This is a genomic window from Comamonas sp. MYb21 (genome assembly GCF_037479395.1).
Lineage (GTDB): Bacteria > Pseudomonadota > Gammaproteobacteria > Burkholderiales > Burkholderiaceae_C > Comamonas.
In genome coordinates this window covers 399,147-455,961 of sequence record NZ_JBBGZC010000001.1, presented here as the reverse complement: position 1 = coordinate 455,961, position 56,815 = coordinate 399,147, and the positions used below count along the sequence as shown (strand labels likewise).

Below are 56,815 nucleotides of genomic sequence, written 5' to 3'. Positions count from 1 at the left end.
CAATCAATGCAACTTGCGTGGTGACCGCACCAGCGGGCGCATCGGCAGCAATCTGCACGCCAACCAGCCCAGCGGCGAGCTTGGCTTTGGGTGAGAGCATCACCTGCGTTACCAAGCTCACGCCAAGCACGGCCGGTGACTATGCCGTGAGCGTGGCTACCAGCAATGACTTGTACGACGCAGCGCCAAGCAACAACACTGCCAACACCACCGTCAAGGTCAATACGCCAGCGGCGCTGAACATCACCAAGACCTTGGTGCAAGTCAATAGCGCTGCTGTGCCCGCCAACTATGCAGCCCAGATAGGCGACAAGCTGACCTACGCAATGGTTGTGACCAACACGGGCGGTACATCCGGCACCACGGTGCTGACCGAGACCGTGCCAGAGGGTACCCGCTTTGTAGGCGGCATCGCTCCTAACGAGAGCCAGGGTTGGAGCCAAGCACCGGTCTGCGAAGCAGCAGCCACCACCTGCACGCAAAGCGTGACCGTGCCAGCGCAAAGTGCCGAAGGTGTGGCCGGTGAGCGGACCGTAGAGTTCACGGTGGAAGTTCTTGCCCCAGCGACCAGCAACGGCAAGATTACAAACACCGTGCTGAGCGATGTGGCAACAGCTTGCGCAGGCAACACCTGCGCTGTAGAGACCGTAAATGCGATTGCCGATATGCAAGCGCAGATCACCAGCAGCTTGCCAAGTGCTGTGGTGGTCGGCCAAAGCGTGACCATCACCGGTACCTGTACCAACAATGGTCCCGTCAGTGCTGTTGGTGCCAGCTGCCAGATGGCCGTGCAGAACGGTGCTGCATCGGTCGGTGCAACTTGCGATGCAGCCAAGACCTTGGCGGTGAGCGAGACGCTGAGCTGCTCGGTAACCTTCACTGCAGCGGAAGGTGCGATCAGCGCCACCATCAACACGACCACGCAAAGTTACGAAAGCGATATCACCAACAACACCGACACCAAGTCCACGGTGGGCAATACGCCAGCTAGCCTGGCTACCACCAATGTGCTGACCTTGGTCAATGGCAGCCCTGTGCCCGCTGGCTACCTGGCCAAGCCTGGTGATGTGCTGACCTATACCGTCAGCGTCACCAACAGCGGCGGTACTGCAGGTTCCACGGAAGTGGGCCAGACTGTGCCCGCAGGTACGACCTACACGGGCACCAGCCAGGGCTGGGGCGCTGGTTGCACGGCAGCGGGCACGCAGTGCGGGCAAACTGTGGCAGTCGGTGCAGGCCAGACCAGCACGCTGCAGTACACGGTCACCGTGGCCAGCCCAGGCAGCACGGCGACTATCGTTGACACCGTCACCAGCTCGGTGGGCACCTGCACGACTTGCCAGGTCACCACCGACACGCAGCATGCAGATATGCAGGCCGCCGTGACGGTGACGCCGGGCACGACCAGCACGACGGGCGTGGAACTGACCTACACCGCCGTTTGCAAAAACAACGGACCGCAAAGCGCTATCAACGCAACTTGCGTGGTGACCGCACCAGTGGGCGCATCGGCAGCAATCTGCACGCCAACCAGCCCAGCGGCGAGCTTGGCTTCGGGTGAGAGCATCACCTGCGTTACCAAGCTCACGCCAAGCACGGCCGGTGACTATGCCGTGAGCGTTGCTACCAGCAATACCTTGTACGACGCAGCTACTGGCAACAACAGTGCAACGACCACCGTCAAGGTCAACACCCCTGCAGACTTGCACATCGTCAAGAGCTTGGCGCAAGTGAACGGCGTGGCTGTGCCTGCCAACTACGCGGCCAAGATCGGCGACACGCTGACCTATGCAATGGTGATCACCAATACTGGCGGTACCGCTGGCACCACGGTCCTGACTGAGACCGTGCCAGAAGGTACCCAGTTTGTGGGTGGCGGAGCTTCCAACCCTGAACAGGGCTGGAGCCAGACAACACAAGCTTGCGGCGTGGCAGCCACCACCTGCACGCAAAGCGTGACGGTGCCAGCGCAGAGCACAGCGACTCCTGCGGTGCCCGGTGAGCAAACGGTGGAGTTCACGGTGGAGGTGATTGCGCCTGCAACCAGCAACGGCAAGATCACCAATACCGTGAGCAGCGACATTGCTGCAGCTTGTGCCTCTGGTACTTGCTCGGTCGAAACCGCCAATGCGGTTGCCGATATGCAAGCGCAGATCACCAACATCCCAGCTTCGGCTGTGGTGGTCGGCCAAAGCGTGACCATCACCGGTACCTGTACCAACAATGGTCCCGTCAGTGCTGTTGGCGCCAGCTGCCAGATGGCAGTGCAGAACGGTGCTGCATCGATCGGAGCAACTTGCGACGCAGCCAAGACCTTGGCGGTGAGCGAGACGCTGAGCTGCTCGGTGACCTTCACGGCAGCGGAAGGCGCGATCAGCGCCACCATCAACACGACCACGCAAAGTTACGAAAGCGATATCACCAACAACACCGACACCAAGTCCACGGTGGGCAATACGCCAGCTAGCCTGGCGACCACCAATGTGCTGACCTTGGTCAATGGCAGCCCCGTGCCCGCTGGCTACCTGGCCAAACCCGGTGATGTGCTGACCTATACCGTCAGCGTCACCAACAGTGGTGGCACGGCAGGCAGCACCGATGTGGGCCAGACCGTACCAGCAGGCACGACCTATACGGGCTCGGGCCAAGGCTGGGGAGCGGGTTGCACGGCAGCGAGCACGCAGTGCGCGCAAACCGTGGCAGTGGGGGCTGGCCAGACCAGCACGCTGCAGTACACGGTCACCGTGTCTAGCCCAGGTACAACCGCCACTATCGTGGACACCGTCACCAGCTCGGTGGGCACCTGCACGACTTGCCAAGTCACCACCGACACGCAGCATGCCGACATGCAGGCCACCGTGACGGTGACGCCAGGCACGACCAGCACGACGGGTGTGGAACTGATCTACACCAGCTTGTGCAAGAACAATGGCCCACAAAGCGCAATCAATGCATCTTGTGCGGTGACCACTCCAGCTGGTGCACAAACCACCTGCACACCAACTAGTCCTGCAGCGACTCTGGCTTCTGGTGACAGCATCACCTGCACCACCAAGCTCACACCAAGTGCAGCCGGTGACTATGCCGTGAGCGTTGCTACCAGCAACACCTTGTACGACGAAGCTACTGGCAACAACAGTGCAACGACCACCGTCAAGGTCAACACCCCTGCAGATCTGCATATCGTCAAGACCCTCGCGCAAGTGAACGGCGCGGCTGTGCCCGCCAACTACGCCGCCAAGATTGGCGACACGCTGACCTACGCAATGGTTGTGACCAACACGGGCGGTACATCCGGCACCACGGTGCTGACCGAGACCGTGCCAGAGGGCACCCGCTTTGTAGGCGGCCTCACTCCTAACGAGAGCCAGGGTTGGAGCCAAGCACCGGTCTGCGACGCTGCAGGAAGCACCTGCGAGCAAAGCGTGACGGTGCCAGCGCAAAGTGCCGAAGGGGTGGCCGGTGAGCGGACCGTAGAGTTCACGGTGGAAGTGCTTGCCCCAGCTACTAGCAACGGCAAGATCACAAACACCGTGCTGAGCGATGTGGCAACAGCTTGCGTAGGCAACACCTGCGTTGTTGAGACCGTAAATGCGGTTGCTGATATGCAAGCGCAGATCACCAACATCCCAGCTTCGGCTGTGGTGGTCGGCCAAAGCGTGAGCATCACCGGTACCTGTACCAACAGCGGCCCAGCCAATGCCGTCAACGCCAGCTGTGCCATGGTGATCAGTAATGGTGGTACCACCATCAACGCCACTTGCGATGCAGCCAAGACCTTGGCAGTGAGCGAGACGCTGAGCTGCTCGGTGACCTTTACGGCAGCGGAAGGTGCGATCAGCGCCACCATCAACACGACCACGCAAAGCTACGAGAGCGATATCACCAACAACACCGACACCAAGTCCACGGTGGGTAACACGCCAGCTAGCCTTGCGACCACCAATGTGCTGACCTTGGTCAATGGCAGCCCCGTGCCCGCTGGCTACCTGGCCAAACCCGGTGATGTGCTGACCTATACCGTTAGCGTCACCAACAGTGGTGGCACGGCAGGCAGCACCGATGTCGGCCAGACCGTACCTGCAGGCACGACCTATACAGGTTCGGGCCAAGGTTGGGGCGCAGGTTGCACGGGAGCGGCGACGCAGTGCGCGCAAACCGTGGCAGTCGGTGCAGGTCAAACCAGCACCGTGCAGTACACGGTCACCGTGGCTAGCCCAGGCAGCACTGCGACCATCGTGGACACCGTCACCAGCTCGGTGGGCACCTGCACGACTTGCCAAGTCACCACCGACACGCAGCATGCAGATATGCAGGCAACCGTGACCGTCAGCCCAGGCACGACCAGCACGACTGGTGTGGAGCTGACCTACACCGCCGTTTGCAAAAACAACGGCCCGCAAAGCGCTATCAATGCAACTTGCGTGGTGACCGCACCAGCGGGCGCATCGGCAGCAATCTGCACGCCAACCAGCCCAGCGGCGAGCTTGGCTTCGGGTGAGAGCATCACCTGCGTTACCAAGCTCACGCCAAGCACGGCTGGTGACTATGCCGTGAGCGTGGCTACCAGCAATGACTTGTACGACGCAGCGCCAAGCAACAACACTGCCAACACCACCGTCAAGGTCAATACGCCAGCGGCGCTGAACATCACCAAGACCTTGGCGCAAGTCAATAGCGCTGCTGTGCCAGCCAACTATGCAGCCCAGATTGGCGACAAGCTGACCTACGCAATGGTTGTGACCAACACGGGTGGTACATCCGGCACCACGGTGCTGACCGAGACCGTGCCAGAGGGCACCCGCTTTGTAGGCGGCATCGCTCCTAACGAGAGCCAGGGTTGGAGCCAAGCACCGGTCTGCGAAGCAGCAGCCACCACCTGCACGCAAAGCGTGACCGTGCCAGCGCAAAGCGCAGAAGGTGTGGCCGGTGAGCGGACCGTAGAGTTCACGGTGGAAGTGCTTGCCCCAGCGACTAGCAACGGCAAGATCACCAATACCGTGAGCAGCGACATCCCAGCTGCTTGCGCCTCTGGTACTTGCTCGGTCGAAACTGCTAACGCAGTTGCCGATATGCAAGCGCAGATCACCAGCAGCTTGCCAAGTGCGGTGGTCGTGGGTCAAAGCGTCACCATCACTGGTTTGTGCACCAACAATGGCCCAGCCAATGCGGTCAACGCCAGCTGCGAGATGACAGTGAGCAATGGCGGCAACAACACTGCAGTGACCTGCGGTGCAAATGCGACCTTGGTAATGGGTGGCAGCATCAGCTGTACTGCAAGCTTCACCGCTGTTGAAGGTGCTATCAGCGCAAGCATCCAAGCTGCAACGCAAAGCTATGACAGCAATACGGCCAACAACACCGACACCAAGTCGACGGTGGGTAACACCGCAGCCAGCTTGGTGACCACCAATGTGTTGACCGCCGTGAACGGCAGCCCCGTGCCAGCGGGCTACCTGGCTAAGCCCGGTGATGTGCTGACCTACACCGTGACCGTGGTGAACAGCGGCGGCACGGCAGGCAGCACCGATGTTGGCCAGACCGTGCCAGCAGGTACCACTTACACCGGCACGGGTGAGAGTTGGAGTGCAGGTTGTGCTGCGGCATCCAGCACCTGCAGCCAGACGGTGGCAGTGGGCGCGGGCCAAACGAGCACCGTTACCTACACCGTCACCGTGGCTGGCCCAGGCAGCACGGCGAGCATCGTTGACACGGCAACCAGCAGTGTCGGCAGCTGCAGCAGCTGCCAGGTGACGACCGGCACGCAGCATGCAGACATGCAGGCCACCGTGACGGTGACACCGGGCACGACCAGCACCACGGGTGTGGAGCTGATCTACACCAGCATCTGCAAGAACAATGGCCCGCAAACGGCCTTGAACGCGGCTTGCCTGGTGACGGCTCCCGCTGGTGTACAAACCATCTGCGCGCCCACGACGCCCGCCGCAACGCTGGCATCGGGCGACAGCATCACCTGCACCACCAAGATCACGCCGAGTGCAGCCGGTGACTATGCCGTGAGCGTGGCCACCAGCAATGACTTGTACGATCCAGCACCGGGCAACAACACGGCGACGAGGACCGTCAAGGTCAACACGCCCGCCGAGCTGAACATCGCCAAGACCCTGGCGCAAGTCAACGGTGCGGCTGTGCCCGCCAACTACGCAGCCAAGATCGGCGACACGCTGACCTACCAACTGCGGGTGACCAACGCGGGCGGTACTGCCAGCACCCTCGTGCTGACCGAGACCGTGCCAGAAGGCACCCAGTTTGTAGGCGGCATCGCCCCTAACGAGAGCCAGGGTTGGAGCCAAGCACCGTTCTGCGAAGCAGCAGGAAGCACCTGCGAGCAAAGTGTGACGGTGCCCGCGCAAAGCGCAGAAGGTGTGGCCGGTGAGCAGACCGTTGCGTTCACGGTGGAGGTGCTTGCGCCTGCGACCAGCAGTGGCAAGATCATCAATACGGTGACCAGCGATGTGCCAGCCGCTTGCGCGGCCGGTGGCTGCACGGCAGAGACGGCCAATGCGGTGGCGGACATGCAGGCGCAGATCACGACGATCCCGTCTGGCGCTGTGGTGGTGGGCCAGAGCGTGACTATCTCCGGCCAGTGCACCAACAATGGACCGGCGGAGGCCCTCAATGCCAGCTGCGTGATGACCGTGAACAATGGTGGCACAAGCATTGCCGCAATCTGCGATGCCAACGCCAACCTGGCGGTGGGCGGAAGTCTCAGCTGCACGGCGACCTTTGCTGCGGCAGAGGGTGCGATCAGTGCCAGCATGACGGCAGCAACGCAAAGCTACGAAAGCGATACCGCCAACAACAGCGATGCCAAGGCCGTCAACGGCAATACACCTTCGGCGGTGACGGTGACCAATGTGCTGGTGAAGGTCAACGACGCGCCCGTGCCAGCGGGCTATGTGATCAAGCCCGGCGACAAGCTCACCTACCAGGTGCTGGTCAGCAACACGGGTGGCACGCCTGGCTCGACGGTGTTGACGGAGACGGTGCCTGCGGGTACCCGCTATGTCGGCACGGGTGAAGGCTGGACGGCGGGTTGCGTGGCCGCAGGCAGCAGCTGCACGCAGCCAGCAACGGTGCCGGGCGGCAGCCCGCAAGCGCCGGGCACGGTGGCCTTTGAATACACGGTGCGTGTGGACGACACGGTGACCAGCCCGAATGTGGTCAACACCGTGGGCAGCAGTGCAGCAGGCAGCTGCAGCGCCGCCTGCTCGGTGAGCACGCCAACGCAAGCCGCAGATATGCAGGTGAGCATGCCCGCCACCCTCGATGCCAAGGTAGGGGTGGAGTTCACGCTGACCTCGACCTGCCGCAACGCAGGCCCGGCCACGGCGACCCATGCACGTTGTGACGTCAGCGGCGCGCCTGCCGGTGCGGTCACGGTCTGCACGCCGACCCAGCCCGTGGCGGCACTGGCGGTGGGCGAGTCGATCACCTGTACCACCAAGTTCACGCCGGCCTCCACCGCTGCCATCACGATCACAACCCGTGCCAGCAGCGATGTGTATGACCCGGTGGCAGCAAACAACGAGGCCACGTCGTCTGCGCTGTTTACCAACACGCCGCCCACCGATGTCAAGCGGGTGCCCGTGAATGCCGCTTGGGCGCTGGCCTTGATGGCGCTGCTGCTGGTGCTGTTGGCGGGCAAGGCCCTGCCGCAGCGCCAGGGCCGTCGTCTCCAGGACTGAGCGTTCTGAGCGTGAGCCTCTCCGGCCCGGCTGCATGGCATGCACCGGGCCGTTTTCTTTTGCGGCTGTTTTCTCCCTGCATTGCGCACAACTGCATTGAATGCGAGACAATTCCCCGCATGAACTGGCTCGATCAAGTGAAATGGGACGCGCAGGGCCTGGTGCCCGTCATTGCGCAGGAGCAGCACTCCAAGGATGTGCTGATGTTTGCCTGGATGAACCGCGAAGCGCTGGCCCATACGGCCGAGCTGGGCCGGGCGGTTTACTTCAGCCGCTCGCGTGGCAAGCTGTGGTTCAAGGGCGAGGAGTCCGGCCATGTGCAGACCGTGCATGAGATCCGCATCGACTGTGACAACGATGTGGTGCTGCTGAGCGTGACCCAGACCGGGCATGAGCCGGGCATCGCCTGCCACACCGGTCGCCACAGCTGTTTTTACAGTGTGTTGCGTGGTGGCCAGTGGCAAGCGGTCGATCCGGTCTTGAAAGACCCGGAATCGATCTACAAATAATCCCTGTCCCGGCACTGTCTTCTTTGGCAGCCCTGGGTGGCTGCTTCGCTATATTTTCGTTATGACCGATACCTCTGCTTCCGCTGCCCTGTCCTCCACCGATGCCTTGCTGCGTCTGGCCGAGGTGCTGGAGTCGCGCAAACCCGCCAATGGCGGCGATCCTGAGACCAGCTATGTGGCACGCTTGCTGCACAAGGGCCCGGATGCCTTTTTGAAGAAGGTGGGGGAGGAGGCGACCGAAGTGGTGATGGCGGCCAAGGATGTGGACCATGGCGCGCCAGCCTCCAAGCTGGTGTACGAAGTGGCCGATCTGTGGTTTCATACGATGGTGGCGCTGGCCCACTATGGCCTGAGCCCCGCCGATGTGGTGAACGAGCTGGCGCGCCGCGAGGGCTTGAGTGGCCTCGAAGAAAAAGCGATGCGCAAGGTGAAAGACCGTGAAGCTGAAGAAGGGAGTTCCGCATGAACGACGTCGTTGACGTGAAGACCGTTGATTCGGCCGCGATGGAAAGCCTCAAGACCTGGGGCTGGGTCAGCTATCTGCTGCACCTGATTGTGGCCGTGGCAGCGGTGGTGCCCACCGCCCAGGCCAGCATCGTGCTGCTGCTGATCGCGCTGGTGATTGACCTGGTCAAGCGCAGCGATGCGCAGGGTACCTGGCAGCAAAGCCATTTTTCCTGGCGCATCCGCAGCGTGGTCTGGGCCGGCGTGCTGTATGTCATCACCGCGCCGCTGTGGTTCCTCTTCGTCGTTCCGGGCTGGATCGCCTGGACCCTCATTTCCGTCTGGTTCCTCTATCGCATCGTGCGCGGCATGGTGGCGATGAACAAAGACCAGGCCATCAATGGCTAGCCACACACCAGCACCCGAGACGCCGGAGCCAGCAGCCCCCGCTGAGGCCGAAGCGCCCAAGCGGGTGCCTCGCTCCAAGGGGGTGGACGAGAACACGCCGCCCATCAGCCTGGCCTTGCAGGGTGGCGGCTCGCATGGCGCCTTTACCTGGGGCGTGCTCGATGCCTTGCTGGCTGACCGCAGCCTGTGGATAGAAGGTGTGAGCGGCACCAGCGCCGGGGCGATGAACGCCGTGGTGATGGCCTATGGCTACGGCAAGGCAGCAGCCACCGAAACCGACAAGCGAAAAGCCCATGACGCGGGCTGTGAATCGGCCCGCGAGAGCCTCAAGCAGTTTTGGGAAGGGGTAGGCACGATGGGCAGCCTGATGGCGGGTGTGCCGATGGCCGGCAAGGCCATCTGGGACATGATGAGCCAGTGGCTCTCGCCCTACCAGACCAACCCGCTCGACATCAACCCCTTGCGCCGCCTGCTGGAAAAGGTGGTGGACTTTGACTTTCTCCAGCATGAGCAGGGCCGCAATGCGCCCCGGGTATTTGTCTGCGCCACCAATGTGCGCACCGGCAAGGGGGAAGTCTTCAGCGGCAAGCGGCTGACGGCCGACGCGGTGATGGCCTCGGCTTGCCTGCCGATGATGTACAAGGCCGTCGAGATCAAGGACCAGTACTACTGGGATGGCGGCTACTCCGGCAACCCCTTGCTCTACCCGCTGATCTACCAGACGGGCAACAGCGATGTGCTGCTGGTGCAGCTCAACCCCATTGAATACAACGAGGTGCCGACCAACGCCCAGGAGATCATGGACCGCATCAACGAGATTACCTTCAACGCCAGCTTGCTGGCCGAGCTGCGCGCCATGGGCTTTGTGCGCCGCCTGCTCGATGAAGGCAAGCTGGACCGGGAGCGCTACAAGTACATGCTGATGCACCATGTCGATGGAGGTGCTGTGCTCAAGAGCTATGGCGCATCGAGCAAGAACCGCTCGGATGCGCCTTTTGTGCGCGAGCTGTGCGAGCGGGGCCGTGTCTCCGGCGAGAACTGGCTCACCAAGCACCGGGCGGATGTTGGTGTGCGATCTGGTTTCAAGGTGTAATCTACTGCCTGTTGGCACAGTTGCTGCTTGTGCCGGTTACTGCGGGTTGCCAGCAACGACGGCACCCTTGTTTTGAGAGATAAGAAGTTTATGCACGATCCTGATTGCCTTTTTTGCAAAATCATTGCCGGCCAGATCCCGTCGAGCAAGGTCTATGAAGACGAGGACATGTTGGTGTTCAAGGACATCCACCCTGCCGCGCCCGTGCATCTGCTGATGGTGCCCAAGCTGCATATCGCCTCGATGGCACAGGTCGGCGCTGAACAGGCACCGCTGTTGGGCCGCATGCTGGCCAAAGCGCCGCAACTGGCGCTGGATAACGGCTGCCATCCCTATCCGCAAGGGGGTTTCCGGCTGATGGTCAACACCGGCGAGGAGGGCGGCCAGGAGGTGCACCATCTGCACATCCACCTGCTGGGCGGCCCCCGGCCCTGGAAAAAGGGCTGAGCCCTGCGCAGGCCAAGGGCTGAAGCCCTGGCCGCGTGACAGTATTACGAAACCGGTAGATGCCCAAGGCGTCTAAAATGCGCATATTCGCTAGGAGAATTTCATGGGTTCCTTTTCTGTTTGGCATTGGCTGATTGTTCTGCTCATCGTGGTGCTGGTATTTGGTACCAAGAAGCTCAAGAACATCGGCACCGATCTGGGTGGTGCCGTCAAGGGCTTCAAGGATGGCATCAAGGACGGTGGCGAATCCGCCTCGCCCGCTGCATCCACGACGACCACGGCACAGCAAGTGGGTCAGTCGCCTGCGGCTGACAAGAACACCACCATCGACGTCGAAGCCAAGAACAAGGGCTGATGTGCGCATGACAGGGGCTGCGGGCAAGCCGCAGCAACCGCTTGTGTGCATTCGATGGGGTTGGAATGTTTGATCTCGGTATCTCCAAGATGGCCTTGATCGGTGCGGTGGCACTGATCGTCATTGGCCCTGAAAAACTGCCGCGCGTTGCGCGCACGGTAGGCACATTGCTGGGCAAGGCACAGCGCTATGTCAACGACGTCAAGTCCGAGGTCAACCGCTCGATGGAGCTTGACGAGCTGCGCAAGATGAAGGAGAACGTCGAGTCGGCCGCGCGTGATGTGGAAAGCACCATCCGCACCAACTCCGCAGACTTCGAGAAAAACCTCAACGACCAGGCCAATGGCACGGCTTCATCGGGCAGCGACGACAGCTTCTACACCGCCGATCCCTATGCCGAGAGCTATGACGGCGGCTCGGCATCGACGGTGGCTCCGGTCTACCACCACCCTCGCAAGAACTGGCGCGTGAAGCGCGGCGCCACACCCCAGTGGTACAAGCACCAGGCGGGTGTGCGCACCCATGTGCAATCGGGTGCAGCGCGCGTGGCACGTTTTCGGCCCAAGAAGCCATCGTCTGGCCTGTGATGGCGCCCGCAACGCAGCCCGCTCACAGAGCCGCGCGTTGGCATGTTTTCTCACTGGTATTTCCATCGGCCCGGGGCGCTGCAGCCTGCGCTAACGCGCTGCGCTCCCGTGAGGCCTTGATCCGCAACAGATATCCCCATGTCCGAAACCCCTTCTAAAGAAGACGAGCTGGCCGGCACCGAGCAGCCCTTTGTGCAGCACCTGATGGAACTGCGCGATAGGCTGCTCTACAGCATTGGTGGCGTGCTCGTGGCCCTGGCTTTGTTGGCCTTCTGGCCTGGCCCCGATGGGCTGATGAACTTCATCGCGCATCCGATCAAGATGCACATGCCGCCCGATGCCAAGCTGATTGCCGTGGGCGTGTTCTCGCCTTTCATCGTGCCCCTCAAGGTGCTGGGCATGGCGGCCATTTTGCTGGCCTTGCCCTGGATCATGTACCAGCTCTGGGCCTTTGTGGCCCCGGGCCTCTACATGCATGAGCGCAAGTTTGCGCTGCCGTTGATCTTCTTTGGCAGCTTGCTGGCCTATGCCGGCATTGCCTTTGTGCAGCTGTTTGTGCTCGATCGCATGTTTGGCTTTATCCAGCATTTCACGCCGTCGAGCGTGGCGGCCACGCCCGATATTGCCTCCTATGTCGAAGCCATTTTGTCGCTCTACCTGGCCTTTGGCCTGGCCTTCCAGGTCCCCATTGTGGTGATCCTGCTGGTGCGGCTGGGCATCGTCGAGATCGCCAAGCTCAAGTCGTTCCGGGGTTACTTCATTGTGCTGTCCTTTGTCATCGCGGCGGTGGTGACCCCTCCCGATGTGCTGTCGCAGATTTCGCTGGCCGTGCCCATGTGCATTCTGTATGAGGTCGGTATCCTGGGCGCTACCTGGTTCTCGCGCAACCAGCCCAAGAAGGAAGAAGAAGCGGACACGGACGCAGCGGCCTGACCGGCTACCTGCCCACCAGATACGCCAAAGCCCCGTGCTGACCTGAGATCAGCCGGGGCTTTGCTGTTGGTGGGGCGGGGCCAGCACCTGGGGTGGGCCTGGTGCGGCGTGGTTGCGGGGATCGGGTTCGACGGCACCGATCCACATCCCTTTGATCCACGCGCAAAGGCGAGGGCGCTGCCAACGCCGCTCGCCGCCAGGGCTTAACGCCGGCCTTGGGGCATCGCGCGGTTGTTGACCGGGCGGGTGCCGGGGGTGATCGGCAGGGTTAGACTCTGGTCACCCCGGCGCAGCTGCACTTCGGACGTGGTGCCGGGCACGAGAGCCGCCACGGCAGTCAGCAGGCTTTGCACATGGTGCACCTGCATGTCGCCGATCTGGGTGATCACATCGCCCGGACGGATGCCGGCATTGGCAGCCGGCCCGCTTTGCAGAACGCCGGTGATGATCACACCACTATCGGCCTTGACGCCAAAGGTTTCGGCCAGCTCGGGCGTCAGGTCATTGGGCTCGACGCCGATCCAGCCACGCGTCACCTTGCCGTCGCGCACAATGCTGTCGAGCACATTCTTGGCCAGGGCCACGGGGATCGCAAAGCCAATGCCCATGCTGCCGCCCGAGCGCGAATAGATGGCCGTGTTGATGCCCACCAGGTTGCCATTGACATCGACCAGCGCACCGCCCGAGTTGCCGGGATTGATGGCCGCGTCGGTCTGGATGAAGTTCTCGAAGGTGTTGATGCCCAGCTCGCTGCGGCCCAGCGCGCTGATGATGCCGCTGGTGACCGTCTGGCCCACGCCAAAGGGGTTGCCAATGGCCAGCACCTGGTCACCCACCTCGGCCGAGTCGGAGTTGCCCAGCACGATGACGGGCAGCTTGTCCAGGCTGATCTTGAGGATGGCCAGGTCGGTTTCCGGATCGGTGCCAATGACGCTGCCCTTGGCTTTGCGGCCATCGGTCAGGGTCACCTCGATGTCGTCGGCCGCTTCGACCACATGGTTGTTGGTGAGCACATAGCCGTCGGGGCTGACGATCACGCCGCTGCCCAGGCCCGCCTGGTTTTGCACGCCCTGGTCGCCAAAGAAGAACTGGAACCAGGGATCATTGGCGCGTGGATGGCGCACTGCCGTGCTGGTATTGATGCTGACCACTGCCGGCGAGGCCTTTTTGGCCGCAGGGCTGAAGCTGCTGGTGGCCACACTGGTGCGGTTGGCCTCGCTTTGCGGCGCCTCGATCAACGCAATACCGGCATTGCTGCGTACGGCATTGTTGCGCTGCAGCCAGCCCGGCTGCAAGGTGGCGACGATAAAGTACAGGGCCAGCAAGACGGTGACCGATTGTGCGAAAAGAAGCCAGAGGCGTTTCATAAAACCTGGGGTTGGGTGTGGGGTGGCCGCGTCTGGCTAACAGCCCTGAGCGGCGCAGAACATTGCCATTGATTATGGCACCGGGCTTGGTGGCAAGGCTCTGCCAAGGCGCTAGCTGCTGTGCAGACCATGCATGGGTTCGCGCTCGATTCGGGCCAGAGGGCCCTGCGCATTCTGGCGCATAGCGCTGTCATCTGCGATGTATTCCATCGTCTTTTGCGATGTCATGGGGGTGACATCGTTCTCGAAACGGTACCAATCTGTTCGATTTTCTGCGAAGTCCTGCAAAATAAGTTGCTTGCGGAACAATATCAGGCTGAACATCGCCGCCGGCTGTGGTGGCATGCCCCAGCGGCGGGCGATACTTTTCGTGACACCGGCAGAGCCCAAAGGGTAAGTACCTAGAATGGTTCCCCAACCTTTTGACTGCGCTCTTTTGCTCATCGTGGTTCCCTGCGAACGGGTCCATCTCTCCTCTCGCTGGCCCTGACTCCCGCCATCCCGGGTCTCGCCGAACCCCTTGATATGCGCCCATAACGCGCTGCGCTTTGCGCTGTCCTGCTCTGGAATGTAGAGGACACATGACTTCGCTGACTGCTGACCAAGGTGGGGCCCAAGCCGCCTCGCCTGCCAACCGGCCTTTGAACCGGAACGATTACAAGACCCTGGGCCTGTCGGCCTTGGGCGGCACCCTGGAGTTTTATGACTTTGTGGTGTTTGTATTTTTTGCCAACGTACTGGGCTCGCTGTTCTTCCCGGCGTCGATGCCCGACTGGATGCGCCAGCTGCAGACGCTGGGCATCTTTGCGGCCGGCTACCTGGCACGCCCCATTGGCGGCATCCTGATTGCCCACTTTGGCGACATCCTGGGCCGCAAGCAGATGTTCACCTTGTCGGTGTTCCTGATGGCGGTGCCCACCTTGGTGATCGGCCTGCTGCCCACCTATGAGACCATCGGTCTGGCCGCTCCCATCTTGCTGCTGGCCATGCGCGTGCTGCAGGGCGCAGCGATTGGCGGCGAAATGCCCGGCGCTTGGGTGTTTGTCGCAGAACACGCCCCTGCCAAGCGCTACGGCTTTGCGATTGGCTCGCTGACCTCGGGCATCACCGGCGGTATTTTCCTGGGCTCGATCATTGGCGTCTGGCTCAACAGCGTCTACAGCGCGGCCGAGATCCACGACTGGGCTTGGCGCATTCCCTTCATTCTGGGCGGCGTGTTTGGCCTGGTGTCGGTGTACCTGCGCAAGTTCCTGCATGAGACCCCCATCTTCCAGGAGATGCAGGCCCGCAAGCAGGTCGACCGCGAACTGCCGCTCAAGACCATCCTGCGCGACCACCGCGAAGCCAGCGTGGTCGTGGCACTGATGACCTGGATCCTGTCCACCGCCGTGGTGGTGGTGATTCTGTTCACGCCGTCCTACCTGCAAAAGGTGTTCCATATCGCGCCTGCGGTGGCCCTCAAGGCCAATGCGGTGGCGACCGTGACCTTGACCATCGGCTGCGTGTTCTGGGGCTGGCTGTCGGACCAATGGGGCACGCGTGCCGCCATGGTCCTGGGCTGGGGCGGCATGGCTGTCACTGCCTATCTGTTCTACCTGAACCTGCCAGGCACCGAGATCTCGCTGGTCTGGACCTATGCGCTGGTGGGCTTCTTTGTGGGTGCGATCTCGCTGCTGCCCGTCGTCGGTGTGCGCGCCTTCCCGCCTGAAGTGCGCTTCACGGGCCTGTCCTTCTCCTACAACATGGCCTATGCGGTGTTTGGTGGTTTGACGCCGATGCTGGTGTCCGTCTGGCAACAGGCCGATGTGATGGCGCCTGCGCACTATGTGGCCGCGATGGGCGTGCTCGGCGTCGCGATGGGCTTTTGGCCGCTCGCCGTCAAGGGCTGGGTTGCCAAGAAGTAAATCGGCATCAGACTGATGGCCCCGCAACCCGCTGCATGCCTGGCATCAGCGGGTTTTCTGTTTCTGGCCTGGCGCGCCGCACAGGTCTGAGACAATCGGGCATGACTACGACCCGCCAAGACATGCTGCAGGCCTTTGATGCGCTACTGCAGCCCGCCCGCTTCAAAGACTATGGCCCCAACGGTTTGCAGGTGGAGGGCAAGACCGAGATCCGCAAGCTGGTCAGCGGGGTGACGGCATCGCGGGCGCTGATCGAGGCGGCCATTGCCGAGCAGGCCGATGCCATCTTTGTGCACCATGGGCTGTTCTGGCGCGGCTACGACGGCCGCATCACCGGCTGGATGAAGCAGCGCATCGAGCTGCTGATCAAGCACGACATCAATTTGTTCGCCTACCACCTGCCGCTGGATGCACACCCGGAGCTGGGCAACAACGCCCAACTGGGCGCGCTGCTGGGTTGGCAGGCCGATGCCCGCTTTGGCGATCAGGAGCTGGGCTTTATTGGCAGCTTCGATGCGGTGGCGCCGGCGCAGGTCGCTGCGCATATCCAACAGACCCTGGGGCGCTCCGTCACCCTGGTGACGGGCGAGACGCCGCGCCCCATCCGCCGCATGGCCTGGTGCACCGGGGGCGCACAAGGTTTCTTCGAGGCCGCGATGGCTGCCGGCGCTGATGGCTTTTTGACCGGTGAAATATCCGAACCCCAGGCCCATCTGGCGCGCGAGACCGGCGTGAGCTTTTTTGCAGCCGGCCACCATGCCACCGAGCGCTATGGCGCGCCGGCAGTGGCTGCCGCCGTGGCCCAGCAGCTGGGTGTGGCGCACCGCTTTATCGATATCGACAACCCCGCCTGAGGCTTTCTCCAGAGGACCTGCCTGTGCACTCCGCTCCCTTGCTCGCCATCACCCAGGGCGACCCTGCCGGCATTGGCCCGGAAATCGTGGCCAAGGCCTTTCGCGATGCGCCTGCGCAGATGCAGGGCTGCTTTGTCGTGGGCGAGCTGCAGACCCTGCGCCGCGCAGCGCAGCTGTTGCAGGGCCCAGGCCGCTGCGCGCTGCCGGTGGCCGAGATTGCTGAACCGCAAGAGGCTTTGCAGGTGCCACCCCGTTGCATGCCAGTGCTGTCGCTGCCGGGCTTGCCCGGGCCATTGCCCTTTGGCCAGGTGCAGGCCGAGGCCGGGCGTGCTGCTGCCGAGTGCGTGCGCTGGGCTGCGCGCCAGGCCTTGCAAGGCCGGATTGCCGGGCTGGTGACGGCGCCACTGAACAAGGAGGCGCTGCACCTGGCAGGGCTGGCCTTCCCCGGCCATACCGAATTGCTGCAGGCCGAAGCGGCCGAGCATGCCGGGCTGCCACTGGCACAGATGCCCGTGCGCATGATGCTGGCCAATGAGGCGTTGCGCACCGTGCTGGTGAGCATCCATGTATCGCTGCGCGATGCCATTGAGGCGGTGACCCAGGCGCAGGTGCTGGAGACCATCCGCATCACGCACGAGGCCTTGCTGCGTGCTCTGGGGCGGCCACCCCGGATTGCGGTGGCAGGGCTCAACCCCCATGCCGGGGAGGCCGGGTTGATGGGCCGCGAGGAGCTCGAGCACATTGCGCCTGCGGTGGCCGCTGCCCAGGCGCTGGGCATGCAGGTGATCGGGCCGGAGCCGCCCGATACCGTGTTCATGCGGGCCCGCCACAGCGCCGGGCACCCGGGCGCCTTTGATGTGGTGGTCGCCATGTACCACGACCAGGGCCTGATCCCCGTGAAGTACCTGGGGCTGGACGAGGGCGTCAACGTGACCCTGGGCCTGCCGCTGGTGCGCACCAGCCCGGACCACGGCACCGCCTTTGATATTGCCGGCCAGGGCCTGGCCGATGCGGCCAGCCTGATCGCGGCGGTGCAGATGGCGCGCCGTTTGGCAGCGGGGCAAGCGCAGGCATAAAAAAGCAGCCTCGAGAGGCTGCCGGGTAGCGGTGCAAAAGAAGCAGAATTTCTGCTTCTTTGTTGCAAAAAATCAACGCTTTTGCTGCAGGCTGTCGCGGATTTCACGCAGCAGCACCACGTCTTCCGGGGTGGCAGCGGGCGCTGGAGGGGGCGTGTCGCGCTTGAGGCGGTTGATCTGTTTGACCATCATGAAAATAATGAAAGCCAGAATCGCGAAGTTCACCGCGACGGTGATGAAGTTGCCATAAGCAAACACCGGGATGCCCGCTTTTTTCAGCGCGTCGAGTGTGCGCGGCACGCCATCGGGAATGGTTCCCAGCACCACGAAGAGATTGGAGAAGTCCAGCTTGCCAAAGACCAAACCGACGATGGGCATGATCAGGTCATTGACGACCGAATCGACGATCTTGCCAAAAGCGGCGCCGATGATCACACCAACGGCCAGATCCATCACATTGCCCTTGACCGCAAACTCGCGGAATTCCTTCATGAAGCTCATGCGCTGCTCCTGTCAAATAAACATGACGCCTAGTATCGCTCAGCTTCAAGGGTTTCGGCGCATTGCATGATGGGCAAGACACTTCATACAATCCGCAAAAACCGAGATATAAGCGTTGACCAAGGAGCCCCATGAGTGATTCTTCCATCGACTCCAGTAAAAGGACGTGGCTGATAGCGTCGGGATGCGCAGGTGCTGTCGGAGGAGTCGCCACTGCGGTCCCCTTTGTCAGCTCCTTCCAGCCGTCAGAAAAGGCTAAGGCCGCCGGCGCTGCCGTTGAAGTGGATATCTCGGAGCTCAAGCCCGGCGAGAAAATCACCGCCGAATGGCGCGGCAAGCCGATCTGGATCCTGCGCCGCACGCCCGAGCAGATTGCCGAGCTGCCCCAGCTCGATGGCCAGTTGGCCGATCCCAAATCGGAGCGCACGGCCTACCCGACTCCGGACTACGCCAAGAACGAAACCCGCTCCATCAAGCCCGAGGTGTTGGTGGTGATCGGCATCTGCACCCACCTGGGCTGCTCGCCCACCGACAAGCTCCAGCCCGGCCCCCAGCCTTCGCTGCCCGATGACTGGAAGGGCGGCTTTCTCTGCCCCTGCCACGGCTCGACCTTTGACCTGGCCGGGCGCGTGTTCAAGAACAAGCCCGCGCCCGACAACCTCGAAGTGCCAGCGCACCAGTATCTGAGCGATACCAAGCTGCTGATTGGCGAAGATAAAAAAGCATAAGGAAGCGCCATGGCACACGAATTCAAGGAGATATCGCCGAACGCCACCTTGGGCGCCAAGGCCGGCAACTGGCTGGAGAACCGCTTTCCCACGGCATTTGAGGCCTACCGGGTCCATATGTCGGAGTACTACGCACCGAAGAACTTCAACTTCTGGTACATCTTTGGCTCGCTGGCGCTTTTGGTGCTGGTGATCCAGATCGTCACGGGCATCTTCTTGGTGATGCACTACAAGCCCGATGCCGAAAAAGCCTTCGCCTCGGTCGAGTACATCATGCGCGATGTGCCCTGGGGCTGGCTGATCCGGACCATGCATTCCACCGGCGCCTCGGCCTTCTTTGTCGTGGTCTACCTGCATATGTTCCGCGGCCTCCTGTATGGCAGCTACCGCAAGCCGCGTGAGCTGGTCTGGGTCTTTGGCTGCGCGATCTTCCTGTGCCTGATGGCCGAGGCCTTCATGGGCTACCTGCTGCCCTGGGGCCAGATGTCGTACTGGGGCGCGCAGGTGATCGTCAACCTGTTCTCGGCCATTCCCTTTATCGGCCCGGACCTGGCGCTGCTGATCCGGGGCGACTATGTGGTGGGCGATGCAACCCTGAACCGTTTCTTCAGCTTCCATGTGATTGCCGTGCCGCTGGTGCTGCTGGGCCTGGTTGCTGCGCATTTGTTGGCCTTGCATGATGTGGGCTCCAACAACCCCGATGGCATCGAGATCAAGGGCCCGAATGCGCCCAAGGATGCGCAGGGCCGGCCGCTCGATGGCGTGCCTTTCCACCCGTACTACACGGTGCATGACCTGTTTGGTGTGGCGGTGTTCCTGTTCATCTTCTCGGCCATCGTGTTCTTTGCGCCGGAGATGGGTGGCTACTTCCTCGAATACAACAACTTCATCCCGGCCGACCCGCTCAAGACGCCCAACCATATCGCCCCTGTCTGGTATTTCACGCCGTTCTATTCGATGCTGCGTGCCATCACCAGTGAGATGATGGTCGCTTTGTCGGTGATCCTGGTCGCAGCCGTGGCCTATGTTTGCATCAAGACCCGCATGGCCGCCATCCTCAAGGGCTTGCTGGTGCTGGTGGCGCTGGTGGTGCTGGCGCTGTTTGGTGCCTTTGCCTTCACCGGTATTGCAGCGCTGGGCGGTATTGACGCCAAGTTCTGGGGGGTGGTGGTGATGGGCCTGGCAGTGATCATCCTGTTCTTCCTGCCTTGGCTGGACCACAGCCCGGTGCGCTCCATCCGCTACCGCCCGCACTGGCACAAGTATGTGTATGCGGTGTTTGTCGTGAACTTCGTGGTGCTCGCCTATCTGGGGGTGCAGCCGCCATCGCCGATTGGCGAAAAGGTCTCCCAGGTGGGTACCTTGTTCTACTTTGGCTTTTTTCTGCTGATGCCGTGGTGGAGCCGCAAAGGCACACCCAAGCCGGTGCCTGAGCGTGTCACCTTCCATGCGCACTGAACCAGAAAGCATCCCACGATGAAAAAAATCATTCTCTCCGCATGCCTGGGTCTGGGTGTGCTTTTAGGGGCCGGTGCTGTGCAGGCGGCCGAAGGCGGCGTGGCCTGGGACAAGTTCAAGCCCGACACCACCAACACCACTTCCTTGCAAAACGGCGCCAAGCTGTTTGTGAACTACTGCCTCAGCTGCCACTCGGCCGCCTTCATGCGTTACAACCGTCTGCAGGATATTGGCCTCACCGAGCAGCAGATCAAGGACAACCTGCTGTTCACCACCGACAAGGTGGGTGAGACGATGAAGGCGGCCATCGATCCGAAGCAGGCCAAGGAGTGGTTTGGCGCCAACCCGCCAGATCTGACCTTGGTCGCGCGCTCACGCGCGAGCCACCAGGGCACCGGTGCCGACTACCTCTACACCTTCCTGCGCGGCTTCTACAAGGACGACACCAAGGCCACCGGCTGGAACAACATGGCCTTCCCCTCGGTGGGCATGCCCCATGTGCTGTGGGAACTGCAAGGCGTGCGCGTGCCGGTCTACCAAGAAGTAGAGGAGCATGGACACAAAACCCAGGTGTTCACTGGCTGGCAGCAGGTCACGCCGGGCAAGATGAGCTCCACTGATTTCGATAAGAGTGTGGGTGATTTGGTGAACTATCTACAATGGATGGGTGATCCCAGCCAGAACACCCGCATGCGCGTCGGCGTCGGGGTGCTGATATTTTTGCTGGGACTCATCTTCATCACCTGGCGCCTGAATGCGGCGTTCTGGAAAGACGTGAAGTAAACGTATTTGCGTGCAGCCGGTTCAGTCCCTGTGAGCAGGGCTTGAATTGGGGTAGCCGATTTGTGTAGAGTGGGCGGCATTGACTGCAGTCCACTCTTTTTTGATTTTGAGGAGCCTCTCACCATGATGGTGCTTTATTCGGGAACGACCTGCCCTTTCTCCCACCGCTGCCGCTTTGTGCTGTTTGAAAAGGGGATGGATTTTGAAATCCGTGATGTGGACCTGTTCAACAAGCCCGAAGACATCAGTGTGATGAACCCCTATGGCCAGGTGCCTATCCTGGTCGAGCGCGACCTGATCCTGTACGAGTCGAACATCATCAACGAGTACATCGACGAGCGCTTTCCCCACCCACAGCTGATGCCCGGCGACCCCGTCGAGCGCGCCCGTGTGCGCCTGTTCCTGCTGAACTTCGAAAAAGAGCTGTTCACGCACGTGCACACCTTGGAAGAGCGTGCCGTCAAGGGCAACGAGAAGGCACTGGAAAAGGCCCGCGCACAGATCCGTGACCGCCTGACCCAGATGGCTCCAGTGTTCCTGAAGAACAAGTTCATCCTGGGCGAGAACTTCTCGATGCTGGACGTGGCCATTGCGCCGCTGCTGTGGCGCCTGGATTACTACGGCATCGAGCTGTCCAAGAACGCAGCGCCGCTGCTCAAGTATGCCGAGCGCATCTTCTCGCGTCCCGCCTACATCGAGGCGCTGACGCCGTCCGAAAAGGTCATGCGCAAGTAAAAGCCGCCTGGCCCGCCATTGGGCGGGCAGCGCTGCGGGGCCGTGCTCCGTGGCGCTGGAGAGCGCAGAAAGTGTCCTATGAGTGAAATCCAGACAACATCCACCCAGCCGTACCTGATCCGCGCCTGGGTGGAGTGGTGCAATGACAATGGCCTGACCCCGTACCTGAGCGTTCGCGTCGACAAGACGGTGCTGGTGCCGCGCGAGTTTGTCAAAGACGGCGAAATTGTGCTGAACATCAGCTATGACGCAACGAGTGCGCTCAAGCTGGGCAATGACTACATCGAGTTCACCGCCCGTTTTGGCGGCGTGCCGCGCGACATCATGGTGCCCGTCAGCCGCGTGGTTGCCATTTTTGCGCGTGAAACCGGCCAGGGCATGGGCTTTCCGCCGCCTGAGGACCTGCTTGATGACGATGCCGACATCGCGATGGCTGCGCTCGAAGGCGCTGGCGATGCGGGCGAACCGGCTGGCGAGGCCAATGCTGCGTCTCCGGTGATGCAGGTCGTGACCTCCAGCGAGGAGCCTCCGGCTCCCGATGGCAAGTCGCCCGGCCGCGCAGGCAAGGGCGGCAAGCCTTCACTCAAACTGGTCAAATAGGCCTCATTCGGCTTTGTTACGGGCAATCCCGTATAGAATGCCGTGTGTTGCCGGTTTAGCTCAGTTGGTAGAGCAACCGCCTTGTAAGCGGTAGGTCATCAGTTCGATTCCGATAACCGGCACCAGATTCCCAAGCCGTTCCCAGCAAATGCTGTGAACGGCTTTTTTGCGTCTGGCGGTGTTCAATGGCGCTGGCGGAGTCGCTCAACGCAGTACTTTGAGGCGAATGTCTGCCGTTGGGTAGCCTTTGACGCGCAGATGGGCCGCCATCGCCGGCAGCAGCTGCTTCATCTTGGCGGCGCAGGCATTGTTGGCCACCAGCAGGCACCACTGGTCGCCATCGATGGGCCCGGGCTTGATCGAGGCGCGCAGCATCGGCGGGATCAGCGGCTCCACCAGTTTGAAGCGGGTGGCAGACTCCCGCGTCAAAGCCACGAGGCTGGCCAAGGTGGGCGCCTCGCTTGCGGCTTGTTCTACGGTGACGGCGAAATGCCGACGTTGGGGCTGGATCATGGCTGGGTCATGGCTGGATAGGGGTGTCAGGGGCAGCCCGGGGGCGATAGCCATACATTGCAATGCACCTGCCACAACGCATTCTATTCAGGGTTGTAGAATGTTTTATTCGGCAGGCGTCGTTCCCGGTATTGAAGCCGGGGTCATTGCCTCCATCTGACACAACACTAATCACTAGGAATTCCGGTCGCATGGCAGGGGTGGACGCAAGTGCATTCCCTGGTTGTGTGGTTCTGTTCGCATGGCAACCAATTTCTTCACCAAAATTTTTGGCAGTCGCAATGATCGCCTGCTCAAGCAATACCGCAAGGTCGTCGCTCGCATCAATGCGATGGAGCCCGAGTACGAAAAGCTCAGCGACGAACAATTGCGCGAGAAGACGCAGGAGTTCAAGAACCGCATCGCTGGCGGAGAATCGCTGGACAACATCCTGCCCGAGGCATTTGCCGTGGTGCGTGAAGGCTCCAAGCGGGTGATGAAGATGCGCCACTTCGATGTGCAGATGCTGGGCGGCATGGCCCTGCATTACGGCAAGATCGCCGAAATGCGCACCGGCGAAGGCAAGACCTTGACGGGGACCCTGCCCGTGTACCTGAACGCGCTGAGCGGCAATGGTGTGCACGTGGTGACAGTCAATGACTACCTGGCCACACGTGATGCGACCTGGATGGGGCGCCTCTACAACTTCCTGGGCCTGTCGGTGGGTATCAACCTGTCGCAGCTGCCCAAGCATGAGAAGCAGGCCGCTTACAACTCCGACATCACCTACGGCACGAACAACGAGTACGGCTTTGACTACCTGCGCGACAACATGGTGCAAGATGCCAGCGAGCGCGTGCAGCGCCGGCTGAACTTCGCCATCGTCGACGAGGTGGACTCGATTCTGATCGATGAGGCGCGCACGCCCTTGATCATCTCCGGCCAGGCCGAAGACCACACCGCCGCCTACCTGGCGATGCGCGAAGTGGTGCCGCTGCTCACGCGCCAGGAAGGTGAGGCCGACCCCCGCACCGGTGAGGGCGTGACCAAGCCGGGCGACTTCACGGTCGACGAAAAGGGCCACCAGATCCACCTGACCGAGCAAGGCTACGAAGCGGCCGAGCGCATTCTGGCCGAAAAGGGCATGCTGGCCGAAGGCGCCTCGCTCTACGACCCTGCCAACATCACGCTGGTGCACCAGCTGTATGCCGCATTGCGCGCCCAGCACCTCTACCACCGCGACCAGCACTATGTGGTGCAGGGCGGCGAGGTTGTGATTGTCGACGAGTTCACCGGCCGTCTGATGTCGGGCCGCCGCTGGAGCGAAGGCCTGCACCAGGCCGTTGAAGCCAAGGAAGGCGTGGAAATCCAGGCCGAGAACCAGACCCTGGCATCGATCACCTTCCAGAACTATTTCCGCCTGTACAACAAGCTGGGCGGCATGACCGGTACCGCTGACACCGAGGCTTATGAGTTCCAGGAAATCTACGGTCTGGAAACCGTGGTGATTCCGCCCAACCGCCCCAGCAAGCGCGATGACCAGCTCGACCGCGTCTACAAGACCACGCCCGAGAAGTATGCAGCGGCGATCCAGGACATCCGTGAATGCTACGAGCGCGGCCAGCCTGTGCTGGTGGGCACGACCTCGATCGAGAACTCCGAAATCATCGACGAGATGCTGAAGAAAGAGAACCTGCCCCACCAGGTGCTCAACGCCAAGCAGCATGAGCGCGAGGCAGACATCATTGCCCAGGCGGGGCGCCCCGGCGTCATCACCATCGCGACCAACATGGCTGGCCGGGGTACCGACATCGTGCTGGGCGGCAATATCGAAAAGCAGATTTCCGCCATCGAGGCCGACGAGTCGCTGTCCGAGACGGAGCGCCGCAACAAGGTGGAAGCCTTGCGCGCCGAGTGGAAGGTCGAGCACGACAAGGTGACCGAGCTGGGTGGCCTGCGCATCATCGCGACCGAGCGCCATGAATCGCGCCGTATCGACAACCAGCTGCGTGGCCGTGCCGGCCGCCAGGGTGACCGTGGCTCCTCGCGTTTCTACCTGTCGCTGGACGACCAGCTGATGCGCATTTTCGCAGGCGACCGTGTCAAGGCCATCATGGAGCGCCTGAAGATGCCCGATGGCGAAGCCATTGAAGCGGGCATCGTGACCCGCTCCATCGAAAGCGCCCAGCGCAAGGTGGAAGCGCGCAACTTTGACATGCGCAAGCAATTGCTGGAGTACGACGACGTTGCCAATGACCAGCGCAAGGTCATCTACCAGCAGCGCAACGAGATTCTGGATGCGGCCGATCTGGCGCCGATGATCGACGGCATGCGCGACAGCGCGCTGGCCGATATCGTGCGCCAGTATGTGCCCGAGCAGTCCATGGAAGAGCAGTGGGACCTGGCTGGCCTGGAGAAGGTGCTGCGCGACGAGTGGCATATCGAGCTGCCCCTGCAGCAGCTGCTGGAAGGCGCCGAATCGATCTCCGACGAGGAAATCGAAGAGAAGGTCGTTGCCGAAGGCGCACGCCTCTTCAATGACAAGCTGGAGCAGGCGGGCAAGGAGAACTTCATGCAGTTCATGCGTGCGGTGCTGCTGCAAACCCTGGATTCCAGCTGGCGCGACCACCTGGCCGCACTGGACTACCTGCGCCAGGGCATCCACCTGCGCGGCTACGCCCAAAAGCAGCCCAAGCAGGAATACAAGCGCGAGGCTTTCGAGCTGTTTAGCCAGCTGATCGACCAGGTCAAGACCCAGGTCACCCGTGTGATGATGTCGGTGCAGATCCGCTCGCCCGAGCAGCTTGACGAAGCCACCGAGCAGCTCGAGCAGAGCAACGACCGCACGGCCCATGTGACCTACAGCGGCCCCGATGAGTCGGGTGATGCCGAGGCCAGCGAGCCGCTGCCCATGCCCGAAGGCCTGCGTGTGGCCCGCAATGATCCATGCCCATGCGGCAGTGGCAAGAAATACAAGCTCTGCCACGGTAAACTCGCATAAATTACCGGATTGCTTCACCACAACGGGCTTTGACTGGTTCATCGCCCGTTTTTTTCATGGTTCCAAGGAAAAGACTGATATGCCCGTCAATTTGAAAGCCCCAGTAGCGCAGGACCTGGCTCCTGTCGCCGGTATTCGCATTGGTGTGACGGAGGCCGGCGTGCGCAAGGCCAACCGCAAGGATGTGACGGTGTTCTTGCTGGACGAGGGCAGCCATGTTGCCGGCGTGTTCACCAAGAACCGCTTTTGTGCCGCGCCTGTGCAGATCTGCCGTGAACACCTGGCCAGCCACAGCCAGTCCATCCGCGCCATCGTCATCAACACCGGCAATGCCAATGCCGGCACCGGTGCCGATGGCCTGGCCCGTGCCCACGCCACCTGCGATGCGCTGGCAGGCCTCTTGAAGATCGATGCCCAGCAAGTGCTGCCGTTCTCGACCGGCGTGATCATGGAGCCGCTGCCAGTGGACCGTATCACTGCGGGCCTGCCTGCAGCCATTGCCGATGCGCAAGCGGGCCACTGGGCCAAGGCGGCCGAAGGCATCATGACCACCGACACCTTGCCCAAGGCGTTTTCCGCCTCGGCCACCGTTGGCGGCAAGACGGTGCAGGTCACCGGTATCAGCAAGGGCGCCGGCATGATCCGCCCCAATATGGCGACCATGCTGAGCTTTTTGGGCACCGACGCAGCCATCAGCCCCGAGCTGATGCCGGCGCTGGCCAAAACGCTGGCCGACCAGTCCTTCAACCGCATCACGATCGATGGTGACACCTCGACCAATGACTCCTTTGTCGTGGTCGCCACCAACCAGGCGGGCAATGCCCCCATCACCGACTGGAACACCGCCGATGGCCAGGCCTTGATGGCCGCGCTGCGCGAAGTGGCACAAAAGCTGGCGCAGGCGATTGTGCGCGACGGCGAAGGCGCCACCAAGTTCATCCAGATCGAGGTCGAGCAAGGCCGTACCGAAGAAGAATGCCGCCTGGTGGCCTATGCGATTGCGCATTCGCCGCTGGTCAAAACCGCCTTCTTTGCCAGCGACCCCAACCTGGGCCGTATTCTGGCCGCTGTGGGCTATGCCGGTATCGAGGATCTGGACCAGACCCAGATCGAGCTCTACCTGGACGATGTGCATGTGGCCACCAAAGGCGGCCGCAACCCGGCCTACCAGGAGGCCGATGGCCAGCGCGTGATGAAGCAGCAGGAGATTGTCGTGCGCGTGCAGTTGGGCCGTGGCAACGCTTCCACCCAGCTGTGGACCTGCGACCTGAGCCATGACTATGTGAGCATCAACGCGGACTACCGCTCCTGATACCGCTTGGCCAGCGCGCCGGGCTGCCCAAGGCTGGGCAGGTGCCGGCCCCGCTGGCCTTTCAACCTTGTGCGTCTGGATACCATGACCGAGTCTTCCCACTCCCCTTTTTCTCCGCTTGAGCGCCTGGTGCAGCGCGCCGAGCAGCTGATGCAGCGCATCGAGTCCGTCCTGCCCCAGGCGCTGCAGGCGCCGGCTGACTGGAGTGACGCCATTGCCTGGCGCTACCGCAAGCGCGCCAATGGCTGTGGCGTGCTGGAGCCGGTGCGCCATGTGGGGGCGATGTCCCTGTCCGATCTGCAGAACATCGACGGGCAAAAAGAGAAGATTGCGCGCAATACCGAGCAGTTTGTGCAAGGCAGCACTGCCAACAATGTGCTGCTCACGGGCGCGCGCGGGACCGGCAAGTCGTCCCTGATCCGCGCCTGCCTGCATGCCTATGCGCCCCAGGGCCTGCGCCTCATTGAGGTGGACAAGGCCGATCTCACCGACCTGCCCGACATCGTCGATGTGGTGGCTGGCCGGCCCGAGAAATTCATCATCTACTGCGATGACCTGAGTTTTGAAGAGGGCGAGCCCGGCTACAAGGCGATGAAGTCGATCCTGGATGGCTCCGTGTCTGCAGCCACGCCCAATGTGCTGGTCTATGCGACCAGCAACCGCCGCCACCTGTTGCCCGAGTACATGACCGACAACCTGGCCCAGCAAAAGGGCGAGAACGGTGAGATCCACCCCGGCGAAGTGGTGGAAGAGAAGATTTCACTGTCCGAGCGCTTTGGCCTGTGGGTGAGCTTTTACCCGTTCAGCCAGGACGAGTACCTGCGCGTGGTGGGCCAGTGGCTGTCTGCGCTGGGTGTGGCGGAGGCCGATATCGAGGCCGCCAGGCCAGAGGCCCTGGTCTGGGCGCTGGAGCGCGGCTCGCGCAGCGGCCGGGTGGCCCACCAGTTTGCCCGCGACTGGGCTGGCCGCAGCCACCGCGAAGTGCAGGGCCGCCAGAAGATTGCCGATGTGGCCGACCTGGGCGAAGAGGCCCAGGATTGAAGAAACCGGGCTGCCCGTGCAGCCCATGAAGACCTATGAGCCAGACTGATACCACCGAGACCCGCAGCCATACCGAAGTGGCGGTGGGCGTGCTGATCCGCGAAAGCGACCATGCCCTGCTGATAACCAGCCGCCCCCTGGGCAAGCCCCGCGCGGGCTGGTGGGAGTTTCCCGGCGGCAAGCTCGAAGCGGGCGAGACCGTCGAAGAGGCGCTGCGCCGTGAGCTGGTCGAAGAGCTGGGCATCCGCATCGACAACTGCATCGCCTGGAAGGTGACCGAGCACGACTACAGCCATGCGCTGGTGCGCTTGCACTGGTGCAAGGTGACGCAGTGGTCGGGTGATTTTGAGATGCGTGAAGGCCAGCAGATGTCCTGGCAGCAGTTGCCGCTGACGGTGAGCCCGGTGCTGGAGGGGTCCTTCCCCGTGCTGCAATGGCTGAGCGAGGAGCGGGGCCTGCCTTTTGACCCTGCAACCTATATCCAGGCGGCAGAAGCTGCAGTGAAATAAGCAAAAGCAGCACCGCCAAGTGCTGCGGTTGCTAAACGTCGGGGATTCTCAGTCTTCCAGTCGGGGATCGCCGTAGGGCTGGTCCAGCGGTGGCGATTGGGCGGGCACCCGAAAATCCTCATTGCCCCAGGCGCCCAGGTCAATGAGCTTGCAGCGCTCGCTGCAAAAAGGGCGAAACCGGTTGCTGCGTGCAAAGCTGGAAGGGCCGCCACACTGGGGGCACTGGATGCTGGGGAGTGCGTTGTCTGCGGAAGAACTCATGCAGGCATTGTAGGGTGCCTGCGGGCTGGCGCGATGGCTGCGCGGTCTTCAGGCGCAGAGCACCATCTCGTACTGGCCATCCTGCGTGGTCAACGCCAGCTGCCCGCTTTCGGTCTTTTGCAGCATGCGTATCGAGATCATCAGGCGGTTGCCGCTGATCTCGGGCACCAGGCTGGAGCTCGGGTCGATCTTGAGGCGCAGCAGCTGGTAGATGCGGCCCTGGGGCAGGTTCTGCTGGAACTGGCCGCGCAGGGTTGCAATGCGCTGCGGCGCACCCGCATCCCGAAAGAGCCGCAGCAGCAAGATGAGGGCGCTGGCCAGGGGCGCAAAGCAGGCCGTCCAGCCCTGCAGATCGGCGCGGCGGCTGTTGCTGTCGGCATGCAGCCAGGCGTGGTAGCTGGGCAGGTCGAAGGTGCAGGTGCCTCCAGGGATGCCGGTGCGGTTGCGGATGGCCATCAGCCACTCGTTCTCGATCAGCAACTGGCTGGGCTTGCCGTTCTGGGCCCGTAACTCGCTGTGGGCGGCGTCGATCTGGCCAATCACCTTGTCGAGCATGTCCACAGCAATCATCGGGTTGTCGCGGTAGGCATTGAACTGCTGGCGCTGGCGTTCGAGGTCCTTGAGCAGGTCGGTCTTGAGGTCGCTGCGGGAGGCCACATCCATCACCTCGAACAAGGTGGTGATGGCGAAATGGTGGTCGATGTCCGTGTCGCGCTGCAGGAGTACGTCAAGCCGGCGCAGCAGGTACTCCAGGCGGAGATAGGCTCGCACACGTTCGTTGAAGGGGTACTCGTAAGTTATCACGGATCAGTCGGGCTGCAGAGGGCGGTAGTTCGCTATCAATTCATTGTATAGGTCGAATACGGCCTCGCCTAGCGCTTGTAACGACAGCGTTTCATTCCACAGCACCCAATCGGCCTTGCGCAGGCGTTGCAGCCGGCTCGCCTGCTGGGCCATGATGGCCTCAATCGCCGATGCTGGCAGCTGGTTGCGCTGCTGCACCCGGGCTATTTGCGTGCTTTCCTGGCAATCGACCACGATGACCTGGTCCAGGCGTGGGCTCCACTGGCTGGACTCGGCCAGCAGCGGGATGTCAAAGATCACCAGGGGCGCATTGGTGGCGTTGCAGGCCTGCTGGTACTGCTGGTCGATCTGTTGGCGGATCAAGGGGTGCAAGATGGCTTCGAGCTGCGCCTTGTAGGCCGGGTCGCGAAAGGCGGCCTCGCGCATCTGTGCGCGGTCGAGCGCGCCGTCTGCATCGATAAAGCGGGCACCCATCTGGGCCGCAATCGGGGCGATGGCCGCGCCGCCCGGCAGCGTGAGCGCGCGGGCAATGCGGTCGGCATCGATTACATGGCAGCCCCACTGGGCAAAGCCCTGGGCGACGGTGCTTTTGCCGCTGCCAATACCCCCGGTAACGCCAATGCGCGGCCGCATATCAGGGCTGTAGCAGGCGGTCGACGATACCGGTGCCGAACCACATGACCAAGAAGCCGGCACCTGCGAGAAAGGGGCCAAAGGGGATATAGCCGCCTTCGCGCAGGTTGGAGAAGATCTTCATCGCAATGCCGATCACAGCGCCAACAACGGAGGAAAACAGTGCAATCGGTATCAGCGCTTGCCAGCCAAACCAGGCGCCCAGCGCAGCCAGCAGCTTGAAATCGCCATAGCCCATGCCTTCCTTGCCGGTCAACAGCTTGAAGGCCCAGTAAATCAGCCACAGTACCATGTAGCCAATGGCGGCGCCAAACAGCGAATCTTTGAGCGGCACATCGATCCAGCCCATCGCACTGGCCAGCAAGCCTGCCCAGAGCAGCGGCAAGGTCAGGTCATCGGGCAGCAGGGTCGTGTCCCAGTCGATCAGCGCCGCGGTCAGCAGCACCGATGCAAAAAAGCACCAGGCCAGGCCGGTAGCGCCCAGGCCCCAGCGGTGGATGCAGTAGGCCCACAGCAGGCTGTTGGCGATTTCTACGACGGGGTAGCGGGCAGAAATACGCGCTTTGCACTGGCTGCAGCGCCCCTTCAGAAAAAGCCAGCTGAGCACGGGCACGTTCTCATACCAGCGGATCTGGTGGCTGCAATGTGGGCAGCGTGAGGCGGGGGTCCAGAGGTTGAAACGATCTGCTTTGATATCAGCCTCAGGTGCTGCCTGCGGTGCTTGGGCACTGTCCGTCGCTGCCAGCATGTCCTGGGCATCACGCCGCCATTGGCGTTCCAGCATCAGCGGCAGGCGGTGCACCACCACATTCAAAAAGCTGCCCACCAGCAGGCCCAGCAGGGCAAACAGCCCTGTGTTCAATTGCGCTTCTGACACAGTTACACCACCTGGCCCAGCTTGAAGATCGGCAGGTACATCGACACCACAATGCCGCCGATGATCGTGCCCAAAAACACAATGATGATGGGCTCCATCAGGCTGGACAGGCCGGCAACGGCCTCGTCCACTTCGGCTTCGTAAAAGTCTGCCGCTTTGCCCAGCATATGGTCGATCGAGCCGGATTCCTCGCCGATCGCGCACATCTGCAGCACCATCGAGGGGAACACATGGGCATCCGACATGGCGACGGTGAGGCTGGTGCCGGTAGAGACCTGCGCCTGGATCTTCTCGGTTGCCACCGCAAACACGGCATTGCCGGAGGCGCCACCCACCGAGTCCAGCGCTTCGACCAGGGGAACACCGGCGGCAAACATGGTCGACAAGGTACGCGTCCAGCGCGCCACGCAGGATTTTTCAATCAAGGGGCCAAAGATCGGCACCTTCAGCAGCCAGCGGTCCATCGCGCGCTGCATTTTCTCGCTGCGCTTCCAGGCCTGCAAAAAGAAGTAGATGCTGCCACCAATGCCAAAAAAGATCAGGTACCAGTAACTGACAAAGAAATCACTGATGCCCATCACGATCAAGGTGGGGCCGGGAAGATCAGCGCCAAATGAGGTGAACACCTCTTTGAATGCCGGAATCACAAAGATCATGATGATGGCCACCACGACAAAAGCGACGATGACCACCGAGGTCGGGTACATCAGGGCCGAGCGGATCTTGCTCTTGATGGCCTCGGTCTTTTCCATGTAGGTGGCCAAGCGGTCGAGCAGGCCTTCCAAAATACCGGCTGCTTCACCGGCCTCGACCAGGTTGCAATACAGCGCATTGAAGTACATCGGATGGCGGCGAAAGGCGGTGCTCAGTGACGAGCCCGACTCCACATCGCTGCGCACATCGTTGAGCAGCTTGGTCACACTGGGGTTGGTACTGCCCCGGCCGACGATGTCAAAAGCCTGCAGCAAAGGCACGCCGGCCTTCATCATCGTGGCCAGCTGGCGCGTGAACAAGGCGATGTCCTTGGGCTTGATGCGCTTGCCCGAGCGCATGCGGCGCTTTTTGATCTTGGACGGCAAAATGCCTTGCCGGCGCAGCGATGCGATGACCTGGTTTTCTCCACCCGCGCGGGACTCGCCGCGCACGATCTTGCCGTTGCGGTCCTTGCCTTCCCACTCATAAACGGCTTCGTTCGATGTTTTCTTGTTGACTGTAGTTGCCATTTATCCCTGCCCTCATTGCTTTATTCGTTGGTGACGGCTAAGACCTCTTCCAGTGAGGTCAGTCCCTTTTTGACTTTGTGCAGGCCTGAGGTGCGCAAGGAGCGGACATTTTCTATGTCGGCTTGCTCGGCAATTTCCAGTGCGCTGCCATCGCGCAAGATGATGCGCTGTGTTTCTTCGGAGATGGGCATCACCTGGTAGATGCCCAGGCGGCCCTTGTAGCCATTGTTGCAGGCGTCGCAGCCGACGGGCTCGTAGGGCATCCAGGTGCCATCCAGATCCTCTTCCTTGAAGCCCGCTTCCAGCAGCGCTTCATGGGGGATCTCGGTGGGGCGCTTGCAGATGGGGCAGAGCTTGCGTGCCAGGCGCTGCGCGGTGATCAGGATCACGCTCGACGCGATATTGAAGGGCGCAATCCCCATATTGCGCATACGCGTCAAGGTGGTGGGTGCGTCGTTGGTGTGCAGGGTGGACAGCACCAAGTGACCGGTCTGCGCGGCCTTGATCGCAATGTCGGCTGTTTCCAGATCCCGGATTTCGCCGACCATGATGATGTCGGGATCCTGGCGCAGAAAGGACTTGAGCGCGGTCGCAAAGGTCAGGCCGGCCTTTTCATTGACATTGACCTGGTTGACGCCTGGCAGGTTGATTTCCGAGGGGTCTTCCGCAGTCGCAATATTGACCGCTGGCGTGTTCAGAATGTTCAGGCAGGTATAGAGCGACACGGTCTTGCCTGAGCCGGTGGGCCCGGTGACCAGGATCATGCCGTAGGGGCGCTTGATGGCGCTGAGCAGACGCTCCTTCTCTTCGGGCTCATAGCCCAGTGCATCAATGCCCAGCTTGGCGCTGCTCGGATCGAGAATACGGATCACGATCTTTTCGCCAAACAGGGTGGGCAAGGTGCTGACCCGGAAATCGATCACCCGGTCGGCGCCGATCTTGAGCTTCATGCGGCCGTCCTGCGGCACGCGCTTTTCCGAGATATCCAGGCGCGAGATCACCTTGATCCGCGATGCCAGCTTGTCCTTGATACCCGGTGGGGGCGAGGCAATTTCACGCAGCTCACCATCGATGCGAAAGCGGATGCGGTACTGGTGCTCATAGGGCTCGAAGTGCAAGTCCGATGCACGCATATTGAATGCATCGATCAGCATCTTCTGCAAAAACTTGACAATGGGCGCGTCTTCGACCTCGTCTCCATCGTTGCTGGCAGTATCGCTGTTCACCGACTCGTCATCAATCTCGAATTCATTGAGATTGACATCGCCGGTGATCATGTCCTGGAGGTTGTCGCCACCCTTTTTCGCAACGGACTCCAATGCCTTGACCAGCTTGGCATGCTCTGCGATCACCCAGTCCACGCTCAGTTGGGTGGAGAACTTGATCTGCTCGGCCACCGAGTGGTCGGTGGGGTCGGCGGTCACGACGATCAGCCGGTTGCCGCGCTTGGCCAGCGGGATGATCTTGTTGCTGAGTGCCAGCTTGTTGTCGAGCAGCCCACTGGACAGGCGGGTCAGATCGATGGCATCGAGGTCGACCATGGGCGCGCCATAGACCGTCGAGATGATGGTTGCCACATCGCTGCCGGAGACGGCACCGCTGGCCACCAGCTCTCCAATGAAGCTGTTCTTGCTTTTGAGACTGGTGGCGTACAAGGCCTCCGCCTTGGCAACAGGAAGCTTTCCACTGGCCACCAGGGCTCTGGCAATGCCGGGAAGGGCGACGGCTTTGGGGGGGGTGTTGATGTCAGGCATGTAAAGGGAAGACGCCTATCGTCGATAGCCTCGCTGCGTAATCCGGCAAACTGTAGCAGTTGTTCGGAGTTTTAACAAAGAAATGCATCCTGCAGACCGCACCACTGCAGTGGATCTGCGACAGTCTGCACGATACCCTTGGCCCATGCGCGCCCGCCTTGGCGGCTACTCTCTGCGGTCCAGCAACTGAGAGGCCAGCGTGGTCAGCGCCTGGGTGTAGGCATTGCTTGGCAGCAAGGCCAGGCAGTCGATGGCCTCCTGGGCCTGCAGCGCCGCGGCTGCCCGCGTGGCTTGCAGCGAGCCGGTGTCCTTGACGACCTGCACGATATGGGCCATGTGCGGCGTGGAGCCTTGCTCGATGGCGCTGACAATCATCTGCCTATCATCGGCGCTGGCGCGTTGCATGGCAATGATCAGGGGCAGGGTGACCTTGCCTTCGCGCAAATCATCGCCAATATTCTTGCCCATCACCGTGGTGTCACCGTCATAGTCCAGTGCGTCGTCAATCACCTGGAAGGCTGTGCCCAGCGAGCGGCCATAGTTGGCACAGGCCTCCTCCAGCTCGGCGGGCGCCTCGGTCAGCACGGCGGCAAGGCGCGCGCTGGCCTCAAAGAGCTTGGCGGTCTTGGAGCGGATGACGGAGAGGTAGCCGGCTTCGTCGAGATCGACATTGTGGGTGTTGATCAGCTGCTGCACCTCGCCCTCGGCGATGATGTTGGTGGCCTCCGACAGGATCTGCATGACGCGCATGCTGTCGGCATCGACCATCATCTGGAAGGCGCGCGAGTGCAGGAAATCGCCGACCAAGACACTGGCGGCATTGCCAAAACTCTCGTTGGCGGTGGGTTTGCCGCGCCGCATCGTGGATTCGTCCACCACATCGTCGTGCAGCAAGGTGGCGGTGTGGATGAACTCGACCACCGCCGCCAGGTTGAAATGCTGCTCGCCCCGGTACTCCAGTGCGCCGGCCACCAGCAGCAGCAGTGCAGGGCGCAGGCGCTTGCCGCCTGCCGAGATGATGTAGTGCGATACCTCGCCGATCAGTGGAACGGAGGAGCTCAGGCGCCTGGCAATCACGGCATCCACCTGCCGCATATCACCGGCGACGAGGCTCAAGGGGTTGGACGGGTTGGGAGTGTTGGACTCGGACAAGGCGGCTATCTCGGCATTTTAGGGATACCGCATTATAGAAACGAGAGCAGCGCCCCTTGCGGACATGCCCGCTTGTCCGTCTCGGGGATGCGTTTTCTGGCCCGGTTGTGGTGCAAAAGCGTGCAGGGTTTGCGTCTTTTCAGGGCCCGTGCTACAATCTTCGGCTCTTGCGAAATTTCTTTGCAAGCTATCCCCTTTTTAGAGGTTCTTATGTACGCGGTCATAAAAACCGGTGGCAAACAGTATCGTGTTGCTTCCGGCGAAAAAATCAAGGTAGAACAGATCGCTGCGGACGTAGGCCAAGAAATCGTGATCGACCAGGTTCTGGCAGTCGGCGACGGCGCAGAGTTGAAGGTTGGTACGCCCTTGGTGTCCGGAGCAACTGTGACGGTTACGGTAGTAGCCCACGGTAAGCACGACAAGGTGCGCATTTTCAAGATGCGTCGTCGTAAGCACTATCAAAAGCGCCAAGGCCATCGCCAGCAGTTCACTGAGCTGCAAATCGGTGCGATTGCAGCTTAACAGGAGCTATATCTCATGGCACAGAAAAAAGGCGGCGGCTCTACGCGCAACGGACGTGATTCCAAGCCAAAGATGCTGGGTGTGAAGGCTTTCGGTGGTCAATTGATCAGCGCCGGTTCGATCATCGTGCGTCAACGCGGCACCAAGTTCCACCCCGGCACCAATGTCGGCGTGGGCAAGGACCACACCTTGTTTGCTCTGGTGGACGGCCACGTGTCGTTCGAAACCAAGGGCGCTTTGTCCAAGCACACGGTGAGCATCACCAAGGCTGCTTAAGACAAGACAAGTGTCTTGAAGGTCTTCATTGGCCTTGTCCAAAGCCCCGCGCAGTCGGGGCTTTGGTGTTTTTGGGCCGGACCGCCTGGCGCCTCGGTGCGACAATAGCGGTTTTGGCAAGGCTGCATGTATCGGTATGCAGCAGAACAATTCCCGTAATTCCTGTACCAGGGCGGGTGGATAACGACCATGAAATTCGTAGATGAAGCGTTTATTGACATTGCAGCTGGCGATGGTGGCAATGGCTGTGTGTCGTTCCGCCATGAAAAGTACAAGGAATTCGGTGGCCCCGATGGCGGTGACGGTGGCCGCGGCGGCCATGTGTATGCGCTGGCCGATGTCAACCTCAACACCCTGATCGATTACCGCTACTCGCGCCGCCACGAGGCCGAGCGCGGCGAGCACGGCAAGGGCTCGGACATGTTTGGCAGCGCGGGCAAGGACATCACCCTGCACATGCCGGTGGGCACTATCATCACCGATGCGCAAACGGGCGAAGTGCTGTTTGAGCTGCTCAACCCGGGCGAGGTCATCACCATCGCCAAGGGTGGCGACGGCGGTTTTGGCAACCTGCGCTTCAAGAGCGCGATCAACCGTGCACCGCGCCAGAAGACCCCGGGCTGGAAGGGCGAGCGCCGCAACCTGAAGCTGGAGCTCAAGGTGCTGGCCGATGTGGGTCTGCTGGGCATGCCCAATGCCGGCAAGTCGACCTTTATCTCGGCGGTCTCCAACGCCCGCCCCAAGATTGCCGATTACCCCTTCACCACCTTGCACCCCAACCTGGGTGTCGTGCGCGTGGGTCCGGAAAAGAGCTTTGTCGTTGCCGACATTCCAGGCCTCATTGAAGGCGCCTCGGACGGTGCCGGTCTGGGCCACCAGTTCCTGCGCCACCTGCAGCGTACGCGCTTGCTGCTGCATATTGTGGATCTGGCACCGTTTGACGAGGGCGTGGACCCTGTGGCGCAGGCCAAGGCGATTGTCGGCGAGCTCAAGAAGTACGACGAAGAGCTCTACAACAAGCCGCGCTGGCTGGTGCTCAACAAGCTGGACATGGTGCCCGGCGACGAGCGCGTCGCCAAGGTCAAGGACTTTGTCAAGCGCTACAAGTGGAAGGGCCCCGTCTACGAGATCTCGGCGCTGACCCGCGAAGGCTGCGAGCCGCTGATCAAGGAGATCTTCCAGTTCGTGCACAAGATGCAAAAGGCCGAGCAGGAGCCCCAAGAGGTCGATCCGCGCTTTGCGGCAGGCGCCGAGCAGGGTGCGCCCGACTACTCGGACGACCCGCGTTTTTCGTCGCCGGACTGAGCGGCAAGGCCTGCACCCTAGATTTCTCATTGTTGGATAGCTGCTTGCGCTTGCCAGGCGGGCGCAATGCCGGAAATAGCAAAAAATGGCATCGAATGTTCTGCGCGACGCACGTCGCATCGTCGTCAAAGTCGGCTCCAGTCTGGTCACCAACGAAGGCAAGGGCCTCGATGAAGGCGCCATCACCGAATGGAGCCGCCAGCTCGCCGCCCTGGTGCATGGCGAGGATGGGGCCAAGCGCGAAGTGATCATGGTCTCCAGCGGCGCGGTGGCCGAAGGCATGAAGCGCCTGGGTTGGCTGCAGCGCCCCAAGGAAATCCATGAGCTGCAGGCCGCAGCGGCTGTCGGCCAGATGGGCCTGGTGCAGATGTACGAGACCAAGCTGCGCGAGCAAAACCTGGGCAGCGCCCAGGTGCTGCTGACCCATGCCGACCTGGCCGACCGCGAGCGTTACCTCAATGCCCGCGTCACCTTGCTGACCCTGCTGCAGCTGGGGGTGGTGCCGGTCATCAACGAAAACGACACGGTCGTCAACGACGAAATCAAGTTTGGCGACAACGACACCCTGGGTGCGCTGGTGGCTAACCTGGTGGAGGCCGATGCGCTGGTCATTCTGACGGACCAGAAGGGCCTCTACACCGCCGATCCGCGCAAGAACCCCGATGCCGAATTCGTGCATGAGGCACAAGCGGGGGATCTGAAGCTTGAAGCGATGGCCGGTGGTGCGGGCTCGGGCATTGGCAAGGGCGGCATGCTCACCAAGATCCTGGCCGCCAAGCGCGCGGCTGGCTCGGGTGCCTCCACGGTGATTGCCTGGGGGCGCGAGCAGAATGTGCTGCTGCGCCTGGCCGCCGGCGAGGCCATTGGCACCCTGCTGGTCGCCGACACCCACAAGAACCAGGCGCGCAAGCAGTGGATGATGGACCACCTGCAGATGCATGGCTATGTGACCGTGGACGAGGGCGCTGCGCTGAAGCTGCGCGGCGAAGGCAAGAGCCTGCTGCCTATCGGTATGGTGAGTGTGCATGGCGAGTTTTCGCGCGGCGAGGTGATTGGTGTGCGCGATCCGCAAGGCGTGGAGCTGGCACGCGGCCTGGCCAACTACAGCAGCGCCGAGGCACGGCGCCTGTGCCGCAAGCCATCGTCAGAGTTTGAGCAACTGCTGGGCTACACCGGCGAGCCCGAAATGCTGCACCGTGACAACATGGTGTTGACGGGGCATTGATCGGCCCGCTCAGCCCGCTTGGCCCTTTTGGCCGGGCCGGGCCATGCGGCGGCGGACCACATGAGCGCCGCGCAGGCACAAAAAAGCGTCCCGAGGGACGCTTTTTGCATATGGCTACTGGTCAGCCGCTATCAGCCGTTTTGCTGCGGGTCATGGCCCGCATTGCCCGGGTCCGGGTCAAAGCTGGCGCCGGGCGGCAGCTCCATCTCCTGCATCATGCGCAGCGGCGAGTGGTAGCTCACTACCGTGGTGGTCGTCGTCACCGACACCTGCAAGGTCTCGGTCACCACGGGGTCTGGCTCATGCGGCTCACCATCGCGCGCACGCGCATTGCTGCGCAAATAGCGGTTGCGCGGGTCATTGCGAGGCACAAAACGCGACAGCTCGGTCAAGGCCATCTCGTAGACGCCGCGCTTGAACTCCACCACCACATCGAGCGGCACCCAGTAGTCATTCCAGCGCCAGGCATCAAACTCCGGGTGGTTGGTGGCGCGCAGATTCAGGTCCCAGTCGTGCCCTGTTAACTGGAGCAAAAACCAAATCTGCTTTTGTCCGCGATAATAGCCCCTGGCATCGCGGCGGATGAAGCGTTCGGGCACCTCGTACCGTAGCCAATCCCGCGTTCTAGCCACAATACGTACATGCTCCGGTCGCAAGCCCACTTCCTCATGCAGCTCTCGAAACATCGCCTGCTCGGGGGTTTCTCCACGGTCAATACCACCCTGCGGAAACTGCCAGCTATGGGTGCGGATGCGCTTGCCCCAAAACACCTGATTGCGCTGGTTGAGCAGGATGATGCCGACGTTTGGCCTAAAGCCATCTCGGTCCAGCATAATCTAACCCCAATTTTTTAAACTGTGTCCATTATGCCTGCGCCTTGAAGCCATCTTCAAGGGGGCAACTACTAGGTCCATTGTCATAGACTATGAAAGCTTCGCAATTTCTCATCTCGACCCTGAAAGAAGCGCCTGCGGACGCTGAAATCGCCAGCCACCAGCTGATGACGCGCGCCGGCATGATCAAGAAGCTCGGCGCCGGCATCTACAACTACATGCCCATGGGACTGCGCGTGATCCGCAAGGTTGAGGCCATTGTGCGTGAAGAGATGAACCGCGCCGGCGCCATCGAGGTGACCATGCCCGTGGTGCAGCCCGCCGAGCTGTGGCAGGAGACCGGCCGCTTTGACAAGATGGGCGCCGAGCTGCTGCGCATCCAGGACCGCCACGCGCGTGACTTTGTCATCCAGCCCACCAGCGAAGAGGTGGTGACCGACATCGCGCGCCAGGAGTTCAAGAGCTACAAGCAGCTGCCCAAGAACCTCTACCAGATCCAGACCAAGTTCCGCGACGAGCGCCGTCCCCGCTTTGGCCTGATGCGGGGCCGCGAGTTCATCATGAAGGACGCCTACTCCTTCGACAAGGACCGCGACGCCGCCCAGATCAGCTACCAGACCATGCGCGCTGCCTACAAGCGCATCTTTGACCGTTTTGGCCTGCAGTACCGCGCCGTGCGTGCGGACAGTGGCGCCATCGGCGGCGACCTGAGCGAAGAGTTCCAGGTGATTGCCGCGACCGGCGAGGACGCGATCGTCTACTGCCCCAACAGCGATTACGCCGCCAATATCGAAAAGGCCGAAAGCCTGGCGCCCACCCAGCTTCGTGCGGCTGCCACGCAGCCCATGGCCAAGACGGCCACGCCTGGCAAGAGCACCTGCGCCGATGTGGCCCAGCTGCTGAACCTGCCTTTGGCCAACACCGTCAAATCGCTGGTGCTGGCCACCGACGAGACCAATGACAAGGGCGACATCCTGGGCTCGCAGGTCTGGCTGCTGCTGCTGCGCGGCGACCATGACATGAACGAGATCAAGGTCGGCAAGGTCGAGGGCCTGGCCAACTTCCGTTTTGCGACGCTGAGCGAGATCGAGGAGCACTTTGGCTGCCAGCCGGGCTACCTGGGCCCGATTGGCTTGCAAAAGCCCGTCAAGCTCGTGGTGGACCGCGATGTCGCCGTGATGGCCGACTGGGTCTGCGGCGCCAACCAGGCCGACTACCACCTGACCGGCGTCAACTGGGGCCGTGACCTGCCCGAGCCCAGCTTGGTGGCTGACCTGCGCAATGTGGTTGCCGGCGATCAGTCGCCAGACGGCAAAGGCGAGTTGGCGATCGAGCGTGGTATCGAGATCGGCCATGTGTTCTACCTGGGCACCAAATACTCCAAGGCAATGAAGGCCACCTTCCTGGCCGAAAACGGCAAGCCCAGCGAGTTCGAAATGGGTTGCTATGGTATTGGCGTGACCCGCTTGCCCGCAGCCGCTGTGGAGCAAAACCATGACGAGCGCGGCATCATCTGGCCAGACGCGATTGCCCCCTTCACCGTGGTGATCTGCCCCATCGGCATGGACCGCAGCGAAGCGGTCAAGACTGCGGCTGAAAAGCTACACGCAGACTTGTTGGCCGCTGGCGTCGATGTGATACTGGACGACCGCGGCGAGCGCCCGGGCGCGATGCTGGCCGATTGGGAGCTGATTGGCGTGCCGCACCGGGTGGTGCTGGGCGACCGGGGCCTGCAAGAAGGCATGGTCGAGTACCAGCAGCGGCGCGACACTGCCGCCACCAAGGTGCCTGTGGACGAGGTGTTCAGCTTCATCACCAGCCGCCTGGCCTGATGCGGGCCATGGGCTGCCAACGCAGCCCATGCCGCCAGGCGCCACACCACAATAGTCACAGAGGGATCGATCGAGGATGTCAGGCTCACGCATTGCTTTACCTGCGGGCGTATCACGCCGCGCGGCCATGGCATCGTTGCTGGCCGGGCCAGGCGCCTGGCTGGCTGCGCCGCAGGCTGCGCTGGCCGGTGGCCAGTTGGAAGAGCCCCTGATCGATTCGGTGCGCTCGGCACTCACGGCAGCGATCGGCAGTGCCGCGCCACCGGAGCCGGTGTTTGTCTCGACCGAGGCCAAGATCGTCTACCTGCGCTGGCTGGGCGCGATGAGCGACCGCCTGCGCCGGCGCAAACCCGATTGGGAGGTGCGCCGCGACTTTCTGCAGACCGTCTGGTATGAGGCCCGGCGTGCGCGCCTCGATGAATCGCTGGTGCTGGGTCTGATCCAGGTCGAAAGTGGATTCCGCAAGTTCGCGATGTCCAATGTCGGGGCCCGCGGCTACATGCAGGTGATGCCGTTCTGGACCCGGGTGATCGGCGACGGCGACCCGGCCAAGCTCTTTCACATGCAGACCAATCTGCGTTTTGGCTGTGTGATTCTGCGCCACTACCTGGACCGCGAAAAGGGCGATCTGTTCATGGCGCTGGGCCGCTACAACGGCAGCCGTGGCAAGGACACCTACCCCAACCTGGTCTACGGCGCGCAGCGCCAGTGGCTGTTTGAGAACAAGGTCGAAGCCTGAGGACGGAGGTCCGAGGCGGCTGCCAGCACTGCCGAAAAAATAGAGCCACCGCATGCGGTGGCTTTTTCATCGGGCTAAAGGCTTGGTAGGTGTCAGGCGACCAGGCTGCCAGTGGCCGGCGGCAGCGGTGAATCGGGCACCTTGTTGGGGTCCACGATGGTGACCAGCACCTGGTCGATGCGGTAGCTGTCCACGTCCATCACCTCGAACTGGTACTTGCCCCAGACCACCTTGTCGGTGCGGCGCGGGATGCGGCGCAGCATCACCATCAAGAAGCCGCCCAGGGTCTCGTATTCGTCGGAATGCGGCAGGTCGTCCAGCAGCAAGGTTCGCTCCACATCCTCGATCGGGGTGATGCCGTCGATCAGCCACGAGGTCTCGTCGCGGCGCACGATCAGCTCTTCATCGACCGGCCCCATCAGGTCGCCCATGACGGTGCTCATCACATCGTTGAGCGTGACCACGCCGACCACGAGGCTGTACTCATTGACGATGATGGCGAAGTCCTCATGCGCCTGGCGGAACTGCTGCAGCACTTCGGCCAGGGTCAGCCGGTCGGGGATGACCAGGGCCTTTTTGACCAGGCCCTCATCGCGCAGCTTCATCGGCAGGTTGTTGAGCGCGCGCTGGAACAGGTCCTTGGCATCGACATAGCCGACCACATGGTCGATATCTCCGGCGCAGACCGGGTAGGTCGAAAAGGGTTCCTCGGCAATGCGGGCGCGGATGATGTCGTCGCTGTCGTCCTGGTAGAAGAAGGCGATGCGGTCGCGCTGGGTCATCGCCGAGCCGACGGTGCGCGTATCGAGCTCGAACAGATTGGCGATCACCTGCTGCTCCTGCGCGGCCAGCACACCGGCCTTGGCGCCGGCCTCGGTCATCGCCAGAATGTCTTCGTAGGTGATCTTTTCATCGCGGATCGTCGACAGGCCCAGCAGGTGAAACAGGCCATCGGCCGCCTTGCTGTAGAACCAGACCACGGGTTTGAAGAGCGTCATGCACCATTGCATGGGGCGCGAGACGCGCAGCGCCAGCGCCTCGGGCTCGGCCATCGACAGGCGCTTGGGCAGCAGGTCGGCCAGCAGGATGAACAGCGAGGTGACCACGGTGAACGAGCACAGAAAGCCGATGGTCTGCGCGGTAGCGGGCTCCAGCCAGCGGCTGGCGATGCCCGAGACAAAGGGACTGAGCGCCCCTTCACCAACGATACCGCCCAAAATGGCCACCGCATTCTGGCCTACCTGCACGACGGTGAAGTACTCACCGGGCTGCTCCTGGACCTTCATCACACGCTCTGCACGCGGGTCTCCGTCATCGACCATCTGCCGCAATCGCAGGCGGCGCGAGGCGGCCAGCGATATCTCCGCCATGGAGAAAAAGGCGCTCAAGCTGATCAGCAAGGCAATGACAAAGAGACTCTGCGTAAGATTCATAGACATTCTTGTGGGAGCAGTGCAGACCGGCTGCTCACATTTTTCGGCAAAAGCGGTGGCGGCGCGCGGTGCGCCGCCGGTTTGAATCGGTGTTCAATGGTCGCATGCCCGTCTGGCGACTGGCAAGTGCTTTTGGCAGCAGGTGCTGCAAGCCCGCAGCGGGCGGGCGATGCGCGATGGGTGCTGCTGTGCTGAGCTTACCTTAGTCGACCGGCTATGGCTGCTGGCAAGGCCATTGCGTGTCGCCATCGCACCGCCTTGCACGCGGGCCTGGGCCGCATCGCGGGCGCAAAAAAGCCGCCTCGGAAGGCGGCCTGGTTGCGGCTGGCAAGCTGATGGTGCCAGGCGATCAGAGCGTGGCCACCAGTTGCTGCAGCTCGCCCGATTCGTACATTTCCATCATGATGTCCGAGCCACCGATGAATTCACCTTTGACATACAGCTGGGGGATCGTGGGCCACTGGCTGTAGTCCTTGATGCCTTGGCGGATCTCGGGGTCTTCGAGCACATTGACGGTGGTCAGACCACGGGTCTCCACGCCACTGGCTTTGAGAATCTGAATGGCACGGCCGGAGAATCCGCATTGCGGAAAGCTGGCCGTTCCCTTCATGAACAGCACGATGTCATGACCTTTGACCAGCTGGTCGATGCGTTGTTGGGTATCGCTCATGGATGGGCTCCGTCGGGGCGTGTGGGTTGCAATGTAATCGGGTCAGCGCTTGGATGAGCTACACAAATACGGGCGTTTTGCCGCAGTTCAAGCGCGGGCATGGTCACTATTATTTCACGGAAGGCCATTGTCCGCCGCTGGCGCGTTCGATGCCAGCGAGGTCCTTGCGGCTTTGCGCCTGGGCAAAACCGCGCTGGGCCAGCAGCGCACGCACCGCTTCTGCCTGGTCCCAGCCATGCTCGATCAGCAGCCAGCCGCCTTCGCGCAGGTAACCTGGGGCGGTATCGACGATATGGCGGATGTCGTCCAGGCCATCGGCGCCGCTGGTCAGTGCCTGGCGCGGCTCATGGCGCAGCGCGGGCATATGCGGGTCGTCGTCGCGGATGTAGGGCGGGTTCGTGACGATGGCATCAAACCGCCCTTGCAGCGCCGACAGCCAGTGGCTGTGCGCAAAGCGCAGCGGCAGCTGCAAGCGCGCCGCATTGGCCTGGGCAACGGCCAGCGCATCGGTGCTGGCGTCCACCGCCCAGACCTCGGCCGCAGGCCGGGCATGCTGCAAGGCCAGCGCAATCGCGCCGCTGCCGGTGCCCAGGTCGGCCAGGCGCAGGGCCGGCTGGCCCGGGGTATCGGGCAGCAGCTCCAGCGCCCAGTCCACCAGGGTTTCGGTATCGGGGCGCGGGTCCAGCACGCGGGCGTCCACGGCCAGGTCCAGCCCGTAAAAGCCTTTGTGGCCCGTCAGATAGGCCACCGGCTCGCCATCGGCGCGGCGCTGCAGCCACTGCTGCCACTGTGCGGTCTGCGCGCTGCTCAGGCGATCGCCATCATGGGTGATGAGCCAGGCGCGCGCATGGGTGGGCTGGCCGCAGAGGTGCAGCAGCAGCATCTGCGCGTCGATACGGGCGATGCCCAGCGCAGCGGCCTGCGCCAGTGCCTGGGTGACCGTGATGGGGGTGTCGGGGGTGGGAGCATTCATGTCGGTGCGCGGTTCGCGGTTGCTGCGGGCTAGTGGTTGGCGGCCTGCACAAAGGGCCGCGATTGCAGGACCAGGATCTGGTTATCGGCAATGGCCCATTCAATATCCTGGGTGCGGCCGCCAAACTGCTTTTCGATCGCAGCGCCGGCATCGGCCAGGCGTTTGACCAGGGCGTCGCTGAGCACCTGGCGCTGCGCCACGGCCACTTCCCGCACGCCACCGTCCGGCGCCAGGCGCAGCTCCGTGTCCTCGGCCGAGCGGCTGAGCACCTGCACGGCCTGGCTGCGGCGCGAGTACAGCACCTGCTCTGCCACGCGCCGGCCTTCCACCACACGGATGCCAATGCCGCGCTTGGCTGCGATAAAGACGCTGTGAGGGGTGCCGCCCAGCGGGTCGCGCGTGACCATCACACCCGAGGCCTCGGAGTCCACCGCCTGCTGCACCAGCACCGCCATCGCGACGGCGTCCTGCGCAATGCCGGCGGCACGGCGCGCCTCCCAGGCCTCGAAGTTGAAGACCGAGGCCCAGACCTTGCGTACGGCACCCTGCAAGGCTGCTTCGCCCTTCACATGGGGCACGGTGGTGTAGAGGCCCGCGCCACTGAAGCCGGGCAAATCTTCCGAGCTCGACGAGCTACGCACAAACACGCCGGCCTGCTGCAGCTGGCTGGTCCAGCGCGCCTGCAGACTCTGGGCAAAAGCGGCATCGAGCGGCATCTGTTCGATCTCGGCGCGCAGCGCGGCCAAGGCACGGCGGCGCAGGGCGGCATCGCTGTCAAAGCCGGGCTGCTGCTGCATGCGCGCCACTTTTTCTGCCAGGCCAAAACGCTGCATCGCGCTGGCATAGGCGCCAAAGGGCAGGCAAAAACCATCGGGCACCTGGACGCTGGCAATGCCCGCATGCCGCACTTCGCCGAGGTTGGCAGCCTTGGCGCCGCACTGGCGGCGGTGGCTGGCGCGCAGGATGGCGAGCGGCTGCAGCGTGCTGCTGCGCGTGTCCGTCTGGATGCTCGCGCCCGCCAGGCTGCGCTTCATGGCCCTGCGCTCCATGGCTTGGCGGCGTTCGGCATCGGTGGCGGCGCGCAGCTGGTAGTCCTTGGCGCTGACCGCCAAGTGCACCCATTGGCCGTTGTGCGCCGCCAGCAGCTGGCTGGCATCGCGCACATAGGCATTGGGCACGCCCCAGCCTTTGGCCAGCAGGTTCACGTGCGAGACCATGGTCGAGGGCTGCTCGGTCAGCACGCCTGCCACGGGCGGCAGCGCGATGGGCACCTGACGCAGCACGACGATGTCGCTGGGCTGCAGGTCATGGACTTGGTCGATATCGTCCACCAAATGCAGGCGGCCCACGGCCTGGCCCGGGTTCAGCGGCAAAAAGCGTTGCTGGCCGATCAACGCGCTTTGGGTGACTGCGGGGATGCCTGCAGTGGCAGCCACCTGCTCTTGCGCGCTGGCATTGGCCTTGAACTGCACCGCTGCAAAAAAGTGGCTGCGCAACTGGGCCTCGGTTTCACGCAGCAAACTGCCCGTCAGCTGGTCGCCTTCCCAGAATTCATAGACAAAGCCCTCGATCTGCGGCTGCCAGCTCAGGGTGCCCAGGATAAAGCGGCGCCCCGCGTCACGGTAGTTGCGGTTCAGCGCATCCTTGCCGCCACGCAGCAGGCCTTGCTCGCGCAAAAAGCGGTCGTGCAGCTGGTAACGCGGCGTGTTGATGAAGTACAGCCGCGCTGCAGGCCGGGCCTGGCGGTCGACCACAAAGATCACATGGGGCTGGGCCAGCGGCGTGCCGGCGTTGTAGACACGGGCCAGCTGGTCAAAGGCCGCTTGGCTCATCAGATCAGCGGCAAAGGGCTGGCTGCTGTGGTTGGCCATGGCCTGCGCGGGCCCGCTGCTGCCTGGCCTGGCGATCAGCTCCTGCGGCGCGCTGCTGGCGTTGCGGCCATCCTCATACATCGAGGGCTTGCGCGCCAACTGGGCCGAGGCGCTGCTGGCGGCCAGCGCCAGGGTCATGTATCCCGCCGCACGCCAGGCAGCGCGCAACGCAAAACCGGGGTGGTGGCTGGGCATGGCTGGCCTTATTGGTTGACTTCCAGCTCGGCCAGCAACTCAGCCTCGCGTTCGGACTGCAGCGCCTCCATCAGCTCGCTCAGGTCGCCATCCATGATGAAGCTGAGCTTGTACAAGGTCAGGTTGATGCGGTGGTCGGTGACGCGGCCCTGCGGGAAGTTGTAGGTGCGGATGCGGTCTGAGCGGTCGCCCGAGCCGATCAAGCCCTTGCGCATGGCGGCCTCTTTGGCGGCGCGTTCGCTGCGTTCCTTTTCCTGGATACGGGCCTGCAGCACCTGCAAGGCCTTGGCCTTGTTGCTGTGCTGGCTGCGGCCGTCCTGGCATTCGGCGACGATGCCGGTGGGCAAGTGGACGATGCGCACGGCCGAGTCGGTCTTGTTGATGTGCTGGCCACCGGCGCCGCTGGCGCGGAAGGTGTCGATGCGCAGGTCGGCCGGGTTCAGGGTGATGGCCTGCTGCTCGTCGGGCTCGGGCATCACCGCCACGGTGCAGGCGCTGGTGTGAATGCGGCCTTGGGTTTCGGTGGCGGGCACGCGCTGCACGCGGTGGCCGCCCGATTCAAAGCGCAGGGTGCCGTAGACGTTGTCGCCGCCGTCGACGCGCAGCACCACTTCCTTGTAGCCCCCCAGCTCGGCCTCGTTGGCGCTCATGATCTCGACCCGCCAGCCCATGCGCTCGGCGTAGCGGGTGTACATGCGGGTGATGTCGCCGGCAAACAGCGCCGATTCATCACCACCGGTGCCGGCCCGCACTTCGACAAAGGCGGGGCGGGCATCGTCGGGGTCCCTGGGTAGCAGCATGCGCTGCAGCTGGGCGGCCAGCTGCTCCAGCTCGGCCTCGCCGCTGCTGATCTCTTCGCGCGCCATGTCGGCCATGTCCGGGTCGGCCAGCATCTCTTTGGCGCCTTCGATATCGGATTCGATCTGCTGGTAGCGCGCATAGCGCTCGGCCACCGCGGCGACATCGGTGTGTTCGCGCGAGAGCTTGAGGAACTGCGGCATATTGGCCATGATGTCCTCGCGCGAGAGCAGAAAATTCAGCTCATTGAGGCGCTCGGCATAGCGTTCCAGCTGTTGGCGGAGAAAGTCTTTCATGGCGGTCTGGTAAGGCTGGGCCTGCGCCGGGGCTGCCGCAAATGCAGCGGTCAAACACGCAGGCCGAGAAAAGGAGGGGGAGCGGGGAGCGAGCAGGGGCGGCTGGGCCGCGCAGCGTCGCTACAAACCCGATTGGTGGCCGTTGCCACCGCCGCGCTGGCTGCGCAGGAACAGGCGCGAGACCATGTCCGCAGTCTGGGCACGCGCCTGGGCATCGCCCGCGTGCAGCTCGGCCATGGTGCCGTGCAGAATCTTTTGCGACAGGCCGCGTGTCAGCGCATCGAGCACCGCGTCCATGTCTTCGCCCTTGGCCAGGCGTTTTTTGGCGCGTTCGATCTCCAGCGCACGCCAGACATCGGCCTGCGCATTGATCTGCTGGATCAAGGGCACGGCGCCGCCTTCCGGAGCGCGCTGGTCCATCCAGTGCATGAAGCGCTGCACACCGGCATCGATGATGGTTTCGGCCTGCACGACGGCCGCCTGGCGCTGCTCCTGGCCGGCCTTGACCACATGGGCCAGGTCATCCACGGTGTAGAGGTAGACATCGCCCAGGTTCTTGACCTCGCCCTCGATATCGCGGGGAACGGCCAGGTCCACCATGAAGATCGGGCGGCGCTTGCGTTTTTTCAGGGCGCTCTCGACGGCGCCCAGGCCGATGATCGGCAGGCTCGATGCGGTGCAGCTGATGATGGCGTCGTATTCGTGCAGGTGGTCGGGCAGATCGGCCAGGCGCATCGTGCTGGCGCCAAAGTGGCCCGCCAGCTTTTCGCCGCGCTCCAGGGTGCGGTTGGCCACCGTGATGTGGGCGGGCTGCTTGGCCGCGAAGTGGGTGGCGCAAAGCTCAATCATCTCGCCAGCGCCGACAAACAGCACACGGATCTTGGTCAGGTCTTCAAACAGCTGGCCGGCCAGGCGCACGGCGGCAGCGGCCATGCTGATGCTGTGCGCGCCAATTTCGGTGGCGCTGCGCACTTCCTTGGCGACGGCAAAGCTGCGCTGGAAAAGTTGGTTGAGCGTGGTGCCCAGCGAGCCGGCTTCTTCAGCGGCGCGCACGGCATTCTTCATCTGGCCCAGGATCTGGGCCTCGCCCAGCACCATCGAGTCCAGACCGCTGGCGACGCGAAAAGCGTGGCGCGCGGCCAGGTCGTTTTGCAGGGTGTAGGTGTAGTTTTTCAGCGCCTCGGCGGGCAAGTCGCCGCTTTGGGCCAGCCAGCGCAGGGTGTGGTCAAGCGCCGGCTCTTGGGCGGCACAGTAGATCTCGGTGCGGTTGCAGGTGGACAAGATGGCCGTCTCCACACCGGCGTGGCTGTGCACACCCGAGATCGTGCTGCGCAAACTCTGCAAAGTTGGCGCAATCTTGTCGAGTGCAAATGCAAACCGGCCGCGAATGTCGACCGGTGCCGTCGTGTGGTTGATGCCCAGGGCCCAAACTGCCATGCCAGGGATTATAAAATCTCTGTAAATCCATTGCTTGTCGTATCAGTACCAGCTTGACTTATATCAACCTGTCCGCTCCATGCTTGCCACCACCAGCCTCTGGCACCTGCTGAACTTCTGTGCCCCGGCCGCTTTTTTGGCGCTGCTGCTGGTGCTCGCTCGCTGGCTGTTTGTACGCAAGGCCACGCCGCTGCTGCCCTGGTATGGCCAGCTGGCGCTGCATTTTCTGGTGGGCTGCGCTGCGCTCTTCGTCGCGCTGCTGTGGCAGGGCCGCGACGGCAGCCTGATGGGCTATGCGCTTTTGGTGATCGCACTGGCCAGCAGCCAATGGATGGTGCTGGGTGGCTGGCGGCGTTGATGCCGAGACTCCGGTTATTTCTGCGGCGCTAGCTATACGTTTCTTTACAATTCAGACATAATTGTGGGATGACCACCACAATGCCCTTGTCTGGCCACCGCTCCCGGTGGCTTTTCTGTATCTGCTGCCTCGTGGTGGGCGCGGCAGCTGCGGCGCTGGTCTGGGGCTCGCAGGCCTTGCTGTTTGCCGATACCAATGATTTCCAGCGCGTGGTGGGCCACCTCTACCTGACGCCGATGGGTGATGGCATCCACTGGGCACTGCCCGATCGGCCCTTTCGCACCCCGGGCAATCCGGAGCTGGCCTCGCACATGTTCACTTTTGCCGGCTGGGTGCAGCGCTTTATGTCCGGGAATATGTTTGACCTGTCGCGCACGGCGCTGGCGGCCAAGCTGCTGCTGCTCGCCTATGCCGCTGTGCTGGCCTGGCAATGCGCGGCGGCGCTGCAGCGTGGCGCGCTGGGCTGGTCGGCCATGGTGCTGGCCTGGCTGGCAGTGTTTTTCATGGCGCACAACATTGGCATGGCCCAATCCTTTTATGCCGAATACGCCTGCCTGATTGCGCTGCCGCTGCTGCTGCTGGGCCTGCTGGCCTCGCGCTGGGCTGTGCGGATGGTCGGCCTGGGCCTGGGGGCGCTGGTCTGCGGCCTGGCCAAGGTGCAGTATTTCTATGTGCCGCTGCTGGCGCTGTTGTGCGTCTGGGCGGGCAGCCGCTGGCAGCGCATGCTGCCGGATAAGGGCCTGCTCAAGCTGCTGCTGGCCGTGCAGGTGCTGTGCCTGGTGCCCTTGCTGATCGGCAAGAATGCGAGTCTCAATGCCTACCATGGCGTCTACCTGGGCTCCTACATGGTGCTCAGCCCGGCGCAGCTCGATGGCCTGGGTGTGCCCGCTGAGCGCCGGGACTGTATTGGAGTCGATGCCTGGGGCAATGCACTGTCGGGCCCCGGTGGCACCCAGGTGCAGCACACGGATCGCGATTGCTACCCTGTCACGCCCAAGCTGGGCAAGGGCGATGTGCTGCGGCCTTATCTGCACTATCCGCTCACCCTGTGGCGCCTGGCCCGCTTTGCGCTGCCCAGCCATTTCACGGTGCAGTACTTCCATGTGTTTCCCGGCAACTTCTACCTCCATCGCCACGACGGCGGCGCCCAACCGGTCACCGACCTGCTGCTGCGCATGAGCGCGCTGCGCGACCGCATCGTCACGCCGCTGGCGCCCCTCTTGCTGCTGGCGGCAGTGGCACTGTTTGCGGCCAGCCGCAGCCGCCAGGCCGGCCGCTTGCGGCCCCTGGCGGTGGGTGGCTTGCTGCTGGCGCTCCTGGTGGTCTCGCAGGTCATCATCGTCATGCTGGGCGAAGGCGTGCGCGACATGAGCAAGCACCTGTGGGCCGCGCAGCTGGCGCTGGACATGCTGGTGCTGCTGGTGGCCGTGCAAGGCCTGGGCTGGCTGTGGCTGCTGTGGCGGCGCAAGGCAGCGCCCGCTGGCGAGGCGGTGGCAGCTACCGCCTGACGGGTGCGGCGTCAATCCGAAAAAATGCGAGACAGACGCCGGTTGTAGAAGCGGGGTGTGCCGGTCATGATGGGTTTGCAGGCTGCGTTCGCACGGCCTGCCTCTCTACCGATAACAAACCCAAGGAGACACCGCATGAAGCACATCGCACACGCCTGCCTGGCAGCCATCACGGGGCTGGCGTTCAGCGCCGCGGCCCAGGCGCAGCAGCCTTTTCCGAGCAAGCCGGTGCGGGTGGTCATCGGCTTTCCCGCAGGCGGCCCGCTGGACCAGCATGCCCGCCTGCTGACCGACAAGCTCCAGGGCGTGCTGGGCCAGCCCATCATCGTGGACTACAAGCCCGGTGCCGGTGGCGCGGTGGGCGCGCAGGATGTCATGAAAGCGCCGGCCGATGGCTATACCTTGATGCTGGCCAATACCGGGGTGATGGTGATCAACCCCGCGCTCTACCCCAAGCTGCCCTACAGCACCTTGCGCGATTTCACGCCGGTGGCGCGCACGGCGATGCAACCCTTGGCCCTGCTGGTCAACAACAAGGTGCCAGCCAAGAACCTGCAGGAGTTCATCAGCTACGCCAAGGCCCACCCCGGCAAGGTCAACTTTGGCTCGGCTGGCAATGGCGGCATCAGCCACCTGGTGCCCGAGATGTTCAAAAGCGCCACCGGACTGGACCTGGTGCATATCCCCTACAAGGGCAGTGCGCCGGCCTTTACCGATCTGGTGGGCGGCCAGGTGCAGTTCATGGCCGAGAGCATTCCGCAGGCCGCTGCCTACCACAAGCAGGGCAAGGTGCGTGCGCTGGCCGTCACCAGCAAGGAGCGCAACCCGGCGCTGCCCGAGGTGCCGACGGCCATTGAAAGCGGGCTCAAGGGCTTTGAGGTCGTGGGCTTCTATGGCTTCCTCGCGCCCGCTGGTACGCCCAAGGAGGTGGTGAACCAGCTCAGCGCCGCCTTTGGCCAGGTGATGCAGATGCCCGATGTGCGCGGACGCATGGTGGAGCAGGGCGCCGACCCGGCCTTTCTCGGTGCCGAGGCGTTCAGCCAGTTCCTGGCCAGCGAGATGCCGCGTTGGGCCGAGGCGGTCAAGGCCTCGGGCACCAAGATGGACTGAGGCGCATCGCGCACAGACAAAAGCCCAGCCATGCCGGGCTTTTGTCTGGCTGTCAGCCAAAGCGCGATGGGCGCGATGGAATTACAGCAGCGGACCATCCTGGGCCGGACTGAACAGGTCCACCCGGTCGGTGATGATGCCGTCGGTGCCCAGGTCGATCAGGCGCTGCGCGGCCCATTCGTCGTTGACCGTGTAGCTGCTGCAGTAGAGGCCTGCGGCATGGACCTTGGCCACTAGCGCGGCATCCCAGAGCGCATGGTTGAGCACCAGCGCCTGGCAGTCCAGCTCCAGCGCCAGCTGCAGCTCGGCGTCGCCGCTGCCATCGGCCAGCTTGTCGACCAGCAGGCCGCGTGGGATATGCGCTGCCACTTCGCGCGCGCCGCGCAGCGAATCGGCCTTGAACGAGGTGAAAAGCGGCGGCACCACGGTTTGCGGCCAGATGCGGTTCATCAGCGCACCGGCTGCACGGCCTGTTTCCAGCTCCTGGCCGGGCGTGGGCTTGATCTCGACGTTCAGGAAAAGGTGGTTGGCCAGGCACCAGCGGGCCAGCGCCTCCAGGGTGGGCAGGTTCTCGCCGGCATGGCTGCGCGAATGCCAGCTGCCGGCATCGAGCTGGGCGAGCTCACCCATGCTCAGGTCGCTGCCGGTGCCCTGGGCATTGGTGGTGCGTTTCAGGTCCGCATCGTGCATCAGAAACAGCACGCCATCGCGGCTGAGCTTGGCATCGCACTCGAACATGCGGTAGCCGTGCGCGGCGCCCAGGCGGAAGGCGCTCATGGTGTTCTCGGGTGCCAGTTTGCCTGCGCCGCGGTGGGCCACCCAGCGTGGATAGGGCCAGTTGCTAGAAAGCGTCATATCAATCTCGATGAGAAAAAAGAAAAGCGCCACAAGTGCTGCACTTGGGCGCTGGTGTTCAAGCGTTCAGGTCAGGAGCCAAGGCGTGGCCGCTGTGCACATCGCCTTGCTGCGCTCAGATGCGCTTGCCGGTTTCTGCGTGGAACCAGTGCAGGCGGTCTTCGCGTGCGCTGATGCGCGCCACTTCACCGGGCTTGGGGAAGGGCGTGCCTTCTTCCACGCGCACGGTGACTTGCTCGCCGCCCACTTTGCCGTACAGCAGGCGCTCGGCGCCCAGCAGCTCCACGGTTTCGACCTGGAACTCCCAGCCACCCGAGGCCACCAGGTCGATGTGCTCGGGGCGGATACCCAGGATCTGACCGGCCTTGCCATTGGCAGAATTCTTCAGCAGGTTCATCGGCGGCGAGCCGATGAAGCCGGCGACAAAGGTCGATGCGGGCGTGTGGTAGACCTCTTCGGGCGTGCCGAACTGCTCTACATTGCCGCCGTTCATCACGATCATGCGCTGGGCCAGGGTCATCGCTTCGACCTGGTCGTGGGTCACGAACAGGCTGGTGATGCCCAGCTCGGCATGGAGCTTCTGGATTTCGATGCGGGTCTGGCCGCGCAGCTTGGCATCCAGGTTGGACAGCGGCTCGTCAAACAGGAAAACCTGGGGCTGGCGCACGATGGCGCGGCCCATGGCCACGCGCTGGCGCTGGCCGCCCGACAGCTGGCGCGGCTTGCGGTCCAGTAGGTGCGACAGCTCCAAAATCTTGGCAGCCTTGTCCACGCGGCGCTTGATCTCGTCCTCGGGCACCTTGGCGAGCTTCAGGCCATAGGCCATGTTCTCGTAGTTGCTCATGTGCGGGTAGAGCGCATAGTTCTGGAACACCATGGCGATGTTGCGCTTGGCGGGCTCGAGGTTGTTGACGATCTTGTCGCCAATCATCAGGTCACCGCCGGTGATTTCTTCGAGGCCGGCAATCATGCGCAGCAGGGTCGACTTGCCGCAGCCCGAGGGGCCCACCAGAACGATGAATTCACCGTCCTTGATTTCGGCATTGACGCCATGGATCACGGGCACGGCCGATTTGCCGGTGCCGTAGCGTTTGACAATGTTCTTGAGAGAGATGGAAGCCATAAGAAGGTTTCGTTGTATCGGTCAAAGATGGTGGAGGGACAAGATGGCGAGGGGTTACTTTTCGGTATCCACCAGACCTTTGACAAACCACTTTTGCATCAGCATCACCACCAGGGTCGGTGGCAGCATGGCCAAGATGGCGGTGGCCATCACGATATTCCAGTCCACAGCGGCTTCGCCGCCTGCCAGCATGCGCTTGATACCGATCACCACGGGGTACATGTCTTCCGAGGTGGTCATCAGCAAGGGCCAGAGGTACTGGTTCCAGCCGTAGATGAACTGGATCACGAACAGGGCCGCAATCGAGGTGCGCGACAGCGGCACCAGGATGTCCTTGAAAAAGCGCATCGCGCCGGCGCCGTCGATGCGTGCGGCTTCCACCAGCTCATCGGGCACCGTCAGGAAGAACTGGCGGAACAGGAAGGTGGCGGTGGCCGAGGCGATCAGCGGCAAGGTCAGACCGGCATAGCTGTTGAGCAGGCCGAGTTCCGCCACGACCTTGTAGGTGGGCAGAATCCGCACTTCAACGGGCAGCATCAGCGTGAGGAAAATCGCCCAGAAGCAGATCATCTTGAAGGGGAAGCGGAAGTAGACGATGGCAAAGGCCGACAGCAGCGAGATCGCGATCTTGCCGACGGTGATGATCATCGCCACCCAGAAGCTCACCCACATCATGTGCATGACATTGGTGTTGGAGCCCAGCTTGCCCGAGCCAAACAGCGCGGCCTGGTAGTTTTCCCAGAGGTGGGCGCCAGGCAGCAGCGGCATGGGAGACTGCACGATGGCATCGGCCGTGTGGGTCGATGCAATGAAAGCCAGGTACAGCGGGAAGGCCACAATCGCCACGCCGAGCACCAGCACGGCGTGCGAGAGGAAATTGAGCCAGGGATTGCGGTCAACCATGATCAGTACTGCACTTTCTTTTCAACATAGCGGAACTGCACCACGGTCAGCACGATGACGATCAGCATCAGCACGACGGACTGCGCTGCGGAGCCGCCCAGATCCAGCGCCTTGAAGCCGTCCTGGTAGACCTTGTAGACCAGGATCGAGGTCGATTGGCCGGGGCCGCCTTGCGTTGCCGCATCGATGATGCCGAAGGTGTCGAAGAACGCGTAGACGATGTTGATCACCAGCAGGAAGAAGGTGGTGGGCGAGAGCAGCGGCAGCTGGATGTTCCAGAAGCGGCGCCAGGGGCTGGCACCATCGATCGATGCCGCTTCGATCAGCGCCTTGGGGATGGACTGCAGGCCCGCCAGGAAGAACAGGAAGTTGTAGGAAATCTGCTTCCACACCGAGGCCATGACGATCAGCGCCATCGCCTGGTTGTCATTCATCATGTGGTTCCAGTTGTAGCCCAGCTTGCCCAGGTAATAGGTGACCACGCCGATGGATGGCGAGAACAGGAACACCCACAGCACGCCGGCAATGACGGGCGCAACAGCGTAGGGAACGATCAGCAAGGTCTTGTAGACCATCGCAAAGCGCACGATGCGGTCGGCAAAGATGGCCAGCACCAGCGAGATGGCAATGCCCGCGCCTGCGACCAGCACCGAGAACATGGCGGTGCGCTTGAAGGAATTCAGATAGGTGGGATCGGCGAACAGGTTGCGGAAGTTCTCCAGCCCCACCCATTCGGTGCTCATGCCGAAGGCGTCTTCCATCTGGAAGGACTGCAGCACAGCCTGGCCAGCGGGCCAGAAAAAGAAAATGCCAATGATCAGCAACTGCGGTGCAATCAACACCCAGGGCAGCCATTTAGAGCGGAAAAGTACGCGTTTTTCCATGATGGAGCTCAAAAACAAAAAAACCGCCGGGGCTGAGGACAGCCGCCGGGCGATGGCTCATCGACTGCGCCCGCCCCACGCGTGCAGGGTGGGCGCATGTGATGAAAGGATTAAGGCTT

52 protein-coding genes, 1 tRNA gene and 1 pseudogene (2 of these 54 only partly in view) are annotated in these 56,815 nt (G+C 62.6%); 31 read left to right on the top strand and 23 right to left on the bottom strand.

Annotated features, from left to right (window positions below; genetic code table 11):
* From WH367_RS02090 to tatC, 9 genes are all read left to right on the top strand, one after another.
* Positions 1–7,709, top strand: partial view of a hypothetical protein gene (locus WH367_RS02090; RefSeq protein WP_339533979.1) — the final stretch only. Its footprint begins 9,211 nt before the window's first position; 7,709 of the gene's 16,920 nt are visible here — the last part of the coding sequence; the start codon falls outside the window, past its left edge; it ends in the stop codon at positions 7,707–7,709.
* A 110-nt stretch (positions 7,710–7,819) separates the two neighbouring features.
* Positions 7,820–8,218, top strand: coding sequence for a phosphoribosyl-AMP cyclohydrolase (gene hisI, locus WH367_RS02085; protein ID WP_312988134.1), 399 nt, complete (start codon positions 7,820–7,822; stop codon positions 8,216–8,218).
* Positions 8,219–8,279: 61 nt separating this feature from the next.
* Positions 8,280–8,684 carry a phosphoribosyl-ATP diphosphatase gene (locus WH367_RS02080; protein ID WP_312988089.1) on the top strand — a complete coding sequence of 135 codons (405 nt, stop codon included), beginning with the start codon at positions 8,280–8,282 and terminating at the stop codon, positions 8,682–8,684.
* Entirely contained in the window at positions 8,681–9,070 is a 390-nt protein-coding gene (locus WH367_RS02075) for a DUF4870 family protein (protein ID WP_021027784.1), read from the top strand. Before WH367_RS02080 ends, WH367_RS02075 begins: the two co-directional genes overlap by 4 nt.
* Positions 9,063–10,163: a patatin-like phospholipase family protein gene (locus tag WH367_RS02070; RefSeq protein WP_084635872.1), complete on the top strand. Its 1,101-nt coding sequence runs from the start codon at positions 9,063–9,065 to the stop codon at positions 10,161–10,163. The genes WH367_RS02075 and WH367_RS02070 overlap by 8 nt, the downstream gene beginning before the upstream one ends.
* Before the next feature lie 90 nt (positions 10,164–10,253).
* Positions 10,254–10,610, top strand: a complete 357-nt coding sequence (locus WH367_RS02065; protein ID WP_339533977.1) for a histidine triad nucleotide-binding protein — start codon at positions 10,254–10,256, stop codon at positions 10,608–10,610.
* 103 nt (positions 10,611–10,713) lie between these two features.
* On the top strand, positions 10,714–10,965 hold the full coding sequence (gene tatA, locus WH367_RS02060; RefSeq protein ID WP_021027787.1) for a Sec-independent protein translocase subunit TatA: 252 nt from the start codon (positions 10,714–10,716) through the stop codon (positions 10,963–10,965).
* Positions 10,966–11,030: 65 nt separating this feature from the next.
* Complete coding sequence (tatB, locus tag WH367_RS02055) at positions 11,031–11,552, top strand: Sec-independent protein translocase protein TatB (protein WP_116927101.1); 522 nt, start codon at positions 11,031–11,033, stop codon at positions 11,550–11,552.
* Between the two features lie 138 nt (positions 11,553–11,690).
* Positions 11,691–12,485, top strand: coding sequence for a twin-arginine translocase subunit TatC (tatC, locus tag WH367_RS02050; protein WP_116927100.1), 795 nt, complete (start codon positions 11,691–11,693; stop codon positions 12,483–12,485).
* A gap of 203 nt (positions 12,486–12,688) precedes the next feature.
* Here the strand turns inward: tatC and WH367_RS02045 are convergent, their stop codons facing one another.
* Both WH367_RS02045 and WH367_RS02040 read right to left on the bottom strand, forming a co-directional pair.
* A complete protein-coding gene (locus WH367_RS02045; RefSeq protein ID WP_339533975.1) occupies positions 12,689–13,852 on the bottom strand; it encodes a trypsin-like peptidase domain-containing protein in 1,164 nt (387 codons plus the stop codon).
* A 111-nt stretch (positions 13,853–13,963) separates the two neighbouring features.
* A complete protein-coding gene (locus tag WH367_RS02040) occupies positions 13,964–14,296 on the bottom strand; it encodes a hypothetical protein (RefSeq protein ID WP_339533974.1) in 333 nt (110 codons plus the stop codon).
* A gap of 137 nt (positions 14,297–14,433) precedes the next feature.
* On the opposite strand from WH367_RS02040, the gene WH367_RS02035 reads away from it, so the two are divergent.
* The 3 genes from WH367_RS02035 to pdxA all read left to right on the top strand — a co-directional run bounded on the left by WH367_RS02035 (position 14,434) and on the right by pdxA (position 17,686).
* Positions 14,434–15,756: an MFS transporter gene (locus WH367_RS02035; RefSeq protein ID WP_021027793.1), complete on the top strand. Its 1,323-nt coding sequence runs from the start codon at positions 14,434–14,436 to the stop codon at positions 15,754–15,756.
* Positions 15,757–15,857: 101 nt separating this feature from the next.
* A complete protein-coding gene (locus WH367_RS02030) occupies positions 15,858–16,610 on the top strand; it encodes a Nif3-like dinuclear metal center hexameric protein (RefSeq protein ID WP_339533973.1) in 753 nt (250 codons plus the stop codon).
* Between the two features lie 23 nt (positions 16,611–16,633).
* Positions 16,634–17,686, top strand: a complete 1,053-nt coding sequence (gene pdxA, locus WH367_RS02025) for a 4-hydroxythreonine-4-phosphate dehydrogenase PdxA (RefSeq protein ID WP_312988098.1) — start codon at positions 16,634–16,636, stop codon at positions 17,684–17,686.
* 72 nt (positions 17,687–17,758) lie between these two features.
* Here pdxA and mscL read toward each other — a convergent pair whose 3' ends face one another.
* Positions 17,759–18,187 carry a large conductance mechanosensitive channel protein MscL gene (gene mscL / locus WH367_RS02020; protein ID WP_021027796.1) on the bottom strand — a complete coding sequence of 143 codons (429 nt, stop codon included), beginning with the start codon at positions 18,185–18,187 and terminating at the stop codon, positions 17,759–17,761.
* Between the two features lie 131 nt (positions 18,188–18,318).
* On the opposite strand from mscL, the gene petA reads away from it, so the two are divergent.
* The 6 genes from petA (at position 18,319) to WH367_RS01990 (ending at position 22,616) form a co-directional block, all read left to right on the top strand.
* Positions 18,319–18,915, top strand: a complete 597-nt coding sequence (gene petA, locus WH367_RS02015; RefSeq protein WP_021027797.1) for a ubiquinol-cytochrome c reductase iron-sulfur subunit — start codon at positions 18,319–18,321, stop codon at positions 18,913–18,915.
* Positions 18,916–18,924: 9 nt separating this feature from the next.
* The gene (locus tag WH367_RS02010; protein ID WP_021027798.1) at positions 18,925–20,373 is read left to right on the top strand and encodes a cytochrome b; all 1,449 of its coding nucleotides are present in this window, start codon (positions 18,925–18,927) and stop codon (positions 20,371–20,373) included.
* An 18-nt stretch (positions 20,374–20,391) separates the two neighbouring features.
* Complete coding sequence (locus WH367_RS02005; RefSeq protein ID WP_339533972.1) at positions 20,392–21,156, top strand: cytochrome c1; 765 nt, start codon at positions 20,392–20,394, stop codon at positions 21,154–21,156.
* Positions 21,157–21,279: 123 nt separating this feature from the next.
* On the top strand, positions 21,280–21,891 hold the full coding sequence (locus WH367_RS02000; RefSeq protein WP_116927111.1) for a glutathione S-transferase N-terminal domain-containing protein: 612 nt from the start codon (positions 21,280–21,282) through the stop codon (positions 21,889–21,891).
* Positions 21,892–21,969: 78 nt separating this feature from the next.
* Positions 21,970–22,491, top strand: a complete 522-nt coding sequence (locus tag WH367_RS01995) for a ClpXP protease specificity-enhancing factor (protein WP_312988100.1) — start codon at positions 21,970–21,972, stop codon at positions 22,489–22,491.
* Between the two features lie 49 nt (positions 22,492–22,540).
* Positions 22,541–22,616, top strand: a tRNA-Thr gene (locus tag WH367_RS01990).
* Positions 22,617–22,695: 79 nt separating this feature from the next.
* Here the strand turns inward: WH367_RS01990 and WH367_RS01985 are convergent.
* Positions 22,696–23,004, bottom strand: coding sequence for a hypothetical protein (locus WH367_RS01985; RefSeq protein ID WP_021027801.1), 309 nt, complete (start codon positions 23,002–23,004; stop codon positions 22,696–22,698).
* A gap of 241 nt (positions 23,005–23,245) precedes the next feature.
* Between WH367_RS01985 and secA the strand changes: the two genes are divergently transcribed.
* From secA to WH367_RS01965, 4 genes are all read left to right on the top strand, one after another.
* On the top strand, positions 23,246–25,984 hold the full coding sequence (secA, locus tag WH367_RS01980) for a preprotein translocase subunit SecA (RefSeq protein ID WP_339533970.1): 2,739 nt from the start codon (positions 23,246–23,248) through the stop codon (positions 25,982–25,984).
* A gap of 79 nt (positions 25,985–26,063) precedes the next feature.
* Positions 26,064–27,296 (top strand): bifunctional glutamate N-acetyltransferase/amino-acid acetyltransferase ArgJ, encoded by a 1,233-nt coding sequence (gene argJ, locus WH367_RS01975; protein WP_339533968.1) that lies wholly within the window; start codon positions 26,064–26,066, stop codon positions 27,294–27,296.
* A gap of 84 nt (positions 27,297–27,380) precedes the next feature.
* Complete coding sequence (locus WH367_RS01970; protein WP_339518465.1) at positions 27,381–28,337, top strand: ATP-binding protein; 957 nt, start codon at positions 27,381–27,383, stop codon at positions 28,335–28,337.
* 35 nt (positions 28,338–28,372) lie between these two features.
* Positions 28,373–28,846, top strand: a complete 474-nt coding sequence (locus WH367_RS01965) for an NUDIX domain-containing protein (protein ID WP_339533966.1) — start codon at positions 28,373–28,375, stop codon at positions 28,844–28,846.
* A 48-nt stretch (positions 28,847–28,894) separates the two neighbouring features.
* Here the strand turns inward: WH367_RS01965 and WH367_RS01960 are convergent, their stop codons facing one another.
* From WH367_RS01960 to WH367_RS01930, 7 genes are all read right to left on the bottom strand, one after another.
* Entirely contained in the window at positions 28,895–29,107 is a 213-nt protein-coding gene (locus WH367_RS01960; RefSeq protein WP_116927086.1) for a DNA gyrase inhibitor YacG, read from the bottom strand.
* Positions 29,108–29,155: 48 nt separating this feature from the next.
* The gene (gene zapD, locus WH367_RS01955) at positions 29,156–29,911 is read right to left on the bottom strand and encodes a cell division protein ZapD (protein ID WP_339518462.1); all 756 of its coding nucleotides are present in this window, start codon (positions 29,909–29,911) and stop codon (positions 29,156–29,158) included.
* Positions 29,912–29,914: 3 nt separating this feature from the next.
* Positions 29,915–30,544, bottom strand: a complete 630-nt coding sequence (gene coaE, locus WH367_RS01950; RefSeq protein WP_339533964.1) for a dephospho-CoA kinase — start codon at positions 30,542–30,544, stop codon at positions 29,915–29,917.
* Between the two features lies 1 nt (position 30,545).
* Positions 30,546–31,406, bottom strand: coding sequence for a prepilin peptidase (locus WH367_RS01945; protein WP_339533963.1), 861 nt, complete (start codon positions 31,404–31,406; stop codon positions 30,546–30,548).
* 17 nt (positions 31,407–31,423) lie between these two features.
* Entirely contained in the window at positions 31,424–32,644 is a 1,221-nt protein-coding gene (locus tag WH367_RS01940) for a type II secretion system F family protein (protein WP_021027810.1), read from the bottom strand.
* A 20-nt stretch (positions 32,645–32,664) separates the two neighbouring features.
* Entirely contained in the window at positions 32,665–34,398 is a 1,734-nt protein-coding gene (pilB, locus tag WH367_RS01935; protein ID WP_312988112.1) for a type IV-A pilus assembly ATPase PilB, read from the bottom strand.
* 165 nt (positions 34,399–34,563) lie between these two features.
* Positions 34,564–35,493 carry a polyprenyl synthetase family protein gene (locus WH367_RS01930; protein WP_021027812.1) on the bottom strand — a complete coding sequence of 310 codons (930 nt, stop codon included), beginning with the start codon at positions 35,491–35,493 and terminating at the stop codon, positions 34,564–34,566.
* 267 nt (positions 35,494–35,760) lie between these two features.
* Between WH367_RS01930 and rplU the strand changes: the two genes are divergently transcribed.
* From rplU to proB, 4 genes are all read left to right on the top strand, one after another.
* Positions 35,761–36,072: a 50S ribosomal protein L21 gene (gene rplU / locus WH367_RS01925; RefSeq protein ID WP_027011098.1), complete on the top strand. Its 312-nt coding sequence runs from the start codon at positions 35,761–35,763 to the stop codon at positions 36,070–36,072.
* Positions 36,073–36,087: 15 nt separating this feature from the next.
* Positions 36,088–36,348: a 50S ribosomal protein L27 gene (gene rpmA / locus WH367_RS01920; RefSeq protein WP_021027814.1), complete on the top strand. Its 261-nt coding sequence runs from the start codon at positions 36,088–36,090 to the stop codon at positions 36,346–36,348.
* Between the two features lie 189 nt (positions 36,349–36,537).
* Positions 36,538–37,653: an Obg family GTPase CgtA gene (gene obgE / locus WH367_RS01915; protein WP_339533960.1), complete on the top strand. Its 1,116-nt coding sequence runs from the start codon at positions 36,538–36,540 to the stop codon at positions 37,651–37,653.
* 85 nt (positions 37,654–37,738) lie between these two features.
* Positions 37,739–38,878, top strand: a complete 1,140-nt coding sequence (gene proB / locus WH367_RS01910) for a glutamate 5-kinase (protein ID WP_339533958.1) — start codon at positions 37,739–37,741, stop codon at positions 38,876–38,878.
* A 292-nt stretch (positions 38,879–39,170) separates the two neighbouring features.
* Here the strand turns inward: proB and WH367_RS01905 are convergent.
* A pseudogene (locus WH367_RS01905) lies at positions 39,171–39,711 on the bottom strand (RNA pyrophosphohydrolase); the annotation flags it as partial.
* Between the two features lie 92 nt (positions 39,712–39,803).
* On the opposite strand from WH367_RS01905, the gene WH367_RS01900 reads away from it, so the two are divergent.
* Positions 39,804–41,543: a proline--tRNA ligase gene (locus WH367_RS01900; RefSeq protein WP_339533956.1), complete on the top strand. Its 1,740-nt coding sequence runs from the start codon at positions 39,804–39,806 to the stop codon at positions 41,541–41,543.
* Positions 41,544–41,670: 127 nt separating this feature from the next.
* Positions 41,671–42,282, top strand: a complete 612-nt coding sequence (locus tag WH367_RS01895) for a lytic transglycosylase domain-containing protein (RefSeq protein ID WP_232539431.1) — start codon at positions 41,671–41,673, stop codon at positions 42,280–42,282.
* A 92-nt stretch (positions 42,283–42,374) separates the two neighbouring features.
* Here the strand turns inward: WH367_RS01895 and WH367_RS01890 are convergent, their stop codons facing one another.
* From WH367_RS01890 to hemA, 6 genes are all read right to left on the bottom strand, one after another.
* Positions 42,375–43,715, bottom strand: coding sequence for a hemolysin family protein (locus WH367_RS01890; protein WP_339533954.1), 1,341 nt, complete (start codon positions 43,713–43,715; stop codon positions 42,375–42,377).
* Between the two features lie 349 nt (positions 43,716–44,064).
* The gene (gene grxD / locus WH367_RS01885) at positions 44,065–44,385 is read right to left on the bottom strand and encodes a Grx4 family monothiol glutaredoxin (protein ID WP_021027821.1); all 321 of its coding nucleotides are present in this window, start codon (positions 44,383–44,385) and stop codon (positions 44,065–44,067) included.
* Positions 44,386–44,494: 109 nt separating this feature from the next.
* Complete coding sequence (gene prmC / locus WH367_RS01880) at positions 44,495–45,358, bottom strand: peptide chain release factor N(5)-glutamine methyltransferase (protein WP_339533952.1); 864 nt, start codon at positions 45,356–45,358, stop codon at positions 44,495–44,497.
* Positions 45,359–45,387: 29 nt separating this feature from the next.
* Positions 45,388–47,424, bottom strand: coding sequence for a PEP/pyruvate-binding domain-containing protein (locus WH367_RS01875; RefSeq protein ID WP_339533950.1), 2,037 nt, complete (start codon positions 47,422–47,424; stop codon positions 45,388–45,390).
* Between the two features lie 8 nt (positions 47,425–47,432).
* Complete coding sequence (gene prfA, locus WH367_RS01870; RefSeq protein WP_339533948.1) at positions 47,433–48,518, bottom strand: peptide chain release factor 1; 1,086 nt, start codon at positions 48,516–48,518, stop codon at positions 47,433–47,435.
* 120 nt (positions 48,519–48,638) lie between these two features.
* Complete coding sequence (gene hemA / locus WH367_RS01865) at positions 48,639–49,955, bottom strand: glutamyl-tRNA reductase (protein ID WP_021027824.1); 1,317 nt, start codon at positions 49,953–49,955, stop codon at positions 48,639–48,641.
* A 79-nt stretch (positions 49,956–50,034) separates the two neighbouring features.
* Here hemA and WH367_RS01860 point away from each other — a divergent pair, with 79 nt between their 5' ends.
* The 3 genes from WH367_RS01860 to WH367_RS01850 all read left to right on the top strand — a co-directional run bounded on the left by WH367_RS01860 (position 50,035) and on the right by WH367_RS01850 (position 52,931).
* Entirely contained in the window at positions 50,035–50,313 is a 279-nt protein-coding gene (locus WH367_RS01860; RefSeq protein WP_339533947.1) for a hypothetical protein, read from the top strand.
* Positions 50,314–50,381: 68 nt separating this feature from the next.
* Positions 50,382–51,821, top strand: a complete 1,440-nt coding sequence (locus tag WH367_RS01855; RefSeq protein WP_339533946.1) for a hypothetical protein — start codon at positions 50,382–50,384, stop codon at positions 51,819–51,821.
* A 135-nt stretch (positions 51,822–51,956) separates the two neighbouring features.
* On the top strand, positions 51,957–52,931 hold the full coding sequence (locus tag WH367_RS01850) for a Bug family tripartite tricarboxylate transporter substrate binding protein (RefSeq protein ID WP_339533944.1): 975 nt from the start codon (positions 51,957–51,959) through the stop codon (positions 52,929–52,931).
* Between the two features lie 81 nt (positions 52,932–53,012).
* Here the strand turns inward: WH367_RS01850 and ugpQ are convergent, their stop codons facing one another.
* The 5 genes from ugpQ to ugpB all read right to left on the bottom strand — a co-directional run.
* The gene (ugpQ, locus tag WH367_RS01845) at positions 53,013–53,786 is read right to left on the bottom strand and encodes a glycerophosphodiester phosphodiesterase (protein WP_339533942.1); all 774 of its coding nucleotides are present in this window, start codon (positions 53,784–53,786) and stop codon (positions 53,013–53,015) included.
* Between the two features lie 115 nt (positions 53,787–53,901).
* A complete protein-coding gene (locus WH367_RS01840) occupies positions 53,902–54,909 on the bottom strand; it encodes a sn-glycerol-3-phosphate import ATP-binding protein UgpC (protein WP_021027829.1) in 1,008 nt (335 codons plus the stop codon).
* Between the two features lie 54 nt (positions 54,910–54,963).
* Complete coding sequence (gene ugpE / locus WH367_RS01835; protein WP_021027830.1) at positions 54,964–55,812, bottom strand: sn-glycerol-3-phosphate ABC transporter permease UgpE; 849 nt, start codon at positions 55,810–55,812, stop codon at positions 54,964–54,966.
* A gap of 2 nt (positions 55,813–55,814) precedes the next feature.
* Positions 55,815–56,696, bottom strand: a complete 882-nt coding sequence (gene ugpA, locus WH367_RS01830; RefSeq protein ID WP_027011101.1) for a sn-glycerol-3-phosphate ABC transporter permease UgpA — start codon at positions 56,694–56,696, stop codon at positions 55,815–55,817.
* A gap of 110 nt (positions 56,697–56,806) precedes the next feature.
* On the bottom strand, positions 56,807–56,815 hold the final stretch of the coding sequence (gene ugpB / locus WH367_RS01825; RefSeq protein ID WP_133858713.1) for a sn-glycerol-3-phosphate ABC transporter substrate-binding protein UgpB. It continues 1,308 nt past the right edge of the window; the window shows 9 of its 1,317 coding nt (coding positions 1,309–1,317); the start codon falls outside the window, past its right edge; its stop codon occupies positions 56,807–56,809.

What these genes read in the sequence shown, in the direction of transcription:
- hemA (WP_021027824.1), bottom strand. Translation starts at nt 49,955, where the DNA reads ATGGCAGTTTGGGCCCTGGGCATCAACCACACGACGGCACCGGTCGAC.
- coaE (WP_339533964.1), bottom strand. Translation starts at nt 30,544, where the DNA reads ATGCGGCCGCGCATTGGCGTTACCGGGGGTATTGGCAGCGGCAAAAGC.
- WH367_RS01860 (WP_339533947.1), top strand. Translation starts at nt 50,035, where the DNA reads ATGCTTGCCACCACCAGCCTCTGGCACCTGCTGAACTTCTGTGCCCCG.
- WH367_RS02000 (WP_116927111.1), top strand. Translation starts at nt 21,280, where the DNA reads ATGATGGTGCTTTATTCGGGAACGACCTGCCCTTTCTCCCACCGCTGC.
- ugpQ (WP_339533942.1), bottom strand. Translation starts at nt 53,786, where the DNA reads ATGACGCTTTCTAGCAACTGGCCCTATCCACGCTGGGTGGCCCACCGC.
- WH367_RS02030 (WP_339533973.1), top strand. Translation starts at nt 15,858, where the DNA reads ATGACTACGACCCGCCAAGACATGCTGCAGGCCTTTGATGCGCTACTG.
- WH367_RS01875 (WP_339533950.1), bottom strand. Translation starts at nt 47,424, where the DNA reads ATGCCCAGCCACCACCCCGGTTTTGCGTTGCGCGCTGCCTGGCGTGCG.
- WH367_RS02080 (WP_312988089.1), top strand. Translation starts at nt 8,280, where the DNA reads ATGACCGATACCTCTGCTTCCGCTGCCCTGTCCTCCACCGATGCCTTG.
- WH367_RS01840 (WP_021027829.1), bottom strand. Translation starts at nt 54,909, where the DNA reads ATGGCTTCCATCTCTCTCAAGAACATTGTCAAACGCTACGGCACCGGC.
- WH367_RS02075 (WP_021027784.1), top strand. Translation starts at nt 8,681, where the DNA reads ATGAACGACGTCGTTGACGTGAAGACCGTTGATTCGGCCGCGATGGAA.
- ugpA (WP_027011101.1), bottom strand. Translation starts at nt 56,696, where the DNA reads ATGGAAAAACGCGTACTTTTCCGCTCTAAATGGCTGCCCTGGGTGTTG.
- WH367_RS01850 (WP_339533944.1), top strand. Translation starts at nt 51,957, where the DNA reads ATGAAGCACATCGCACACGCCTGCCTGGCAGCCATCACGGGGCTGGCG.
- WH367_RS01970 (WP_339518465.1), top strand. Translation starts at nt 27,381, where the DNA reads ATGACCGAGTCTTCCCACTCCCCTTTTTCTCCGCTTGAGCGCCTGGTG.
- WH367_RS01960 (WP_116927086.1), bottom strand. Translation starts at nt 29,107, where the DNA reads ATGAGTTCTTCCGCAGACAACGCACTCCCCAGCATCCAGTGCCCCCAG.
- mscL (WP_021027796.1), bottom strand. Translation starts at nt 18,187, where the DNA reads ATGAGCTTCATGAAGGAATTCCGCGAGTTTGCGGTCAAGGGCAATGTG.
- WH367_RS02040 (WP_339533974.1), bottom strand. Translation starts at nt 14,296, where the DNA reads ATGAGCAAAAGAGCGCAGTCAAAAGGTTGGGGAACCATTCTAGGTACT.
- prfA (WP_339533948.1), bottom strand. Translation starts at nt 48,518, where the DNA reads ATGAAAGACTTTCTCCGCCAACAGCTGGAACGCTATGCCGAGCGCCTC.
- WH367_RS01965 (WP_339533966.1), top strand. Translation starts at nt 28,373, where the DNA reads ATGAGCCAGACTGATACCACCGAGACCCGCAGCCATACCGAAGTGGCG.
- grxD (WP_021027821.1), bottom strand. Translation starts at nt 44,385, where the DNA reads ATGAGCGATACCCAACAACGCATCGACCAGCTGGTCAAAGGTCATGAC.
- WH367_RS02045 (WP_339533975.1), bottom strand. Translation starts at nt 13,852, where the DNA reads ATGAAACGCCTCTGGCTTCTTTTCGCACAATCGGTCACCGTCTTGCTG.
- WH367_RS01930 (WP_021027812.1), bottom strand. Translation starts at nt 35,493, where the DNA reads ATGCGGCAGGTGGATGCCGTGATTGCCAGGCGCCTGAGCTCCTCCGTT.
- tatC (WP_116927100.1), top strand. Translation starts at nt 11,691, where the DNA reads ATGTCCGAAACCCCTTCTAAAGAAGACGAGCTGGCCGGCACCGAGCAG.
- tatB (WP_116927101.1), top strand. Translation starts at nt 11,031, where the DNA reads ATGTTTGATCTCGGTATCTCCAAGATGGCCTTGATCGGTGCGGTGGCA.
- WH367_RS02010 (WP_021027798.1), top strand. Translation starts at nt 18,925, where the DNA reads ATGGCACACGAATTCAAGGAGATATCGCCGAACGCCACCTTGGGCGCC.
- rplU (WP_027011098.1), top strand. Translation starts at nt 35,761, where the DNA reads ATGTACGCGGTCATAAAAACCGGTGGCAAACAGTATCGTGTTGCTTCC.
- WH367_RS01895 (WP_232539431.1), top strand. Translation starts at nt 41,671, where the DNA reads ATGGCATCGTTGCTGGCCGGGCCAGGCGCCTGGCTGGCTGCGCCGCAG.
- WH367_RS01900 (WP_339533956.1), top strand. Translation starts at nt 39,804, where the DNA reads ATGAAAGCTTCGCAATTTCTCATCTCGACCCTGAAAGAAGCGCCTGCG.
- prmC (WP_339533952.1), bottom strand. Translation starts at nt 45,358, where the DNA reads ATGAATGCTCCCACCCCCGACACCCCCATCACGGTCACCCAGGCACTG.
- petA (WP_021027797.1), top strand. Translation starts at nt 18,319, where the DNA reads ATGAGTGATTCTTCCATCGACTCCAGTAAAAGGACGTGGCTGATAGCG.
- WH367_RS01890 (WP_339533954.1), bottom strand. Translation starts at nt 43,715, where the DNA reads ATGAATCTTACGCAGAGTCTCTTTGTCATTGCCTTGCTGATCAGCTTG.
- WH367_RS01985 (WP_021027801.1), bottom strand. Translation starts at nt 23,004, where the DNA reads ATGATCCAGCCCCAACGTCGGCATTTCGCCGTCACCGTAGAACAAGCC.
- WH367_RS02070 (WP_084635872.1), top strand. Translation starts at nt 9,063, where the DNA reads ATGGCTAGCCACACACCAGCACCCGAGACGCCGGAGCCAGCAGCCCCC.
- pilB (WP_312988112.1), bottom strand. Translation starts at nt 34,398, where the DNA reads ATGCCTGACATCAACACCCCCCCCAAAGCCGTCGCCCTTCCCGGCATT.
- ugpE (WP_021027830.1), bottom strand. Translation starts at nt 55,812, where the DNA reads ATGGTTGACCGCAATCCCTGGCTCAATTTCCTCTCGCACGCCGTGCTG.
- WH367_RS02005 (WP_339533972.1), top strand. Translation starts at nt 20,392, where the DNA reads ATGAAAAAAATCATTCTCTCCGCATGCCTGGGTCTGGGTGTGCTTTTA.
- obgE (WP_339533960.1), top strand. Translation starts at nt 36,538, where the DNA reads ATGAAATTCGTAGATGAAGCGTTTATTGACATTGCAGCTGGCGATGGT.
- WH367_RS02065 (WP_339533977.1), top strand. Translation starts at nt 10,254, where the DNA reads ATGCACGATCCTGATTGCCTTTTTTGCAAAATCATTGCCGGCCAGATC.
- WH367_RS02035 (WP_021027793.1), top strand. Translation starts at nt 14,434, where the DNA reads ATGACTTCGCTGACTGCTGACCAAGGTGGGGCCCAAGCCGCCTCGCCT.
- WH367_RS01940 (WP_021027810.1), bottom strand. Translation starts at nt 32,644, where the DNA reads ATGGCAACTACAGTCAACAAGAAAACATCGAACGAAGCCGTTTATGAG.
- proB (WP_339533958.1), top strand. Translation starts at nt 37,739, where the DNA reads ATGGCATCGAATGTTCTGCGCGACGCACGTCGCATCGTCGTCAAAGTC.
- rpmA (WP_021027814.1), top strand. Translation starts at nt 36,088, where the DNA reads ATGGCACAGAAAAAAGGCGGCGGCTCTACGCGCAACGGACGTGATTCC.
- argJ (WP_339533968.1), top strand. Translation starts at nt 26,064, where the DNA reads ATGCCCGTCAATTTGAAAGCCCCAGTAGCGCAGGACCTGGCTCCTGTC.
- tatA (WP_021027787.1), top strand. Translation starts at nt 10,714, where the DNA reads ATGGGTTCCTTTTCTGTTTGGCATTGGCTGATTGTTCTGCTCATCGTG.
- WH367_RS01995 (WP_312988100.1), top strand. Translation starts at nt 21,970, where the DNA reads ATGAGTGAAATCCAGACAACATCCACCCAGCCGTACCTGATCCGCGCC.
- secA (WP_339533970.1), top strand. Translation starts at nt 23,246, where the DNA reads ATGGCAACCAATTTCTTCACCAAAATTTTTGGCAGTCGCAATGATCGC.
- WH367_RS01855 (WP_339533946.1), top strand. Translation starts at nt 50,382, where the DNA reads ATGACCACCACAATGCCCTTGTCTGGCCACCGCTCCCGGTGGCTTTTC.